General features: G+C 61.6%; 52 protein-coding genes, 1 tRNA gene and 4 pseudogenes (1 of these 57 running past the window's edge). 37 read left to right on the plus strand and 20 right to left on the minus strand.

Annotated elements, in window-relative coordinates:
• Nucleotides 1–99: 99 nt before the first annotated feature.
• Nucleotides 100–360 (plus strand): annotated as a pseudogene (locus HX830_RS29560) (transposase); the annotation flags it as partial.
• Between the two features lie 351 nt (nt 361–711).
• Here the strand turns inward: HX830_RS29560 and HX830_RS32265 are convergent.
• The 3 genes from HX830_RS32265 to HX830_RS29575 all read right to left on the minus strand — a co-directional run bounded on the left by HX830_RS32265 (nt 712) and on the right by HX830_RS29575 (nt 2285).
• Nucleotides 712–996 (minus strand): RES family NAD+ phosphorylase, encoded by a 285-nt coding sequence (locus HX830_RS32265; RefSeq protein ID WP_349292396.1) that lies wholly within the window; start codon nt 994–996, stop codon nt 712–714.
• A 220-nt stretch (nt 997–1216) separates the two neighbouring features.
• The gene (locus HX830_RS29570; protein ID WP_152739835.1) at nt 1217–1897 is read right to left on the minus strand and encodes a hypothetical protein; all 681 of its coding nucleotides are present in this window, start codon (nt 1895–1897) and stop codon (nt 1217–1219) included.
• Nucleotides 1898–2197: 300 nt separating this feature from the next.
• Nucleotides 2198–2285: transfer RNA gene (locus HX830_RS29575), tRNA-Ser, on the minus strand.
• A 122-nt stretch (nt 2286–2407) separates the two neighbouring features.
• Here HX830_RS29575 and HX830_RS29580 point away from each other — a divergent pair.
• The 7 genes from HX830_RS29580 (at nt 2408) to HX830_RS29610 (ending at nt 6663) form a co-directional block, all read left to right on the plus strand.
• Nucleotides 2408–3076: a Bax inhibitor-1/YccA family protein gene (locus HX830_RS29580; protein WP_103498228.1), complete on the plus strand. Its 669-nt coding sequence runs from the start codon at nt 2408–2410 to the stop codon at nt 3074–3076.
• Between the two features lie 111 nt (nt 3077–3187).
• Nucleotides 3188–3580, plus strand: a complete 393-nt coding sequence (gene tusD / locus HX830_RS29585) for a sulfurtransferase complex subunit TusD (protein WP_177104204.1) — start codon at nt 3188–3190, stop codon at nt 3578–3580.
• A 1-nt stretch (nt 3581) separates the two neighbouring features.
• On the plus strand, nt 3582–3944 hold the full coding sequence (tusC, locus tag HX830_RS29590) for a sulfurtransferase complex subunit TusC (protein ID WP_177104205.1): 363 nt from the start codon (nt 3582–3584) through the stop codon (nt 3942–3944).
• Nucleotides 3944–4243 (plus strand): sulfurtransferase complex subunit TusB, encoded by a 300-nt coding sequence (tusB, locus tag HX830_RS29595; protein ID WP_177104210.1) that lies wholly within the window; start codon nt 3944–3946, stop codon nt 4241–4243. The genes tusC and tusB overlap by 1 nt, the downstream gene beginning before the upstream one ends.
• Nucleotides 4240–4575, plus strand: coding sequence for a TusE/DsrC/DsvC family sulfur relay protein (locus HX830_RS29600; protein WP_177104212.1), 336 nt, complete (start codon nt 4240–4242; stop codon nt 4573–4575). The genes tusB and HX830_RS29600 overlap by 4 nt, the downstream gene beginning before the upstream one ends.
• Nucleotides 4572–5573 (plus strand): glycosyl transferase family protein, encoded by a 1002-nt coding sequence (locus tag HX830_RS29605; RefSeq protein ID WP_152739834.1) that lies wholly within the window; start codon nt 4572–4574, stop codon nt 5571–5573. The genes HX830_RS29600 and HX830_RS29605 overlap by 4 nt, the downstream gene beginning before the upstream one ends.
• Before the next feature lie 88 nt (nt 5574–5661).
• Complete coding sequence (locus tag HX830_RS29610; RefSeq protein WP_177104214.1) at nt 5662–6663, plus strand: glutathione S-transferase family protein; 1002 nt, start codon at nt 5662–5664, stop codon at nt 6661–6663.
• A gap of 182 nt (nt 6664–6845) precedes the next feature.
• Here the strand turns inward: HX830_RS29610 and cysG are convergent, their stop codons facing one another.
• From cysG to HX830_RS29640, 6 genes are read right to left on the minus strand one after another with little or no spacing between them, the layout of a single operon-like run.
• Complete coding sequence (gene cysG / locus HX830_RS29615) at nt 6846–8240, minus strand: siroheme synthase CysG (RefSeq protein ID WP_177104216.1); 1395 nt, start codon at nt 8238–8240, stop codon at nt 6846–6848.
• Entirely contained in the window at nt 8241–9521 is a 1281-nt protein-coding gene (gene serS / locus HX830_RS29620) for a serine--tRNA ligase (RefSeq protein ID WP_103498220.1), read from the minus strand. It abuts the gene before it with no gap.
• A 15-nt stretch (nt 9522–9536) separates the two neighbouring features.
• Complete coding sequence (crcB, locus tag HX830_RS29625; RefSeq protein WP_100940095.1) at nt 9537–9911, minus strand: fluoride efflux transporter CrcB; 375 nt, start codon at nt 9909–9911, stop codon at nt 9537–9539.
• Entirely contained in the window at nt 9908–11233 is a 1326-nt protein-coding gene (locus HX830_RS29630; protein WP_100940094.1) for a replication-associated recombination protein A, read from the minus strand. The genes crcB and HX830_RS29630 overlap by 4 nt, the downstream gene beginning before the upstream one ends.
• Nucleotides 11234–11252: 19 nt before the next feature.
• Entirely contained in the window at nt 11253–11876 is a 624-nt protein-coding gene (lolA, locus tag HX830_RS29635) for an outer membrane lipoprotein chaperone LolA (protein ID WP_103498219.1), read from the minus strand.
• Nucleotides 11877–11933: 57 nt separating this feature from the next.
• Nucleotides 11934–14345, minus strand: coding sequence for a DNA translocase FtsK (locus HX830_RS29640; RefSeq protein ID WP_152739831.1), 2412 nt, complete (start codon nt 14343–14345; stop codon nt 11934–11936).
• A 157-nt stretch (nt 14346–14502) separates the two neighbouring features.
• Here HX830_RS29640 and trxB point away from each other — a divergent pair, with 157 nt between their 5' ends.
• From trxB to infA, 4 genes are all read left to right on the plus strand, one after another.
• The gene (gene trxB / locus HX830_RS29645) at nt 14503–15453 is read left to right on the plus strand and encodes a thioredoxin-disulfide reductase (RefSeq protein WP_177104218.1); all 951 of its coding nucleotides are present in this window, start codon (nt 14503–14505) and stop codon (nt 15451–15453) included.
• On the plus strand, nt 15453–16133 hold the full coding sequence (gene aat / locus HX830_RS29650) for a leucyl/phenylalanyl-tRNA--protein transferase (RefSeq protein WP_177104220.1): 681 nt from the start codon (nt 15453–15455) through the stop codon (nt 16131–16133). The genes trxB and aat overlap by 1 nt, the downstream gene beginning before the upstream one ends.
• 102 nt (nt 16134–16235) lie before the next feature.
• Entirely contained in the window at nt 16236–16943 is a 708-nt protein-coding gene (locus HX830_RS29655) for an arginyltransferase (protein ID WP_177104222.1), read from the plus strand.
• A gap of 146 nt (nt 16944–17089) precedes the next feature.
• A complete protein-coding gene (gene infA, locus HX830_RS29660) occupies nt 17090–17308 on the plus strand; it encodes a translation initiation factor IF-1 (RefSeq protein WP_002553999.1) in 219 nt (72 codons plus the stop codon).
• Nucleotides 17309–17547: 239 nt separating this feature from the next.
• Here infA and clpA read toward each other — a convergent pair whose 3' ends face one another.
• On the minus strand, nt 17548–19818 hold the full coding sequence (gene clpA, locus HX830_RS29665) for an ATP-dependent Clp protease ATP-binding subunit ClpA (protein ID WP_103494146.1): 2271 nt from the start codon (nt 19816–19818) through the stop codon (nt 17548–17550).
• A gap of 28 nt (nt 19819–19846) precedes the next feature.
• Nucleotides 19847–20209 (minus strand): ATP-dependent Clp protease adapter ClpS, encoded by a 363-nt coding sequence (gene clpS / locus HX830_RS29670; protein WP_040069302.1) that lies wholly within the window; start codon nt 20207–20209, stop codon nt 19847–19849.
• A 227-nt stretch (nt 20210–20436) separates the two neighbouring features.
• Between clpS and cspD the strand changes: the two genes are divergently transcribed.
• Complete coding sequence (gene cspD / locus HX830_RS29675) at nt 20437–20712, plus strand: cold shock domain-containing protein CspD (RefSeq protein WP_103494155.1); 276 nt, start codon at nt 20437–20439, stop codon at nt 20710–20712.
• A gap of 75 nt (nt 20713–20787) precedes the next feature.
• Here cspD and icd read toward each other — a convergent pair whose 3' ends face one another.
• Entirely contained in the window at nt 20788–22044 is a 1257-nt protein-coding gene (icd, locus tag HX830_RS29680; protein ID WP_177104224.1) for an NADP-dependent isocitrate dehydrogenase, read from the minus strand.
• Between the two features lie 496 nt (nt 22045–22540).
• Between icd and HX830_RS29685 the strand changes: the two genes are divergently transcribed.
• The 23 genes from HX830_RS29685 (at nt 22541) to trhP (ending at nt 50030) form a co-directional block, all read left to right on the plus strand.
• Nucleotides 22541–24766, plus strand: a complete 2226-nt coding sequence (locus tag HX830_RS29685; protein WP_177104226.1) for an NADP-dependent isocitrate dehydrogenase — start codon at nt 22541–22543, stop codon at nt 24764–24766.
• 71 nt (nt 24767–24837) lie between these two features.
• Complete coding sequence (locus HX830_RS29690; RefSeq protein WP_177104228.1) at nt 24838–25284, plus strand: NUDIX hydrolase; 447 nt, start codon at nt 24838–24840, stop codon at nt 25282–25284.
• Nucleotides 25285–25344: 60 nt separating this feature from the next.
• Nucleotides 25345–26478 (plus strand): tRNA 2-thiouridine(34) synthase MnmA, encoded by a 1134-nt coding sequence (gene mnmA, locus HX830_RS29695; RefSeq protein ID WP_177104230.1) that lies wholly within the window; start codon nt 25345–25347, stop codon nt 26476–26478.
• Nucleotides 26475–27098, plus strand: coding sequence for a high frequency lysogenization protein HflD (gene hflD, locus HX830_RS29700; protein ID WP_103494152.1), 624 nt, complete (start codon nt 26475–26477; stop codon nt 27096–27098). The genes mnmA and hflD overlap by 4 nt, the downstream gene beginning before the upstream one ends.
• Before the next feature lie 112 nt (nt 27099–27210).
• The gene (gene purB, locus HX830_RS29705; RefSeq protein ID WP_177104232.1) at nt 27211–28581 is read left to right on the plus strand and encodes an adenylosuccinate lyase; all 1371 of its coding nucleotides are present in this window, start codon (nt 27211–27213) and stop codon (nt 28579–28581) included.
• A gap of 84 nt (nt 28582–28665) precedes the next feature.
• Nucleotides 28666–29832 carry a ribosomal protein uL16 3-hydroxylase gene (locus HX830_RS29710; protein ID WP_177104234.1) on the plus strand — a complete coding sequence of 389 codons (1167 nt, stop codon included), beginning with the start codon at nt 28666–28668 and terminating at the stop codon, nt 29830–29832.
• On the plus strand, nt 29825–30250 hold the full coding sequence (locus HX830_RS29715; protein WP_177104236.1) for a GNAT family N-acetyltransferase: 426 nt from the start codon (nt 29825–29827) through the stop codon (nt 30248–30250). Before HX830_RS29710 ends, HX830_RS29715 begins: the two co-directional genes overlap by 8 nt.
• A 134-nt stretch (nt 30251–30384) precedes the next feature.
• Nucleotides 30385–31182 (plus strand): secretin N-terminal domain-containing protein, encoded by a 798-nt coding sequence (locus tag HX830_RS29720; protein ID WP_177104238.1) that lies wholly within the window; start codon nt 30385–30387, stop codon nt 31180–31182.
• A 501-nt stretch (nt 31183–31683) separates the two neighbouring features.
• Complete coding sequence (gene aceA, locus HX830_RS29725; RefSeq protein ID WP_103495052.1) at nt 31684–33009, plus strand: isocitrate lyase; 1326 nt, start codon at nt 31684–31686, stop codon at nt 33007–33009.
• A gap of 515 nt (nt 33010–33524) precedes the next feature.
• Nucleotides 33525–33938, plus strand: a complete 414-nt coding sequence (locus tag HX830_RS29730) for an NADH-quinone oxidoreductase subunit A (RefSeq protein WP_010444610.1) — start codon at nt 33525–33527, stop codon at nt 33936–33938.
• 10 nt (nt 33939–33948) lie between these two features.
• A complete protein-coding gene (locus HX830_RS29735) occupies nt 33949–34623 on the plus strand; it encodes a NuoB/complex I 20 kDa subunit family protein (protein ID WP_100940076.1) in 675 nt (224 codons plus the stop codon).
• A gap of 73 nt (nt 34624–34696) precedes the next feature.
• The gene (gene nuoC / locus HX830_RS29740) at nt 34697–36481 is read left to right on the plus strand and encodes an NADH-quinone oxidoreductase subunit C/D (protein ID WP_177104240.1); all 1785 of its coding nucleotides are present in this window, start codon (nt 34697–34699) and stop codon (nt 36479–36481) included.
• A 2-nt stretch (nt 36482–36483) separates the two neighbouring features.
• Nucleotides 36484–36981: an NADH-quinone oxidoreductase subunit NuoE gene (gene nuoE, locus HX830_RS29745; RefSeq protein ID WP_040069325.1), complete on the plus strand. Its 498-nt coding sequence runs from the start codon at nt 36484–36486 to the stop codon at nt 36979–36981.
• Nucleotides 36978–38333 carry an NADH-quinone oxidoreductase subunit NuoF gene (nuoF, locus tag HX830_RS29750; RefSeq protein ID WP_103495049.1) on the plus strand — a complete coding sequence of 452 codons (1356 nt, stop codon included), beginning with the start codon at nt 36978–36980 and terminating at the stop codon, nt 38331–38333. The genes nuoE and nuoF overlap by 4 nt, the downstream gene beginning before the upstream one ends.
• A 129-nt stretch (nt 38334–38462) precedes the next feature.
• Nucleotides 38463–41177: an NADH-quinone oxidoreductase subunit NuoG gene (gene nuoG, locus HX830_RS29755; RefSeq protein ID WP_177104242.1), complete on the plus strand. Its 2715-nt coding sequence runs from the start codon at nt 38463–38465 to the stop codon at nt 41175–41177.
• Complete coding sequence (gene nuoH / locus HX830_RS29760) at nt 41174–42181, plus strand: NADH-quinone oxidoreductase subunit NuoH (protein ID WP_100940071.1); 1008 nt, start codon at nt 41174–41176, stop codon at nt 42179–42181. Before nuoG ends, nuoH begins: the two co-directional genes overlap by 4 nt.
• A gap of 11 nt (nt 42182–42192) precedes the next feature.
• On the plus strand, nt 42193–42741 hold the full coding sequence (nuoI, locus tag HX830_RS29765) for an NADH-quinone oxidoreductase subunit NuoI (protein ID WP_032627864.1): 549 nt from the start codon (nt 42193–42195) through the stop codon (nt 42739–42741).
• 9 nt (nt 42742–42750) lie between these two features.
• The gene (nuoJ, locus tag HX830_RS29770; protein ID WP_100940070.1) at nt 42751–43251 is read left to right on the plus strand and encodes an NADH-quinone oxidoreductase subunit J; all 501 of its coding nucleotides are present in this window, start codon (nt 42751–42753) and stop codon (nt 43249–43251) included.
• Between the two features lie 3 nt (nt 43252–43254).
• Entirely contained in the window at nt 43255–43563 is a 309-nt protein-coding gene (nuoK, locus tag HX830_RS29775; protein ID WP_100940069.1) for an NADH-quinone oxidoreductase subunit NuoK, read from the plus strand.
• Nucleotides 43560–45413 carry an NADH-quinone oxidoreductase subunit L gene (gene nuoL, locus HX830_RS29780; protein ID WP_177104244.1) on the plus strand — a complete coding sequence of 618 codons (1854 nt, stop codon included), beginning with the start codon at nt 43560–43562 and terminating at the stop codon, nt 45411–45413. The genes nuoK and nuoL overlap by 4 nt, the downstream gene beginning before the upstream one ends.
• 40 nt (nt 45414–45453) lie before the next feature.
• The gene (nuoM, locus tag HX830_RS29785) at nt 45454–46986 is read left to right on the plus strand and encodes an NADH-quinone oxidoreductase subunit M (protein ID WP_103495045.1); all 1533 of its coding nucleotides are present in this window, start codon (nt 45454–45456) and stop codon (nt 46984–46986) included.
• 7 nt (nt 46987–46993) lie between these two features.
• A complete protein-coding gene (gene nuoN / locus HX830_RS29790; RefSeq protein WP_177104246.1) occupies nt 46994–48457 on the plus strand; it encodes an NADH-quinone oxidoreductase subunit NuoN in 1464 nt (487 codons plus the stop codon).
• Between the two features lie 238 nt (nt 48458–48695).
• On the plus strand, nt 48696–50030 hold the full coding sequence (gene trhP, locus HX830_RS29795; protein ID WP_103499683.1) for a prephenate-dependent tRNA uridine(34) hydroxylase TrhP: 1335 nt from the start codon (nt 48696–48698) through the stop codon (nt 50028–50030).
• Between the two features lie 183 nt (nt 50031–50213).
• On the opposite strand, the gene HX830_RS32675 is transcribed toward trhP, so the two are convergent.
• From HX830_RS32675 to HX830_RS32695, 8 genes and pseudogenes are all read right to left on the minus strand, one after another.
• Nucleotides 50214–51035, minus strand: coding sequence for a methyl-accepting chemotaxis protein (locus HX830_RS32675; RefSeq protein ID WP_371317555.1), 822 nt, complete (start codon nt 51033–51035; stop codon nt 50214–50216).
• Nucleotides 51036–51071: 36 nt separating this feature from the next.
• Nucleotides 51072–51896: pseudogene (locus HX830_RS32680) on the minus strand (cache domain-containing protein); the annotation flags it as partial.
• A gap of 143 nt (nt 51897–52039) precedes the next feature.
• The gene (locus tag HX830_RS32685; protein ID WP_371317556.1) at nt 52040–52861 is read right to left on the minus strand and encodes a methyl-accepting chemotaxis protein; all 822 of its coding nucleotides are present in this window, start codon (nt 52859–52861) and stop codon (nt 52040–52042) included.
• A 36-nt stretch (nt 52862–52897) separates the two neighbouring features.
• Nucleotides 52898–53722, minus strand: a pseudogene (locus HX830_RS32690) (cache domain-containing protein); the annotation flags it as partial.
• Nucleotides 53723–54023: 301 nt separating this feature from the next.
• On the minus strand, nt 54024–55337 hold the full coding sequence (locus HX830_RS29810; RefSeq protein ID WP_177104252.1) for a sensor histidine kinase: 1314 nt from the start codon (nt 55335–55337) through the stop codon (nt 54024–54026).
• Nucleotides 55334–56002: a response regulator transcription factor gene (locus HX830_RS29815; RefSeq protein WP_177104254.1), complete on the minus strand. Its 669-nt coding sequence runs from the start codon at nt 56000–56002 to the stop codon at nt 55334–55336. Before HX830_RS29815 ends, HX830_RS29810 begins: the two co-directional genes overlap by 4 nt.
• The gene (locus HX830_RS29820) at nt 56002–56310 is read right to left on the minus strand and encodes a PepSY domain-containing protein (protein WP_103499624.1); all 309 of its coding nucleotides are present in this window, start codon (nt 56308–56310) and stop codon (nt 56002–56004) included. The genes HX830_RS29815 and HX830_RS29820 overlap by 1 nt, the downstream gene beginning before the upstream one ends.
• A pseudogene (locus tag HX830_RS32695) lies at nt 56310–56405 on the minus strand (PepSY domain-containing protein); the annotation flags it as partial. The gene HX830_RS29820 and the pseudogene HX830_RS32695, both read right to left, overlap by 1 nt.
• A gap of 191 nt (nt 56406–56596) precedes the next feature.
• Here HX830_RS32695 and HX830_RS29825 point away from each other — a divergent pair.
• Nucleotides 56597–57233 carry the 5' portion of a patatin-like phospholipase family protein gene (locus HX830_RS29825; RefSeq protein WP_177104256.1) on the plus strand. It continues 443 nt past the right edge of the window, so 637 of the gene's 1080 nt are visible here — the first part of the coding sequence; its start codon is at nt 56597–56599; its stop codon lies off the right edge, out of view.

A 57233-nucleotide genomic window follows, 5' to 3' on the forward strand; every position in this document is an offset into this window, starting at 1 on the left:
CAGTTTTGGGCCGGCGTTGACACCCACCTTACTGCTGTAGTGGTCTAATGAAACCGGACATCCATTTAGGCGAGAATGCTCGCCAGATAGAGGTGTCTGATGACCAAGCAACGTCGTTCCTTTTCCGCTGAATTCAAACGCGAGGCTACAGGCCTCGTTCTCGATCAAGGCTATAGCCATATCGAAGCCAGCCGCTCGCTCGGGGTGGTCGAGTCCGCATCACGTCGCTGGATTAACCAACTCCAGCAGGAGCGCAACGGCGTGACGCCGCAGAGCAAAGCGCTGACGCCCGAGCAGCAGAAAATCCAGGATCTGGAAGCTCGAATCGCCCGACTTGAGCGGGAGAAATCCATTTTAAAAAACCGCCTCCCCGGCGCTCCGCGGCCCATTGGACTAGAAACACTACGGGCTACACTGATCTCTCTGGACTGTGGTCGCTGGCTTTTTGGAGGCTAAGTCCCCGTCAAAAAACTTGACCCAGGGGAAGTTGCGGCCCCGTTAGTGGTGGCGCGTTTCGTGACCGAACACCTAGGACAGTCGTCCAGCACTAATTGCGCCAGCAACGGTGGGATTTCAATCCCTATGAAGCTGTCCTTCTGCTTTCCCATAATTTCGGAGAGCCGTTCGCGTAGCGCATTGAAGTTGGCATGTGTGCGGGACATGATCTGGCCTTACCGGGCCAACGTTGAACCGGCATAGCCGAGGAACACTTCAATACCCGCTCCACGCCTGGATCGCGGCGGCCCACTGCCGTGTTGCCGGATACTGGTCCTTCTCGATATCAATCAGGTGCCGGCGTGGCACGCCCAGTTTACGAAGGGCCACACTGCCTAAATCCGCCAACACCAGATCACGAGTGCTGTGGACTTCAGAATGGACCTGCCCTTTGAGCTTTTGCTTGTCGAAGCTCTTGTAGCCCACCACATGGGGAACGTCATGAAACACCGTTTCCATAGCGGCCGCGGCGAAGGTACTGGCACCGTAGATCGTCGGAATAGATTATCCGTCGGTGGTTTGAATCGGGCTGAAACGAGCATTCCTCCTGACACCCGGATTGAACTGCTCCGCCTGCTACTGATCCTGATGGACCCGATGCATGAGAGTCTTTTTGGGGAAGATCATGGCCGTGACTCGAAGCACCTTCGGCGGCTCGGGTGTTTCCATCAAAGCATGCGTTTGCGAGTGATCAATCCCAGGCGAAACCTTCTTCGGAGGCCTAGCCATGGGCGACCTCCTGCACCTCGTCTTGCGCTGCCGCAATCACACGATCCGGCTGACTGGCCAATAGATCCTGAGGACGCAGCCCTCCCAGAAAACTGTTGGCCGACAGAAACCAGTAAGCCAGGCCCCAGCCATCCTTCTGACCGTCAAATATCTCCAGCACTTTGCTGAGCACCTTGAGTGGCCGGAAGCCCGTATCGGGGTCCAGACCATAACCCGGGAAGTAGTCCACGCCGTGGTGATGGATCGCGAATATCTGCCTTAGGCGCTTCCATTTGTTGGGTTGGGTGCTGGGGTTGCTGAGGCTCAAATCAGCCAGCTTCGACACCTGTACCGCTGTCAGCCAGTCCGCGCCCTCAAGCACGGCTTGGCGCGACCTGGCAATCATGCCGGCCTCCTTGATCAGGTTCGGTGTCGGTGGTGTTTTGGAGACCAAGGCATCGACCAAGGACTCGAGCAAGCGCCGGTCATGCATTTTCAATGAGGTATCGACCAGCATGGCGATGCTGGTCATGGTTTCGGCCATGGCGCGCATCGCGTGCTCACTCGCATGATCAACCTCGACCACGATCAGTCGCTCGGCAACGGTTTTCTCAAGTTGGCCGCGCATCTCCCGAGCAGTCCCCGACACAGCGGAAACCCGGGAAACCCGAGAAGACTCATGAACGAGGCCCATACCTGCACTCCACAAATTAGCATGATTATCAAAAAACCATGGTAATGCTAATAATCCATCTGGAGCAATCTTACTCGTTTTCCCGGTGGCAGCGCTGACCGTTTGGCGGCTCAGTGAAACTCACCTTCAGCAATCCTCGGACGAAAATGCGGTGATCTGCGTTATCGCCTTTGAATTAGCACTGACTGGAATCCCGGGAGGTCCAAAGCAAACCAGGCGCCAAAGTATGGGCTGGAGTATGGGCAGGGCAAACCCCAGAAACGACAAAGCCCCGGATTCCGGGGCTTTGAGGTCTGTGTATGGCGGAGGCGCAGAGATTCGAACTCTGGGACCTGTTACAGTCGGCAGTTTTCAAGACTGCTGCCTTAAACCACTCGGCCACACCTCCTATGTACTGCGGGCGCCATAATACCGGAATGAAACACACTGTCAAACTCTCGTGATAGCTTGTTACAGAGCCTCTGGTATGATCTTTGAGACTGAACATTTCAAACCCGAAGGAGTGTCGCCATGCGCGAACAGGATTACGCCGTTAACAGCGTGCAGGCTGAGCAGCTAGAAGTTAGCCGCGTCCTGCGCAACACCTACAGCCTTCTGGCCCTCACCCTCGCCTTCAGTGGCCTGACGGCCTATATCTCCCAGCAGATGCACGTCGGCTACCCGAACGTGTTCGTGGTGCTGATCGGTTTCTACGGGCTGTTCTTCCTCACCAACAAACTCCGTGACTCGGCCTGGGGCCTGGTCTCCACCTTCGCCCTGACCGGCTTCATGGGCTACCTGCTCGGCCCGATCCTCAACCGCTACCTGGGTATGCAGGGCGGCTCCGAAGTGGTCAGTTCGGCCTTCGCCATGACCGCCCTGGTCTTCGGCGGCCTGTCGGCCTACGTGCTGATCAGCCGCAAGGACATGAGCTTCCTCAGCGGTTTCATCACCGTCGGCGTTTTCGTCCTGCTGGGTGCGATGCTGGCCAGCATCTTCTTCCACATCAGTGGCCTGCAGTTGGCGATCAGCGCCGGTTTCGTGCTGATCTCCTCGGCCATGATCCTGTTCCAGACCAGCGCCATCATCCAGGGCGGGGAACGTAACTACATCATGGCGACCATCAACCTGTATGTGTCGATCTACAACCTGTTTATCAGCCTGTTGCAGATCTTCGGCATCATGGGCCGCGATGATTGATCGCTGCTGTTAAGCAAAAAGCCCGCTTCGACGGGCTTTTTCTTGCCCGCGATTTAGCTTCTTGGGGGTTCTGGCTTTATCATGACGGCAGGTTTGCTGACAGAGTCCCCCATGAAGTTTGCCATTGCGCTGTTTTCCGCGCCCCACGCGCCCTCCTCCCGCCGCGCCCTGCTGTTCGCCCAGGCCGCTCTCGCCGGTGGGCATGAGATTGTGCGGCTGTTCTTTTATCAGGACGGCGTGCACAGCGCGTCGAGCAGTGTGGTCACGCCCCAGGACGAGCAGGACCTGCCCCGGCAATGGGCGGATTTCGTCAACGAACACCAACTTGACGGCGTGGTCTGCATCGCCGCGGCCTTGCGCCGTGGCGTGCTGAACGACGAAGAAGCCCAGCGCTATCAACGCTCGGCGGTCAATCTGAGCGCGCCCTGGGCCTTGTCCGGCCTGGGCCAGTTGCACGATGCGGTGCAAACCGCCGACCGCTTGATCTGCTTTGGAGGGCCTTGAAATGCCCAAGTCCCTGTTGATTATCAGCCGCCAGGCGCCCTGGTCCGGCCCGGCCGCCCGTGAAGCACTGGATATCGTGCTGGCCGGCGGTGCGTTCGATCTGCCCATCGGCCTGCTGTTCATGGACGACGGTGTCTTCCAGTTGATGCCCGGGCAGAACGCCAAGGCCCTGCAACAGAAAGACCTGACCGCCAATCTCCAGGCCCTGTCGCTGTTCGGCATCGACGAGCTCTACGCCTGCGCCGACAGCCTGGCCGACCGCGGGATTTTCCCGACACAGGTCGCCGGCGAAGACCTTGAGGTGCTCACGGCTGAAGGGCTCAGTGCGCTTGTTAACCGTTATGACCAGGTGATCACCCTCTGATGTCGACCTTGCATGTGTTGTCCCACTCCCCTTTTACCGACAGCCGCCTGGGCAGTTGCCTGCGCCTGCTGGGCAGCGAGGATGCGCTGCTGCTCTGTGGCGACGCGGTGCATGCCGTGCAACCGCGCAGCCTGCCGCTTGAAGCGCTGGAAGAACGCGCTGATGACCTGCGCCTGTTCCTGCTCGAAGAAGACCTGCAAGCCCGCGGCCTGGAGTGCCCGACCTGGGCCACCAGCGTCGACTACCCGGCATTTGTCGAACTGTCGATCCGTTACGACAAGGTCAATACCTGGCTATGAACACGTTGACGGTAAACGGACAGGCCATCGCCCTGGACAAGGACGGCTACCTGGTGGAACTGAGTGACTGGTCGCCGGAAGTCGCGGCCGCCCTGGCCACGCGGGAAGAACTCGAACTGAGCCCCGAGCACTGGGAAATCCTCGAATTGCTGCGCGGCTTCTACCGCGAGTTCGAGCTCTCCCCCGCGACCCGTCCGCTGATCAAGTACACCGCCTTGAAGCTGGGCGCCGAGAAAGGCAACAGCCTGCACCTCAACCGTTTGTTCAAAGGCACCCCCGCCAAACTCGCCGCCAAGCTGGCGGGCCTGCCCAAACCGACGAACTGCTTATGACCGAGTACACGCCGTTGATCATCGAAACGCCCGCCGAGCACCCGTTTGCCCAGTTTGTCCGCATCCTTGGCAAGGGCAAGCGTGGCGCCCGCAACCTGACCCGCGAAGAAGCCCGCGAGGCCATGGGCATGCTGCTGGACGGCAAGGTCGAGGACACCCAGCTCGGTGCCTTCCTGATGCTCTTGCGCCACAAGGAAGAAAGCCCGGAGGAGCTGGCCGGTTTCACTGAAGCCCTGCGCGAGCGTTTGCAAGCGCCCAAGCTGGCGATCGACCTGGACTGGCCGAGCTACGCCGGCAAGAAGCGTCACCTGCCCTGGTACCTGCTGGCCGCCAAGTGTCTGGCACAGAACGGCATCAAGATATTCATGCACGGCGGCGGCGCCCATACTGCGGGCCGTCTCTACACCGAACAATTGCTCGAGACGCTGCAGATTCCATTGTGCCGCGACTGGCCAGCCGTCGAGCAGGCGATCGGCCAGGGCAATATCGCCTTTATGCCCCTGGGCGACTGGGCCGCGCCTTTGCAGCGGATGATCGACCTGCGCAACATCCTCGGCCTGCGTTCGCCGATCCATTCCCTGGCGCGATTGCTCAACCCGCTGGGCGCGCGCTGTGGCCTGCAAAGCATCTTCCATCCCGGCTACCAGGCAGTGCACCGCGACGCCAGCGGCTTGCTGGGCGACACGGTGATCGTGATCAAGGGCGACGGCGGCGAAATCGAGGTCAACCCGGACAGCAGCAGCCATCTCTACGGCACCACCGGCGGCGAAAGCTGGGACGAAGAATGGCCGGCGCTGTCCGAGCAACGCCATGTGAAACCGGCGACCCTGGAACCCGAACACCTCAAGGCGCTCTGGCGCGGCGACGTCGAGGACAGCTACCCGCAACTGGCCCTGATCTCGACCATGGCCCTGGCCCTGCGCGGCCTCGGCACGCCCCGCGAACAGGCCTTCGAACAGGCCCGGCGCTACTGGGATGCACGGGATAGATCGATCTGATCGATGATTAACCCCCAGGGTTTGCGCTATTTTTTCGAACAAAGGCCTTTAGACTGAACTCCATTGCACACTTGCCGAGGAGTTTCCGATGGGCCTTTTGATCGACGGCCGCTGGCATGACCAGTGGTACGAAAGCAGCAAAGACGGCGCGTTCCAGCGCGAACAGGCGCAACGCCGCAACTGGCTGACCGCCGACGGCAGGCCCGGTCCCAGCGGCGAAGGCGGGTTCAAGGCCGAAGCCGGGCGTTATCACCTTTATGTCTCCCTGGCCTGTCCCTGGGCCCACCGCACCCTGATCCTGCGCAAGCTCAAGGGCCTGGAAAGCCTGATCGATGTATCGGTGGTCAGCTGGTTGATGCTGGAAAACGGCTGGACCTTCGACAAGGCCTACGGCTCCAGCGGCGATGCGCTGGATAACCACACCTTCATGCACCAGCGCTACACCGCCGATACCGCCGACTACACCGGCCGCGTGACCGTGCCGGTGCTATGGGACAAGCAATTGCAGCGCATCGTCAGCAATGAATCGTCGGAAATCATCCGGATGTTCAACAGCGCGTTCAATGAACTGACCGGCAATCAGCTGGATTTCTATCCCCAAGCCTTGCACCCGCAGATCGACAGCTGGAACGAACGCATCTATCCGGCGGTGAACAACGGTGTCTATCGCGCCGGGTTTGCCACGTCACAGGGAGCTTATGAAGCAGCCTTTGATGATGTGTTCGGTGAGTTGGAGCAGTTGGAACGGCATCTGGCGGAAAGCCGTTATCTGGCGGGGGAATACCTGACGGAAGCGGATGTACGGCTGTTCACCACGCTGATTCGTTTTGACGCGGTGTACTACGGACACTTCAAGTGCAATCTGCGGCGGATTGCCGATTATCCGAGCCTGTCGAACTGGCTGCGGGAGCTGTATCAATGGCCGGGCGTGGCCGAGACGGTGGATTTTACCCATATCAAGGGGCATTACTACGCCAGTCACCGGACCATCAATCCGACCGGGATTGTGCCCAAGGGACCGGAGCAGGATTTCATGGGAAGCCATGATCGGGAAAAACTGGCTGGACGTGGTGTCTGGCGCGACCTCTAACACACCGCAAAACTGTAGGAGCGTGGCTTGTCCGGACGCCGCACCGCCGCGAAGCTTTTAGCGATCTCAAGGACTTCTTCGCGGGCAAGCCCTGCTCCTACAGGTTGATGTCGTGCACAAAATTGTGCTCGACACCGCACTTTAGATATCGTCAGGCCCAGATCCCACAGTAGGGATTTGCATCAAACCTGGGATTGCGCGCCTTCGAACCAGGCCAGTTTCTCGCGCAACTGCACCACTTCCCCGACAATCACCAGCGTCGGCGCATGCACTTCATGCTCCGCCACCAACTGCGGCAGATTCGCCAAGGTCCCGGTAAACACCCGCTGATTCGATGTAGTGCCCTGCTGGATCAACGCCGCCGGGGTCTGCGCCGAACGACCATGGGCAATCAACTGCTCACAGATCACCGGCAACCCGACCAACCCCATGTAGAACACCAACGTCTGCGCCGGTGCCACCAGATCCGCCCAGGGCAGATCCGTGGAGCCATCCTTCAAGTGCCCGGTGACAAACCGCACCGACTGCGCGTAATCGCGATGGGTCAGCGGAATCCCGGCATAAGCCGAACAGCCGCTGGCCGCCGTGATCCCCGGCACCACCTGGAACGGAATCCCCTGGGCCGCCAGCTCTTCGATCTCTTCGCCGCCACGGCCGAAGATAAACGGATCGCCGCCCTTCAATCGCAGCACACGCTTGCCCTGCTTCGCCAGATCAACCAGTTGCTGGTTGATCTGATCCTGGGGCACGGCATGATCGGCGCGACGCTTGCCGACATAGATCCGGTCCGCATCGCGGCGGCACAGTTCCAGAATCGCCGGCGCCACCAGACGGTCGTACAGCACCACATCCGCCTGCTGCATCAGACGCAGGGCACGGAAGGTCAGCAGGTCCGGATCACCCGGCCCCGCTCCCACCAGATACACCTCACCCGGCGCATTCGGCGGCGCACCGCTGATCTTCTCCAGCAGCAAGCGCTCGGCTTCAGCGCCTTGCCCGGCCAGTTGCCGGTCGGCAATCGGGCCCTGGAACACTTCTTCCCAGAACGCCCGGCGCTGCTGCACAGCCGGAAACAGGCCTTTGACCTGGCTGCGGAAACGCGCCGCCAAACCGGCCAACTGGCCGTAGGTCGAAGGAATCCAGGTTTCCAGCTTGGCCCGGATCAAACGCGCCAGCACCGGCGCATCGCCACCGCTGGACACCGCGATAATCAACGGCGAACGGTCGACAATCGCCGGGAAGATCACGCTGCACAAGGCCGGCGCATCCACCACATTGACCGGCACGCAGCGCCGATGGGCATCCGCCGAGACCTGGGCATTGAGCGGCTCGTCGTCGGTGGCGGCTATGATCAGCCCGCAACCGTCGAGGTCGGACTCAAGGTAACCGCGCAACAGCAACTCGCCGCCGCTGCCACTGACCAGCTCGCCCAGCTGACCCTCGACCTCGGGCGCGACAACCCGCAGCACCGCACCGGCATCGGCCAGCAGGCGGGATTTGCGCAAGGCAATCTCCCCCCCGCCGACCACCAGCACAAGGCGGCCACGCAGGTTGTGGAACAGCGGCAGAAATTCCATTTAGCCGATGACCTCGATGCCGCCCATGTAGGGCTTGAGCACTTCCGGCACACGGATCGAACCGTCGGCCTGCTGGTAGTTTTCCAGCACCGCCACCAGCGTACGGCCCACGGCCAGGCCGGAACCGTTCAGGGTGTGGACCAGCTCGGGCTTGCCGGTTTCCGGGTTACGGAAACGCGCCTGCATGCGACGGGCCTGGAAGTCTCCGCAGTTGGAGCACGACGAGATTTCACGGTATTTGTCCTGGCTCGGCACCCAGACTTCCAGGTCGTAGGTCTTCACGGCGCTGAAACCCATGTCGCCGGTGCACAGCGCCAGAACGCGGTACGGCAGCTCCAGCAGTTGCAGGACCTTCTCGGCGTTGGCGGTCAGGCCTTCCAGGGCTTGCATGGAAGTCGACGGCTCGACGATCTGGACCATCTCGACCTTGTCGAACTGGTGCTGGCGGATCATGCCGCGGGTGTCACGACCCGACGCACCGGCTTCACTGCGGAAGCACGGGGTGTGGGCGACGAACTTCAGCGGCAGCAGTTTCGGATCGACGATTTCGCCGGAAACGATATTGGTCAACGACACTTCGGCGGTCGGGATCAGGTACAGGTCGGCTTCGCCTTCGCGGCTGATCTTGAACAGGTCTTCCTCGAACTTCGGCAGCTGGCCGGTACCCTGCAAGGCCGGCGCCTGGACCAGATAAGGCGTGTAGGCCTCTTCGTAGCCGTGTTCGGTGATGTGCAGGTTGATCATGAATTGCGCCAGGGCGCGGTGCAGGCGGGCAATCGGGCCCCGCAGCAAGGCGAAACGGGCACCGGACAGCTTGGCGGCGGTTTCGAAATCCAGCCAGCCGAACTTCTCGCCCAGGGCAACGTGGTCCTGGATCGGGAAGTCGAAAGCGGTCGGCGTGCCCCAACGGCGCACTTCGACGTTGCCTTCTTCGTCCGCACCGACCGGCACGGACTCGTGAGGCAGGTTCGGCAGGCTCAGCAGGATCGCATCCAGATCCGCCTGGATCGCGTCCAGCGCAACCTTGCCTTCACTCAGCTCGGAGCCCATGGTTTCGACACTGGCCATCAACGGCGCGATGTCTTCGCCGCGCTGCTTGGCCTGACCGATACTCTTGGAAACCGCATTGCGCTCGGCCTGCAATTGTTCGGTGCGGGTCTGCACCACCTTGCGCTGGTTTTCCAGCGCTTCGATGCGGGCGACATCGAGGCTGAAGCCACGGGAGGCCAGGCGATCCGCTACGTCCTGAAGGTTGCTACGTAACAGTTTGGAATCGAGCATGTCGGTTTCTCGTTATCAGAGTTTGGTCAAGGACAGGCCGGCCCAGGTCGCGAGCAGCCCGCCGAATACGCTGAGGGCCGCATAGCCCAGGGCAATCAGTACCTGCCCGCTTTCCAGCAGGCGCACCGTATCCAGTGAAAAGGATGAAAATGTGGTCAGGCCGCCGACAAATCCCACGATCAAGCCGGCGCGGATCTCAATCGGCACCTCGGGACGCAGCAAAAACAAACCGTAGAGCACGCCAATCACCAGGCAGCCCACGATATTAACGGCCAATGTCGCGGTATAGAAGTGCCGCGGCCAATTGGCGTTGATCAGGTTGCCGGTGGCGAAGCGCACCAGGGTGCCGATAATGCCGGCGAAGGAGACGGCAAGGACGGTGCGGATCAAGGCTTTCTCCGTTGTTTCGGGCTATTGCGGTCAAGGGCCGCGAGGTGGTTGAGCTTTTCGCCGATCTTCAATTCCAGCCCGCGTGGCACTGGCTGATAGAACGGCTGGGGCTCCAGTTCCTCGGGAAAATAGTCCTCGCCCGCCGCATAGGCATCGGGTTCGTCATGGGCGTAGCGATATTCATCACCGTAGCCCAGCTGTTTCATCAGCTTGGTCGGCGCATTGCGCAGGTGCAGCGGCACTTCCAGCGAGCCATGCTCGGCGGCGCTGCGCATGGCGGCCTTGAAACCCATATAGACGGCGTTGCTTTTCGGCGCGCAAGCCAGGTAGGTGATGGCCTGGGCCACCGCCAATTCGCCTTCGGGGCTGCCGAGTCGCTCCTGCACATCCCAGGCCGCCAGGCACAGGCTCAGGGCCCGTGGATCGGCGTTGCCGATATCCTCGCTGGCCATGCGCACCACCCGGCGGGCCAGGTAGAGCGGGTCGCAGCCGCCGTCGAGCATGCGCGCGAACCAGTACAGGGCACCATCGGGGTTGGAGCCGCGCACCGACTTGTGCAAGGCGGAAATCTGGTCGTAGAACGCCTCGCCGCCCTTGTCGAAACGCCGGCGGGTATCCCCCAGCAAGCTTTGCAGCAATTCGACGCCGATTTCTTCGCCGTCTTCAGCCAGGTCCGAGGCGTTTTCCAGCAGGTTGAGCAACCGCCGACCATCGCCGTCGGCCGCCGACAGCAGCATCTTGAAGCCTTCCTCGCCCAGGCTCAGCTGGCGCTTGCCGAGGCCTCGCTCTTCGCTCAAGGCCCGCTGTACCAGCTTGTTCAGGGCCGCTTCGTCGAGGCTTTTCAGCACATAGACCCGCGCCCGGGAGAGCAAGGCGTTGTTCAGTTCAAACGAGGGGTTTTCGGTGGTGGCGCCGATAAAGATCAGCGTGCCGTCTTCCACATAGGGCAGGAAAGCGTCCTGCTGGGACTTGTTGAAGCGGTGCACTTCGTCGACGAACAGGATGGTGCGCTTGCCGTACTGCCCGGCCTGCTGCTTGGCGATTTCCACCGCCTGGCGGATCTCCTTGACCCCGGCCAGCACCGCCGAAACGGTTTCGAAGTGGGCGTCCGAGACTTCCGCCAGCAGCCGCGCCAGGGTGGTCTTGCCCACCCCCGGCGGCCCCCAGAAGATCATCGAATGCAGCGCGCCCTGCTCCAGGGCTTCGCGCAACGGCTTGCCACGAGCCAGCAGGTGCTCCTGGCCGACGTACTCATCCAGGTTGGTCGCGCGTAAACGGGCGGCCAGGGGCTGGGCAATCGGGGCACGGCTGAACAGGTCCATGGCGGGCGTCTGAAACCTCTTATTCCTGGATCACGTCCGCACCCTTGGGGATGACGAACTTGAACTTGGCGGCGTCGATGGGTTCATTGGCCTTGACCCCGGTGAACAACAGGTTGGTGCGCTGGCCGACGCTGTCGACCAGTTGCATGTCATTGATCAGGCCGTTGCGGAACGACAGGCGCAGGCTGTCGAACAGGGTGTCCTTGGTTTTCGGCTTGAGGACGAAGTCGATCACGCCGCCGGCTTCCTTGGCACTGATATCGAAGCTTTCGCTGATTTTGGAGACATCACCGGAGAGCAGCAGGGCCGGGGTCTGGGTCAGGCGCAGGTCGAGCTTCTTGATGGTGACCTGTTCCAGGTCCGGGTCCCAGAGGGTGACCTTCTGGCCGTCGGAGATCATGGTCTGCTCCTGCGGCGCATCGGTGTGCCAGTAGAACAGGCCCGGGCGCTGGAGGGTCATCTCGCCGGCGGTTTCCTGCAACTGGGTACCGCCGCCGTCCAGGGTCAACTGCGAGAACCGCGCGGTCAGGGTCTGGGACTTTTCGAGCAATTGGGTCAAACGCGCCACGTCCTTCGGATCGGCGTGGGCCGACAGCGTGGTCAAGGCCAGAACCGGCAGCAACAGCATGCGGATAAAACGCATGGGAATCCTCATTGAACTCGTTGAAAGGGCGCGCCGCGTGACTCCACGCGGCACGGATCAGTCGCGCGACGGCCCGGGGGCGAGTACTTCACGCGAGCCGTTGGTGTTCATGGCAGTCACGACCCCGGCCATTTCCATGGACTCGATCATGCGGGCGGCCCGGTTGTAGCCGATCTTCAGCTTGCGTTGCACCGCGGAAATCGAGGCCCGGCGGCTTTCCAGCACGAACTGTACGGCTTCGTCGTAGAGCGCGTCGGTTTCAGCGTCGTCGCTGTCGCCACCACCGCTGCCGCCGTCGAAGCCGCTGCCGGCCTCTTCAACGCCATTGAGGATGTCGTCGTTGTATTCCGGTGCGCCGCGCAGTTTCCACGCCTCGACCACCCGGTGAACCTCATCGTCGGAGACAAAGGCGCCATGCACACGAATCGGCAGGCTGGTGCCTGGCGGCATGTAGAGCATGTCACCGTGACCGAGCAATTGTTCGGCGCCGCCCTGGTCGATGATGGTCCGCGAGTCGATCTTGCTCGACACCTGGAACGCCATGCGCGTCGGGATGTTGGCCTTGATCAGGCCGGTGATCACGTCCACCGACGGCCGCTGGGTCGCGAGGATCAGGTGGATACCGGCGGCCCGTGCTTTCTGGGCGATACGGGCGATCAGTTCTTCGACCTTCTTGCCGACGATCATCATCATGTCGGCGAATTCGTCGACCACCACGACAATGGTCGGCAGCTTGGTCAGCAGCGGCGCTTCGTCGTGGATGCTTTCGCGGTTGTACAGCGGGTCGCTCAGCGGCGTGCCGGCGTCCTGGGCTTCCTTGACCTTGTGGTTGAAGCCCGACAGGTTACGCACGCCCATCTTGGCCATCAGCTTGTAGCGCCGCTCCATCTCGGCGACGCTCCAGCGCAGGGCGTTGGCGGCGTCCTTCATGTCGGTGACCACTGGGCAAAGCAGGTGTGGAATGCCTTCGTAGATCGACAACTCGAGCATTTTCGGGTCGATCATGATCAGCTTGGCGTCTTCCGGGCCGGACTTGAACAGGATCGACAGGATCATCGCGTTCACACCCACCGACTTACCGGAACCGGTGGTACCGGCCACCAGCAGGTGCGGCATCTTCGCCAGGTCGGTAATGACCGGCTTGCCGCCGATATCGTGACCCAGGGCCAGGGTGACCGGGGATTTCGCGTCGTCGTATTCCGGGGTCGAGAGCACTTCGGAGAAACGCACGATCTGGCGGTCCTCGTTGGGGATCTCGATGCCCACGGTGGTCTTGCCCGGGATGACTTCCACCACCCGCACGCTGGTGACCGCGAGCGAACGCGCCAGGTCCTTGGCCAGGTTGGAGATCCGACTGACCTTCACCCCCGCCGCCGGTTGAATTTCGTAGCGGGTAATCACCGGGCCCGGATGGATGGAATCCACCGAGACTTCGACGCCGAATTCCTTGAGCTTGATTTCCAGCAGGTGGCCGACGGCCGCCAGGGATTCGGGCGAGTAGTTGAGCTGCTTCTTTTCCGCCGGATCGAGGATCGAGATCGGCGGCAAGGTGCCTTCCACCGCGCTGTCGACAAACAACGGCGCCTGTTTCTCTTTCTCCACCCGCTTGCTCTGCTGCACCGGTTTGACCGGCGCCGGGGCAATCACCGGCGGGATCTGCTTCTCGCGCTCGGACATGTGCTTGCTGAGGGCCTGCTCGCGTTCGATCAGGCGTTCCTTGACCTTGGCCTGCTCGCGCTTGTCGGGAACGCTCGGTGCCACCACTTCGTGAACGCGGTCGTCGACCTCACGCAGTTGCGCCACCAGTTGCTTGCGTTCGACCCGGGACGACCACCAGCGATTCATCGCGCCCTGGAACAGTTCGAACAGGTCCAGGGTGATCTTGCCGGTGACGTCCATGACCTTGAACCAGGACAGGTCGGTGAACACCGTCAGGCCGAACAGGAACAGGGCGATGAACAGCAGCGTGCTGCCCTGGATATTCAGGGCGTTTTTCGCCAGGTTGCCGAGGCTTTCGCCCAGGGCGCCGCCAGCCCCTGCCGGCAGGCCGAAGGGCTGGTGGAAATGGATATGGGCCAGCGCGGCCCCGGACAGCACCAGGAACACCAGGCCGATCAGCCGCCAGGAAAACAGCCAGCCGCTCCATTGCCAGGGTTCGTGGCGCTGACGAAAGATCTGGTAGGTCTTGATCGCCAGCAACAAGGGGAACACATAGGCGAAATAACCCAGCACCATGAACAGGATGTCGGCGCTGTAGGAACCGGCGGGACCGCCGAAGTTCTGCACGTTATCGATCTTGCTGTTGTGGCTCCAGCCGGGATCGTCCTTGCCATAGGTCAGCAAGGCCATCATCAGGAACAGGCACAACGCGCCGATAGCAATCAGCGCACCTTCCTTGAGGCGATAATGCAGCTGCTGCCGCCAGAGCGGAACGACTGCTTTAGAGGGTGTGGCGGTGGATTTCTTCAAAATGATTCACTGCTTCATTACATAACCGGCATTGTACGGATTTGTCCGCCCGATGCCACGCTGTCACCGCATGGGTGTAGCATAACCGACAGCACTTTTCACGCGGTTCAATTTGAGCACGCATTCTCTTTTGTGACAAAGGCTTATGAGGTGTTTTATGAGCGCAACCAAGCATTCACGCCTGATCATCCTGGGTTCCGGCCCTGCCGGTTACAGTGCCGCGGTTTATGCCGCCCGCGCCAACCTCAAGCCTTTGGTCATTACCGGCCTGCAAGCCGGTGGTCAATTGACCACCACCACCGAAGTCGACAACTGGCCCGGCGACGTAGAAGGCCTGACCGGCCCGGTGCTGATGGAGCGCATGCAGAAACACGCCGAGCGTTTCGACACCGAGATCGTCTATGACCACATTCACACCGCCAAGTTGCAGCAGCGCCCGTTTATCCTCGAGGGCGACAGCGGTATCTATACCTGCGACGCATTGATTGTCGCCACCGGCGCCTCGGCGCAGTACCTTGGCTTGCCATCCGAGGAGGCCTTTGCCGGCAAGGGCGTCTCGGCCTGCGCGACCTGCGACGGGTTCTTCTACCGCAACCAGGTGGTGGCGGTGGTCGGCGGCGGCAATACCGCGGTGGAGGAAGCCCTGTACCTGGCCAATATCGCCAAGGAAGTGCACCTGGTGCATCGCCGGGACAAGCTGCGTGCGGAGAAGATCCTCCAGGACAAGCTGTTCGAGAAAGCCGCCAACGGCAATATCCGCCTGCACTGGAACGAGAACCTCGATGAAGTGCTCGGCGATGCCAGCGGCGTCACCGGCGCCCGCCTGCGCCACAGCGACACCGGCGAAACCCGCGAACTGGCGCTGACCGGGGTGTTTATCGCCATCGGCCATAAGCCCAATACCGATCTGTTCGAGGGCCAGTTGAGCATGCACAACGGCTATTTGCGGGTACAGGGCGGCAGCGAGGGCAATGCCACGGCAACGGAAATCCCCGGGGTATTCGCCGCCGGCGATGTCGCCGACCATGTCTATCGCCAGGCCGTCACCTCGGCCGGCGCCGGCTGCATGGCGGCGCTGGATGCCGAGAAATTCCTGGACGATAACTGATGCTGACCTGGTTACAACGCAACTCCCTGACCTTCCCGCCCCTGGCCAAGGCCATGCGCGAACCCAATGGCCTGCTGGCCGCCGGCGGCGACCTGTCCGCCGATCGACTGATCCAGGCCTATCGCCATGGCTGTTTTCCCTGGTTTTCCGAAGGCCAGCCGATCCTCTGGTGGTCGCCGGACCCGCGCACCGTGCTGTTTCCCGATGAATTGCATGTCTCCCGCAGCCTGAACAAGCTGTTGCGCCAGCAACGCTACCAGGTCACCTTCGACCGGGATTTCGCCGCCGTGATCCGCGCCTGCGCCGCCCCACGGGCCTATGCCGACGGCACCTGGATCACTGAGACCATGCAAACCGCCTATCTGCAATTGCATGAGCGCGGTTTTGCCCACTCGGTGGAGGTCTGGGATAACGATGAGTTGGTGGGCGGCCTCTACGGCCTGGCAATGGGCCAGCTGTTTTTCGGCGAGTCCATGTTCAGTCGCGCCGACAACGCCTCGAAATTCGGTTTCGCCACCCTGGTCCGGCACCTCAAGGCCTCGGGGTTCGTCCTGATCGACTGCCAGATGCCCACCGATCACCTGCACAGCCTTGGCGCCCGGGCCATTCCCCGGGAGGACTTCGCCCGCTACCTGGGCGAACATCTGGACCAGCCCAACAGCGCGACCTGGCTGCCCTGATCTACTGTGATCAGGTAACCTTCACACAGCACCTAGGCGTCTTTTCCCAGGCTGGCTTACACTTGATTCAACGCAATTGAAAGCTTATTCCGAGGGTCGATCATGACCGAGCTGGCGCGCTTGAAGTTCTATGCCACTCAACCCCACTCTTGCAGCTATCTGCCCGAAGAGCAGGCGACCACGCTGTTCCTCGACCCTAGCCAGCCCATGGACGTGCATGTCTACGCAGACCTGTCGGAAATGGGTTTCCGTCGTAGCGGCGACCACCTGTACCGGCCCCACTGCCAGAACTGCAACGCCTGCGTGCCGGCGCGGATTCCCGTGGCGCAGTTCCTGCCCGATCGCCAGCAGAAACGTATCTTCAAACGCAACGCCGAGCTCAAGGTCAAGGCCGTCAAGCCGGGGTTCAGCGAGGAATACTTCGACCTGTACCAACGCTACATCGAACAACGGCACGCCGATGGCGACATGTTCCCACCCAGTCGCGACCAGTTTTCCACTTTTCTGGTGCGCGACCTGCCGTTCTCACGTTTCTATGAGTTCCGCCTGGAGGGGCGCCTGCTGGCCGTGGCCGTCACCGACCTGCTGCCCAACGGACTATCAGCGGTCTACACCTTCTACGAGCCCGCTGAGGAGCGTCGCAGCCTGGGGCGCTACGCTATCCTCTGGCAGATCGGCGAAGCGCAGCGGCTGGGGCTGGAGGCGGTCTACCTCGGCTATTGGATCAAGAACTGCAAGAAGATGAACTACAAGACCCAATATCGACCGATCGAACTACTGATCAACCAGCGCTGGGTGACGCTCAGTTAGCTCGTCGCCCCCACCGGAATCGAACTGTATTTTCCAGGCTGGTACTAACCCCTTGGCGTGAACCCCCTTTTTCGGGCACAATGCACGCCGCTTTTGCCTGGCGCAGTTGCACCGGGCCATTCACTGGACACCGAGGGCTTTACTGCATGTCGAAAGAAGACAGCTTCGAAATGGAAGGCACTGTCGTCGACACCCTGCCGAATACCATGTTTCGCGTGGAATTGGAAAATGGGCACGTCGTAACCGCGCATATCTCCGGAAAGATGCGCAAGAACTACATTCGTATTCTCACCGGTGACAAAGTGCGCGTCGAGCTGACGCCCTACGACTTGAGCAAAGGGCGCATCACCTACCGCGCCCGCTAAGCAAGTCGATACAAAAACGCCCGGCACTTGCCGGGCGTTTTTGTTTGTGCGCCTTTCTGGCCCGCCGCCCTTTTTTTGTGGGAGCCGGCTTGCTGGCGATGAACGATAACGCGGTGCGCCAGATACACCGCGCCGCCTGAATCGCCAGCAAGCCGGCGCCTGCAGGGGAGCGCGGTGTTTTCAGGAGCACGGATAAAACAAAGGCGCCCGAAGGCGCCTTTGTGTTTTGCGGGTCTAGATCACGCCATTTCAGCCGTGGTTTCGAACTCAAAGGTCAGCTCGCCATCCTTCAGATCGATGTGCACCACACCGCCATGGTCGGACAACTCGCCGAACAGGATCTCCTCGGCCAACGGCCGCTTGATCTTGTCCTGGATCAGACGCGCCATCGGGCGTGCGCCCATCGCCGCGTCGTAACCACCTTCCGCCAGCCAGTTGCGCGCCGCATCGGTGACTTCCAGTTGCACACGCTTGTCTTCCAGCTGCGCCTGAAGCTCGGTAAGGAACTTGTCCACCACACTCTTGATCACCTCATGGCTGAGGCGACCAAACTGGATAATGGTGTCCAGACGGTTGCGGAACTCCGGCGTGAAGCTCTTCTTGATCACTTCCATTGCATCGGACGAGTGGTCCTGATGCGTGAAGCCAATCGACGCACGTGCCGCGGTTTCGGCACCGGCGTTGGTGGTCATGATCACGATCACATTGCGGAAGTCCGCCTTGCGCCCGTTGTTGTCGGTCAGGGTCCCGTGGTCCATCACCTGCAGCAGCAGGTTGAAGACTTCCGGGTGGGCCTTCTCGATTTCATCGAGCAGCAGCACGCAATGCGGTTGCTTGGTGATGGCCTCGGTCAGCAGGCCGCCCTGGTCGAAACCGACATAACCCGGAGGCGCACCGATCAGACGTGAAACGGTGTGGCGCTCCATGTACTCGGACATGTCGAAACGCACCAGTTCGATCCCCATCGCCTTGGCCAACTGCCGCGCCGCTTCGGTCTTGCCGACGCCGGTGGGACCTGCGAACAGGAACGAACCGACCGGTTTGTCCGGCGACTTCAAGCCCGCACGGGACAGCTTGATGGCGGTCGACAGCGAGTCGATGGCCGCATCCTGACCGAACACGGTCAGTTTCAGGTCGCGCTCCAGGTTACGCAGCAGTTCCTTGTCGGAGCTGGTGACGTGTTTTGGCGGAATCCGCGCGATCTTCGCCACGATGTCCTCGACCTGAGGCACCTCGATGCGTTTGACCCGTTTCTCGATCGGCTGCAGGCGCTGATAGGCACCGGCCTCGTCGATCACGTCGATGGCCTTGTCCGGCATGTGCCGATCATTGATATAACGCGACGCCAGTTCGGCGGCGGCGCGCAAGGCCTCGTCGCTGTACTCGATATTGTGGTGCTGCTCGAAACGCCCTTTCAGGCCGCGCAGGATACCGATGGTGTCTTCCACCGAAGGCTCGGACACGTCGACCTTCTGGAAGCGCCGCGCCAAAGCCCGGTCCTTCTCGAAGATGCCACGAAATTCCTGGAAGGTGGTCGAACCGATGCAGCGGATATCACCCGAGGAGAGCAACGGCTTGAGCAGGTTCGAGGCATCCATGACGCCGCCGGAAGCGGCACCCGCACCGATGATGGTGTGGATTTCGTCGATGAACAGGATCGCCTGCGGACGTTTTTTCAACTCGCCGAGCAACGCCTTGAAGCGCTTCTCGAAATCGCCGCGGTATTTGGTACCGGCCAGCAGTGCACCGAGGTCAAGGGAGTAGACCACGCTGTTGGCCAGCAGGTCCGGCACCTGGTTGTCGACGATGCGCTTGGCCAGGCCTTCGGCGATGGCCGTCTTGCCCACGCCCGCCTCGCCCACCAGCAGCGGGTTGTTCTTGCGCCGGCGCGCCAGGATCTGCGCCACGCGCTCGACTTCCAGCTCACGCCCGACCAGCGGATCGATACGACCCTGGCGCGCCAGTTCGTTCAGATTGCTGGCATAAGCGTCCAGTGGATTGCCTGAAGATGAAGACTCACCGCCCTCTTCGTCCTGCATATCTTGCTCGCCTTCGGAGTGATCGCCGTGCCCGGGCACCTTGGAGATGCCATGGGCGATGTAGTTGACGACATCGATACGTGCAACGCTTTGCTGCTTGAGCAGGAAGACCGCCTGGCTCTCCTGCTCGCTGAAGATCGCGACCAGCACGTTGGCGCCCGTCACTTCACGTTTACCGGAACTCTGCACATGGAAGACAGCACGTTGCAGGACACGCTGAAAGCCCAGAGTCGGCTGGGTTTCGCGATCCTCGTCATGGACGGGGATCAGCGGCGTGGTGGAGTCGATGAACTCCTGCAGATCGTGCTTGAGTTTATCGAGATTGGCGCCACAGGCACGCAGGACGGTGGCGGCAGCCTCATTATCCAAAAGGGCCAGCAGCAGGTGCTCGACGGTCATGAATTCATGACGCTTCGAGCGAGCCTCCTTGAAGGCAAGATTGAGGGTGACTTCGAGTTCGCGGTTTAACATAGTTCACCTCATACCCAAGTGGTCGGCATTAACCGTCCTTCTCGATTTCACAGAGTAGCGGATGCTGGCTTTCCCTGGCGTACTGATTGACCTGCATGGCCTTGGTCTCGGCGATGTCGCGGGTAAACACTCCACATACTGCCCGTCCTTCTGTGTGGACGGCCAGCATGACCTTGGTCGCCAGCTCGCGATTCAGGTTAAAAAACACCTCGAGCACTTCGACGACGAAATCCATCGGTGTGTAGTCATCATTGAACAAAACCACCTTGTACATCGGTGGCGCCTGCAACGCGGGCTTGGATTCCTGTACAGCAATACCCGCTGAATCGTCGTCGTGGGAATCCGGGCGATCCTGATTGAATGTTAGTCGAATCTGGCTGATTGCATGCATGGAAAGAAAGGTTCGTCAGTTGAGCAATTGCAGTGATGGGGGCACTTCGGACAGATTTCAACACTGGCCGTCGCGTCACCTTGACTATCGGCAAAACGGTGTTACAACCAATAGAGCCCACATTGGGTAATAAAGGTCCATACCGTCAACCGTTTTTCTGGTTCACGCAGTGAAGGATGAACTGGATGATACTCCAGTGATGGGGTCGTTTGCAGAGGGATATGAGCATGCTGAGTGGTAAAGTCAAGTGGTTCAACAATGCCAAGGGCTACGGCTTCATCATTGAAGAAGGCAAGAGTGAAGATCTGTTCGCCCATTACTCGGCCATCCAGATGGATGGCTATAAAACCCTTAAGGCTGGCCAGGCAGTAAGCTTTAGGATCGTCCAGGGTCCCAAGGGGCTGCACGCGGTCGATATTCAGGCACTCGTGACCACCGCAGCACCCGCGGCGAAGCCGCAGAATGCAGGGGCACAAGCCCCGGCGGAAACGGCCAAGGCCTGAAAGCAGAGGCTTTCAGATAACGAAACGCCCGGGCCAATCACTAGGCTCGGGCGTTTTCGTTTACCGTCGGTCAGCCTACATGTGCTTGATCAGCGCATCGCCAAAGCCGGAAGACGACACCAGCGTCGCACCGTCCATCAGACGCTCGAAATCATAGGTCACGGTTTTCGCGCCGATGGCGCCATTGGTGCCCTTGATGATCAGGTCGGCCGCTTCGATCCAGCCCATGTGCCGCAGCATCATTTCCGCGGACAGGATCAGCGATCCGGGGTTGACCTGGTCCTTGCCCGCGTACTTGGGCGCGGTACCGTGGGTCGCTTCGAACATTGCCACGGTGTCGGACAGGTTGGCCCCCGGCGCGATACCGATACCGCCCACTTCGGCGGCCAGGGCGTCGGACAGATAGTCGCCGTTCAGGTTCAGGGTCGCGATCACGTCATACTCGGCCGGACGCAGCAGGATCTGCTGGAGCATGGCATCGGCGATGGCGTCCTTGACCACCACGTTGCGGCCGGTTTTCGGGTTCTTGAACTGCATCCACGGGCCGCCGTCGAGCAGGGTCGCGCCGAACTCCTCGGCCGCCACTTCATAGGCCCACTCCTTGAAGGCACCTTCGGTGAACTTCATGATGTTGCCTTTATGCACAATGGTCAGCGACTTGCGATCGTTGTCGACGACATATTGCAGGGCCTTGCGCGCCAGTCGCTGGGTGCCCTCTTTGGACACCGGCTTGATGCCGATCCCGCAGTCCTGGTCGAAACGGATCTTGGTGACACCCATTTCTTCCTTGAGGAACTTGATGACCTTGATCGCTTCCGGCGAACCGGCCTTCCATTCGATACCGGCATAGATGTCTTCGGAGTTCTCACGGAAGATCGTCATATCAACGTCGCCGGGCTTCTTCACCGGGCTGGGCACGCCTTCGAACCAGCGCACCGGACGCAGGCAGACATACAGGTCGAGCTGCTGACGCAGGGCTACGTTCAGCGAACGGATGCCGCCGCCCACCGGCGTGGTCAGCGGACCCTTGATGGAAACCACATAATCCTTGACCGCGTCCAGGGTTTCCTGGGGCAGCCAGGTGTCCTGGTCATAGACCTGGGTGGCTTTCTCGCCGGCAAAGACTTCCATCCAGGAAATCTTGCGCTTGCCGCCGTAGGCCTTGTGTACCGCCGCATCGACGACCTTGATCATCACCGGGCTGATATCGACGCCAATACCATCGCCTTCGATGAAGGGGATGATCGGGTTGTCAGGAACATTGAGAGAATGGTCTGGATTGACGGTGATTTTTTCGCCGACGGCCGGAACCTGAATCTTCTTGTATCCCATGTTGAACTCCATCTATGGATTGAACATCTGGCTGCGTTCGAGCGTACCCCAGGTGCTTGCCCGTGGGAACCTCACACCCGACTCATCTGCCGCGAAAAACCTCGATTTCGCGGCCTACAAGCTTGAAAGCAAAGGTAAAAGCGCCAAAGTCGAGCACTGCTTGCGACACCTCGCCGCAGGGCGCCCTGCGACCTTTAGACCAATGGACGAGTGTAGTCGCTTATGAAGCATCGGCGTTTTGCCAGCAACCTATGTATAATCGCGCCGCTGACCATGGAGTCACGACGGCCGACCTCTCTACAACGAGACTTTCCGCCTGAAAAAGCCGGGTTGTTATCGCAATCCGACCGCTTGACGCTCGACTGATGCACCCAACATCACCGCGCGCGAAGAAACCTCGACATTCGGCTCATGGATGACTTTTGAACGAACGCGCTTACCCGGCGCATCTCGAGTTTCTGCGCATGCTTTAGCAAAGAAGAGAGTTAATCCGAATATGCCCAACCGTTCGAAGATCATCTACACCTTCACCGACGAAGCCCCTGCCCTCGCCACCTATTCACTGTTGCCTATCGTAGAGGCCTTTACCGCTTCGGCTGATATCGCCGTGGAAACCCGCGATATCTCGCTGGCCGGCCGCATTCTCGCAAGCTTCCCTGAACAACTGGGCGCCAAGGCCGTGCCGGACCACCTCGCCGAATTGGGCGAGCTGGCCATCACCCCCGAAGCCAACATCATCAAGCTGCCGAACATCAGCGCCTCGGTTCCACAACTGCAGGCCGCGATCAAGGAACTGCAAGCCCAGGGTTTCAACATCCCGGACTACCCGGAAACCGTCGGCACCGACGCCGAGAAAGACGCTCGCGCCCGTTACGACAAGATCAAGGGCAGCGCCGTGAACCCGGTCCTGCGCGAAGGCAACTCCGACCGCCGCGCGCCGCTGTCGGTCAAGAACTATGCCCGCAAGCACCCGCACAAGATGGGCGCCTGGGCTGCCGACTCCAAGTCCCACGTCGCTCACATGAGCACCGGTGACTTCTACGGCAGCGAAAAAGCCGCACTGATCGACGCTGCCGGCAGCGTCAAGATCGAGCTGATCGCCCAGGACGGCACTGCCAGCGTCCTGAAAGAGAAAACCAACGTACAAGCCGGTGAGATCCTCGACTGCGCCGTGCTGAGCAAGAACGCCCTGCGCAGCTTCATCGCCGCTGAAATCGAAGACGCCAAGCAACAAGGCGTGCTGCTGTCGGTTCACCTGAAAGCCACCATGATGAAGGTCTCCGACCCGATCATGTTCGGCCAGATCGTTGCCGAGTTCTATAAAGACGCCCTGGCCAAGCACGCTGACGTGCTGGAGCAGATCGGCTTCAACCTGAACAACGGCATCGGCGACCTGTACGCCCGCATCAAGGCCTTGCCGGCCGAGCAACAGGCGCAGATCGAAGCCGACATCCAGGCGGTCTACGCTGCCCGTCCGTCGTTGGCCATGGTCAACTCCGACAAAGGCATCACCAACCTGCACGTGCCGAGCGACGTCATCGTCGACGCCTCGATGCCAGCGATGATCCGTGACTCCGGCAAGATGTGGGGCACCGACGGCCAGCTGCACGACACCAAGGCGGTGATCCCGGATCGCTGCTACGCCACCATCTACCAGGCGGTGATCGAAGACTGCAAGCAACACGGCGCCTTCGACCCAACCACCATGGGCAGCGTGCCGAACGTCGGCCTGATGGCGAAGAAAGCCGAAGAGTACGGTTCCCACGACAAGACCTTCCAGATCAAGACCGACGGCGTGGTTCGGGTTTCCGACAGCACCGGTCGCACCCTGCTGGAACAGACCGTGGAAGCCGGCGACATCTTCCGTATGTGCCAGACCAAGGACGCGCCGATCCAGGACTGGGTCAAACTGGCCGTCAACCGTGCCCGCGCCAGCAGCACTCCAGCGATTTTCTGGCTGGACCCAATGCGCGCCCACGACGGCGTGGTCATCGAGAAGGTCCAGACCTACCTGAAGGACCACGACACCACTGGCCTGGATATCCAGATCATGTCGCCGGTCGACGCGATGAAGTTCACCCTGGACCGCACCCGCGCCGGCAAGGACACCATCTCGGTGACCGGTAACGTGCTGCGCGACTACCTGACCGACCTGTTCCCGATCATGGAACTGGGCACCAGCGCCAAGATGCTGTCGATCGTGCCGCTGATGAACGGCGGTGGCCTGTTCGAAACCGGCGCCGGCGGTTCGGCACCGAAACACGTGCAGCAACTGGTGGAAGAGAACTTCCTGCGCTGGGACTCCCTGGGTGAATTCCTGGCCCTGGCCGCGTCCCTGGAACACCTGGGCGTGACCTACAACAACCCGAAAGCCCTGGTGCTGTCGAAGACCCTGGACCAGGCCACTGGCCAGTTCCTCGACAACAACAAGTCGCCATCGCGTAAAGTCGGCAACATCGACAACCGCGGCAGCCACTTCTACCTGGCGCTGTACTGGGCCCAGGCCCTGGCCGCCCAGAGCGAAGACACTGCGCTGCAAGGCCAGTTCACCCAGCTGGCCAAGACCCTGGCCGAGAACGAGGCGACCATCGTTGCCGAGCTCAACGCCGTACAGGGCAAGCCAGTGGACATCGGCGGCTACTACCACGCCGACGCCGAGCTGATCAGCAAGGCCATGCGTCCGAGCGCAACCCTCAACGCGGCGATTGCCGCGCTGGTGTAAGCTCCTCGGCAGTACCACAAGCCCCGGCCCAGTGCCGGGGTTTGTGTTTTCACAACCAGAGAAACTACCCTATGGAATGGCAACCCCACATCACCGTCGCCACTGTCGTCGAAGACAACGGTCGCTTTCTCTTCACCGAAGAGTGCTACGAAGCAGCAACGGTCCTCAACCAGCCCGCCGGTCACCTGGACCCGAATGAAAGCCTCAGCGAGGCCGCCATCCGCGAAACCCTCGAGGAAACCGGCTGGGAGGTGGAACTGACCGGCGTCGTCGGCATCTACCTGTATACCGCCCCGAGCAACGGCGTGACCTACCAGCGCGTCTGCTTTGCCGGCAAAGCGCTCAAGCACCGCCCGGACTACCCACTGGACCACGGCATCATCGGCCCACGCTGGCTGACCCGCGACGAATTGCTGGCCCTGCGCCCGCAATGGCGCAGCGAGCTGATCATCCGCTGCCTGGACGATTATCTGGCCGGTCCCCTGCACAGTCTCGAGCTGATCCGCCCTTCTCTTTAGCCTTGCGGGCCCGGGCCTGTTAGAATCGCGTCCTTTTTCGAAGACACTCATTGAATCCCTATGCGTGATCCAGCTGCCACCGCCCCAGAAAACCTGCGCGTCATCGTCGGCATGTCCGGCGGCGTAGACTCTTCCGTTTCCGCCGTACTGCTGATGGAGCAGGGTTACCAGGTGGAAGGCCTGTTCATGAAGAACTGGGAAGAAGACGACGGAACGGAGTACTGCACCGCCATGGACGACCTGGCGGACGCCCAGGCCGTGTGCGACAAGATCGGTATCAAGCTGCACACCGCCAACTTCGCCGCCGAATACTGGGACAACGTGTTCGAACACTTCCTGGCCGAATACAAGGCCGGACGCACGCCGAACCCGGACATCCTCTGCAACCGCGAAATCAAGTTCAAGGCGTTCCTCGACTACGCCCTGATGCTCGGTGCCGACCTGATTGCCACCGGCCATTACGTACGTCGCCGCGACATCGACGGCCGCACCGAACTGCTCAAGGGCCTGGACCCGAACAAGGACCAGAGCTATTTCCTCCATGCCGTCGGCGGCGAACAGATCGCCAAGACCCTGTTCCCGGTCGGCGAACTGGAAAAGCCCGCAGTGCGCGCCATTGCCGAGAAACACGAACTGGCCACGGCGAAGAAGAAGGACTCCACCGGTATCTGCTTTATCGGCGAACGGCGCTTCAGCGACTTCCTCAAGCAGTACCTGCCGGCCCAGCCGGGTGAGATCAAGACCACCGAAGGTGAAGTCATCGGTCGTCACCACGGCCTGATGTACCACACCATCGGCCAGCGCCAGGGCCTGGGCATCGGCGGCCTGAAGGACGCTGGCGACGAGCCCTGGTACGTGCTGCTCAAGGACCTGGAACACAACGAACTGATCGTCGGCCAGGGCAACGAACACCCATGGCTGTTTTCCCGCGCCCTGCTCGCTTCCGAGATCTACTGGGTCAACCCGGTGGACCTGAGCGTGCCGCGCAAGCTGACGGCCAAGGTTCGTTATCGCCAAAGCGACCAGTCCTGCACCCTGGAACAGACCGAAAACGGCTATCGCGCCGTGTTCGATGAACCCCAGCGCGCGGTGACCCCGGGGCAGTCCGTGGTGTTCTACGACGGTGAGGTCTGCCTCGGTGGCGGCGTGATCGAAGTCGCCGAGCCCTGGACCTTCAAGGAACAGCGCCCATGAGCCCGACCCAGGAGCAACTGACGGCGCTAGGCGGTGTGTTTCTCGCCGCGGTGCTGGTGGACAAGATCGCCAAGAGCGGCCAGTCCAGCGAAGCCGGCCTGAGCTGCATGCTCAACAGCCTGCTGGTGCGCGACCCCAAGGACACCCTGGAAGTCTATGGTGGCGACGACCTCCAACTGCGCGACGGCTACCGCGCGCTGATCGGTGCCCTGGAGCGCGACCCCAGCGCCCTGCAACGCGAACCGCTGCGCTACGCCCTGTCGATGCTCGGCCTCGAGCGCCAGTTGGCCAAGCGTGACGACTTGCTGGAGATCATCGGCAAGCGCCTGCCGCAGATCCAGTCCCAGGTCGAGCATTTCGGCCCGTCCCACGAAAACGTCGTGGCCGCCTGTGGCGCCCTCTACCAGGACACCCTGAGCACCCTGCGCCAGCGTATCCAGGTGCACGGCGACATGCGCAACCTGCAACAACCGAGCAACGCCTCGAAGATCCGCGCCCTGCTCCTGGCCGGTATCCGCTCGGCGCGCCTGTGGCGACAACTGGGTGGCCATCGCTGGCAACTGGTGGTCAGCCGGCGCAAGCTGCTCAAGGAACTCTACCCGCTGATGCACAGCGCCTAGGCGCCGTTATCCGCGAAAAGCGCAAGACGCCGGTCGGTTGGCAACAGACCGGCGAGTATTTTCATGTATGATACGCGCCCCATTTCGTTGCCCGACTGTCCGAGAACACCCCATGCAGCTTTCTTCGCTCACTGCGGTTTCCCCTGTTGACGGCCGCTACGCCGGCAAAACCCAGGCCCTGCGCCCAATTTTCAGCGAATACGGCCTGATCCGTGCACGCGTGCTGGTGGAAGTGCGCTGGCTCCAGCGCCTGGCCGCCCACGCCCAGATCAGCGAAGTTCCGGCCTTTTCCGCCGAAGCCAACGCGGTCTTGAACACCCTCGCCGAGAACTTTTCCCTGGAACACGCCGAGCGTGTGAAGGAGATTGAGCGCACCACCAACCACGACGTCAAAGCCATTGAGTACCTGCTCAAGGAACAGGCCGCCAAGCTGCCTGAACTGGCCAACGTCAGCGAATTCATCCACTTCGCCTGCACCAGCGAGGACATCAACAACCTGTCCCACGCCCTGATGCTGCGCGAAGGCCGTGACGACGTGCTGCTGCCGCTGATGCGCCAGATCGCCGAAGCCATCCGCGAACTGGCCCAGCGCTTCGCCGCCGTGCCGATGCTCTCGCGCACCCACGGCCAGCCGGCCTCGCCGACCACCCTGGGCAAGGAACTGGCGAACGTCGTCTACCGCCTGGAGCGCCAGATCGCCCAGGTCGCCGCCGTGCCGCTGCTGGGCAAGATCAACGGTGCCGTGGGCAACTACAACGCCCACCTGTCGGCCTACCCGCAGATCGACTGGGAAGAAAACGCCCGCGCCTTTATCGAAGACGAGCTGGGCCTGGGCTTCAACCCCTACACCACCCAGATCGAGCCGCACGACTACATTGCCGAGCTGTTCGACGCGATCGCGCGCTTCAACACCATCCTGATCGACTTCGATCGCGATATCTGGGGCTACATCTCCCTGGGCTACTTCAAGCAGCGCACCATTGCCGGCGAAATCGGTTCCTCGACCATGCCGCACAAGGTCAACCCGATCGACTTCGAAAACTCCGAAGGCAACCTGGGTATCGCCAACGCGCTGTTCCAGCACCTGGCCAGCAAGCTGCCGATCTCCCGCTGGCAGCGTGACCTGACCGACTCCACCGTGCTGCGCAACCTCGGTGTCGGCTTCGCCCACAGCGTCATTGCTTACGAAGCCAGCCTCAAGGGCATCAGCAAGCTGGAGCTCAACGAGCAGAAAATCGCCGCCGACCTGGACGCCTGCTGGGAAGTCCTGGCCGAGCCGATCCAGACCGTCATGCGTCGCTACAACATCGAAAACCCGTACGAAAAACTGAAAGAACTGACCCGCGGCAAGGGCATCAGCCCCGAAGCGCTGCAGACTTTCATCGACGGCCTCGAAATGCCCGCGGACGCCAAGGCCGAGCTGAAAAAGCTCACCCCGGCCAACTACATCGGCAACGCCGTGGCCCAGGCCCAGCGTATCTGATCGCGCCGTACCCGCTCTGAACGCCCGGCTGAGCCGGGCGTTTTTATTCCAGCCTTAAAAATGCTTTTTTTCAATAGGTTACACATGAATCCTGATACTCCTCTGCAACTTCTGGGCGGCATCACCGCCCGGGAATTCCTGCGTGACTACTGGCAGAAGAAACCCCTGCTGATCCGCCAGGCCATTCCGGATTTCGAAAGCCCGATCGACGCCGACGAGCTGGCCGGCCTGGCCCTGGAAGAAGAAGTCGAATCGCGCCTGATCATCGAGCACGGCGAACGCCCCTGGGAACTGCGCCGCGGCCCGTTCGCCGAAGACGCCTTCAGCCAACTGCCGGAGCGTGAGTGGACCCTGCTGGTGCAGGCCGTGGATCAGTTCGTCCCGGAAGTCGCCGAACTGCTGGAGCACTTCCGCTTCCTGCCGAGCTGGCGCATCGACGACGTGATGATCAGCTTTGCCGCGCCCGGCGGCAGCGTCGGTCCGCACTTCGACAACTACGATGTGTTCCTGCTCCAGGGCCACGGCAAGCGCAACTGGAAAATCGGCCAGATGTGCGATTCCGCCAGCCCGCTGCTGGAACACGCCGACCTGCGCATCCTCGCCGAATTCGAGGAAACCGCCGAGTGGACCCTGGAACCCGGCGACATGCTCTACCTGCCGCCGCGCCTGGCCCATTGTGGCGTGGCCGTGGATGACTGCATGACCTATTCGGTCGGCTTCCGCGCACCGAGCGCCGCCGAAGTGCTGACCCACTTCACCGACTTCCTCGCCCAGTTCCTGCCGGACGAAGAGCGCTATACCGACGCCGACGCACAGCCGGTAGCCGATCCGCACCAGATCCAGCACGACGCCCTCGACCGCCTGAAAAGCCTGCTGGCCGAGCATATGAGCGACGAACGCCTGCTGCTGACCTGGTTCGGCCAGTTCATGACCGAGCCGCGTTATCCGGAACTGGTGGTGGGCCCGGAACTCGAAGAAGAAGACCTGCTCAGCGGCCTGCAAGACGGTGCGATCCTGATTCGCAACCCGAGCGCGCGCCTGGCCTGGTCCGAAGTCGACGACGACCTGCTGCTGTTCGCCAGCGGACAGAGCCGCCTGTTGCCGGGCAAACTGCGCGAGCTGTTGAAAATGATCTGTGCGGCCGATGCCCTGCACGCGGATAATCTGGGGCCATGGTTGGCCGATGAAGATGGGCGTAGCCTGCTGTGTCAGCTGGTCAAACAAGGAAGCCTGGGATTTGCCGATGAATAGAATTCACGTACGTGTCGCGGACTGGCAAAAGGATAACGCCGAGATTCGGCGCATTCGTGAGTCAGTGTTCATTGCCGAGCAGTCGGTTCCGCCGGAGCTGGAGTGGGACGCCGATGACAGTGGCGCCGTGCACTTCCTGGCCTTCGAGGGGGACTTCCCGATCGGTACCGCCCGGCTGCTGCCGGACGGCCATATCGGCCGGGTCTCGGTCCTCAAGGACTGGCGCGGGCTGAAGGTCGGTGACGCGCTGATGCAGGCGGTGATCGGCGAGGCCGAGAAACGTGGCCTCAAGCAACAGATGCTCAGTGCCCAGGTCCAGGCGACCCGGTTCTATGAGCGCCTGGGGTTCAGCATCGTCAGCGAGGAGTTTCTCGAAGCCGGGATTCCCCACGTGGATATGGTGCGCAACTCCGCCTGATTCCACCGCTTGAGCATCACCCAGAACGCCCCGCCATCGGGGCGTTTTGCCGTCCGCGATTCAACTTGACCCACCAATGGCCGAGAAACTGTCAAACTCAAGCCATTGCCCAGTCCAACGCGGAGATAACGGACATGTCCCTACGCACCCTGCTCACCGGCCTGCTACTGACCTGCACCCTCAGCGCCCAGGCCGCCACCGAAATCATTCCCCTGAACTACCGCACCAGCGCCGACCTGCTGCCGGTAGCCCAGGACTTTCTCGGCAAGGACGGCAAGGCCAGCGCCTACCAGAACCAACTGATCGTCAATGCGGAACCTTCCAAGATCAAGGAACTGCGTGACTTCCTCGGCCAACTCGACACCCCGGCCAAGCGCCTGCTGATCAGCGTCGACACCAGCGAAAACAACGACCAGAACAACGGCTACACGATCAACGGCCAGAACCAGACCCGCGTCATCAACTATGGCACCGCCAGTCGCGACGGCGGCATCCAGCAGGTGCAGACCGTCGAAGGCACCCCCGCGCTGATCCAGGTCGGCCAGAGCGTACCGCTGACCACCGCCATCAGCACCAACCAGACCCAGGGTAACGGCTCGAACCAGAATCAGAACCCCAATCAACAGCCCCTGACGCAGATCCAGAGCCAATACCGCAACGTGACCCAGGGTTTCTACGTCACCGCCAGCGTCACCGGCGACATCGTTCACCTGTCCATCAGTACCAATCGTGACCGGATCAGCCAGGAGCGTCAGGATGTAGTGAACGTGCAAAGCACCGACACAACCGTCAGCGGGCGCCTGGGCGAGTGGATCACCCTGGCCGGCGTCAATGGCCAGAGCCAGGCCGACCGACAGGCGCTAACCCGCAGCTACTCGACCTCTGGGCGTAACGACATGACTTTGCGGGTGAAAGTCGACAGCCTGGACTAAAGCACCAAAAACTGACTGGCGAGTCGTATTAGACTAAAGATGTAGTGCCTGAAAAAAAGCACTACAAAATGTTTGACGAGCCAAAAAACCGAAGGCATGATGGCCTCGCTCCCGCTAATCAGGGGCCCTGGCAAGGGCCTTCGGATCGCCGCTCTGACCTACCCACCTGAGCCGATTCGTGTCTGTACCGCCCACAAGGCGCGTTTGACGAGGTTGCGACTGGAACGAAGTTGTCCCGAGGGACGGAAGCGTAATAGGTAGAACGGCAAGATCCCTGAAGTCCGCATAAAGGCCCACGATGCCCCAATGCGCCCGACGGCTCGCCCTCGCCTCGCTCACTTCCCCCTTGAGCCCATCGTTCAATCGTCGCCTTCCCCGCCGAACCGCACCTGAGCGCCTAAGCTTCTGGTCAGCGAGCAGCCGTTTGCCCAAGCCTTCCCTTGAGCATTCGGCGGAGCAAGGAATTCTCCACCCAAGACCTATGCGACGAGGTTTATCTCCATGGCACTGACACGCGAACAGCAAATTGCAGCCCTTGAAAAAGACTGGGCTGAAAACCCGCGCTGGAAAGGCGTGACGCGCACTTACTCCGCCGCTGACGTGGTCCGCCTGCGTGGCTCGGTTCAACCTGAGCACACCCTGGCCCGCATGGGCGCCGAGAAACTGTGGAACCTGGTGACCCAGGGCGCCAAGCCGTCCTTCCGTCCGGACAAGGATTTCGTCAACTGCATGGGCGCCCTGACCGGCGGCCAGGCCGTGCAACAAGTCAAGGCCGGTATCCAGGCAATCTACCTGTCGGGCTGGCAAGTGGCCGCGGACAACAACTCCGCAGAATCCATGTACCCCGACCAGTCGCTGTACCCGGTGGACTCCGTGCCGACCGTGGTCAAGCGCATCAACAACTCGTTCCGTCGCGCCGACCAGATCCAGTGGAAAGCCGGCAAGAACCCGGGCGATGAAGGCTACATCGACTACTTCGCACCCATCGTGGCCGACGCCGAAGCCGGTTTCGGCGGCGTGCTGAACGCCTACGAGCTGATGAAGAGCATGATCGAAGCGGGCGCCGCCGGCGTGCACTTCGAAGACCAGCTGGCTTCCGTGAAGAAATGCGGCCACATGGGCGGCAAGGTGCTGGTTCCAACCCAGGAAGCCGTGCAGAAGCTGACCGCCGCCCGCCTGGCCGCCGACGTTGCCGGTACGCCGACCATCATCCTGGCCCGTACCGACGCCAACGCCGCCGACCTGCTGACTTCGGATTGCGATCCGTACGACCAGCCGTTCGTGACTGGCGAACGCACCCAGGAAGGCTTCTATAAAGTCCGCGCCGGCCTCGACCAGGCCATTGCCCGCGGCCTGGCCTACGCGCCGTACGCCGACCTGATCTGGTGCGAAACCGCCAAGCCGGACCTGGACGAAGCCCGTCGCTTCGCCGAGGCCATCAAGAAGGAATACCCGGACCAGCTGCTGTCCTACAACTGCTCGCCTTCCTTCAACTGGAAGAAGAACCTGGACGACGCGACCATCGCCAAGTTCCAGCGCGAACTGTCGGCCATGGGCTACAAGCACCAGTTCATCACCCTGGCGGGTATCCACAACATGTGGCACAGCATGTTCAACCTGGCGCACGACTACGCCCGCAACGACATGACCGCCTACGTGAAACTGCAGGAGCAGGAATTCGCTGACGCTGCCAAGGGTTACACCTTCGTCGCGCACCAGCAGGAAGTCGGTACCGGCTACTTCGACGACATGACCACCGTGATCCAGGGCGGCTCGTCCTCGGTGACCGCGCTGACCGGTTCGACCGAAGAAGAGCAGTTCCACTGAGTAAGCGAGCAAGCGGCCATTCCAGAGCGAAGCAGAACTAACTGGAATGCCTGAAGACCTGACGCCCCGACTGGTTCGGGGCGTTTTTTTACCCGCTGGAATCGTGCAAGTCATTGATCCAGAGCGGTATCAATTGCGACAAAAAGCGCTAAAACGACGCCCGACGCAACTTTCATCGCGCCGGCGTTTAAAGCCACTACACTTCCCTTCGCGGGCGACCACCAGCATTGGAGCGATCTAGATGATATCAATTATCATTCAATATTCACTTCGTTCATTACAATGCGGATAAAACATAATTAACAAAAAGGCCCCTAATGCCCACAGTACATGGCCTGCAAGCCATCGAGACCTCTACATGTCCTTATTCCAGCCAATAATTTCGCTATAGAAAATTTACTTGCCCGGTGTTTAGCCATAAAATCACCGGGATAGATTGCACTGCGACATATCGTCACTGCTTTTACTTCTTTATCACGCTCAGAGACCCTTGCGCTCTGTTAAGGATTACCCGCATGACCGAAGCGACCGGACTCATGGCCCACAACTGGGGCTTTGCCATTTTCCTGCTCGGCGTCGTCGGCCTCTGCGCCTTCATGCTCGGTCTTTCCAGCCTTCTCGGGTCAAAAGCCTGGGGACGCAGCAAAAACGAACCGTTCGAGTCCGGCATGCTACCCACCGGTAGCGCCCGCTTGCGGCTCTCCGCCAAATTCTATCTGGTCGCGATGTTGTTCGTGATCTTCGATATCGAAGCCCTCTTTCTCTTTGCATGGTCTGTGTCCGTCCGCGAAAGCGGCTGGACCGGATTCGTCGAAGCTCTCGTTTTCATAGCAATTCTGTTGGCAGGTCTTGTCTACCTTTACCGAGTGGGGGCGCTTGATTGGGCTCCGCAAGCTCGTCAGAAGCGGCAGGCGAAGCTGAAACAATGAGGCTTTGGCAATGCAATACAATCTCACTCGAATCGACCCGGATGCGCCTAACGAGCAGTACCCGATCGGCCAACGGGAAACCGTTTCCGATCCGTTAGAAGATCAAGTCCACAAAAACATCTACATGGGCAAGCTGGAAGACGTGCTGAACGGCGCGGTCAACTGGGGGCGTAAAAACTCCCTGTGGCCGTACAACTTCGGCTTGTCGTGCTGCTATGTGGAAATGACCACCGCCTTCACGGCGCCCCACGACATCGCCCGCTTCGGCGCCGAAGTTATCCGGGCATCGCCGCGCCAGGCGGATTTCATGGTTATTGCCGGCACCTGCTTCATCAAGATGGCGCCGATCATCCAGCGCCTCTACGAGCAAATGCTCGAGCCGAAGTGGGTCATCTCCATGGGTTCGTGCGCCAACTCCGGTGGCATGTACGACATCTACTCCGTGGTTCAAGGGGTGGACAAATTCCTGCCCGTGGACGTCTACGTGCCTGGCTGCCCGCCCCGCCCCGAGGCTTTCCTGCAAGGCTTGATGCTGTTGCAGGAGTCGATTGGCCAGGAGCGTCGCCCACTTTCCTGGGTCGTCGGTGATCAAGGCGTATATCGCGCCGAGATGCCGTCGCAAAAGGAACAGCGCCGCGAACAGCGTATCCAGGTCACCAACCTGCGCAGCCCTGACGAAGTCTGATCCAGATCCGCTCTGTAAACAGAAACGAGAAGCTGGCTTCATTCTTTACGTTGACCCAAAGCGATAAGAAACCATGACTACAGGCAGTGCTCTGTACATCCCGCCTTACAAGGCTGACGACCAGGATGTGGTCGTCGAACTGAACAACCGTTTCGGCCCCGAGGCCTTTACCGCCCAGGCCACCCGCACCGGCATGCCGGTGCTGTGGGTGACCCGGGCCAAGCTCGTCGAAGTCCTGACCTTCCTGCGCAACCTGCCCAAGCCGTACGTCATGCTCTATGACCTGCACGGCGTGGACGAGCGTCTGCGCACCAAGCGCCAGGGCCTGCCGAGCGGCGCCGATTTCACCGTGTTCTATCACCTGATGTCGCTGGAACGTAACAGCGATGTGATGATCAAGGTCGCCCTTTCCGAAGGCGACCTGAGCCTCCCGACCGTGACCGGTATCTGGCCAAACGCCAACTGGTACGAACGTGAAGTCTGGGACATGTTCGGCATCGATTTCCCCGGCCACCCGCACCTGTCGCGCATCATGATGCCGCCGACCTGGGAAGGTCACCCGCTGCGCAAGGACTTCCCGGCCCGTGCCACCGAGTTCGATCCGTTCAGCCTGACCCTGGCCAAGCAACAGTTGGAAGAAGAAGCCGCGCGCTTCCGTCCTGAAGACTGGGGCATGAAGCGTTCCGGCGCCAACGAGGACTACATGTTCCTCAACCTGGGCCCGAACCACCCTTCGGCCCACGGCGCCTTCCGGATCATCCTGCAACTGGACGGCGAAGAAGTCGTCGACTGCGTCCCGGACATCGGCTACCACCACCGTGGTGCCGAGAAAATGGCCGAGCGCCAGTCCTGGCACAGCTTCATCCCCTACACCGACCGTATCGACTACCTCGGCGGGGTGATGAACAACCTGCCGTACGTGCTCTCGGTCGAGAAGCTGGCCGGCATCAAGGTGCCGGACCGGGTCGACACCATCCGCATCATGATGGCCGAGTTCTTCCGGATCACCAGCCACCTGCTGTTCCTGGGGACCTATATCCAGGACGTCGGTGCCATGACCCCGGTGTTCTTCACCTTCACCGACCGCCAGCGCGCCTACAAGGTGATCGAAGCCATCACCGGTTTCCGCCTGCACCCGGCCTGGTACCGCATCGGCGGCGTCGCCCACGACCTGCCCCGTGGCTGGGACAAGCTGGTCAAGGAGTTCGTCGACTGGCTGCCAAAACGCCTCGACGAGTACACCAAGGCCGCCCTGCAGAACAGCATCCTCAAGGGTCGGACCATCGGTGTCGCCGCCTACAACACCAAGGAAGCCCTGGAATGGGGCGTCACCGGTGCCGGCCTGCGTTCCACCGGTTGCGATTTCGACCTGCGTAAAGCGCGCCCGTACTCCGGCTACGAGAACTTCGAATTCGAAGTCCCGCTTGCGGCCAACGGCGACGCCTACGATCGCTGCATGGTGCGCGTCGAAGAAATGCGCCAGAGCATCAAGATCATCGACCAGTGCCTGCGCAACATGCCGGAAGGCCCGTACAAGGCGGATCACCCGCTGACCACGCCGCCACCGAAAGAGCGCACGTTGCAGCACATCGAGACCCTGATCACGCACTTCCTGCAAGTTTCGTGGGGCCCGGTGATGCCGGCCAACGAATCCTTCCAGATGATCGAAGCGACCAAGGGCATCAACAGTTATTACCTGACGAGCGACGGCGGCACCATGAGCTACCGTACCCGGATCCGCACCCCAAGCTTCCCCCATCTGCAACAGATCCCTTCGGTGATCAAAGGCAGCATGGTCGCGGACTTGATCGCGTACCTGGGTAGTATCGACTTCGTTATGGCCGACGTGGACCGCTAAGCATGAACAGCCCGCTTATCCAGACAGACCGTTTCGCCCTCAGCGAAACCGAGCGCTCGGCCATCGAGCACGAGTTGCATCACTACGAGGACCCGCGCGCGGCGTCCATCGAAGCCCTGAAGATCGTCCAGAAGGAACGTGGCTGGGTGCCTGACGGCGCGCTCTACGCCATCGGCGAGATCCTCGGCATTCCGGCCAGCGACGTCGAAGGCGTCGCGACCTTCTACAGCCAGATCTTCCGCCAGCCGGTGGGTCGTCACATCATTCGCGTCTGCGACAGCATGGTCTGCTACATCGGCGGCCACGAGTCGGTGGTCGGCGAAATCCAGAGCAAGCTCGGCATCGGCCTGGGTCAAACCACCGCCGACGGTCGCTTCACCCTGCTGCCCGTCTGCTGCCTCGGCAACTGCGACAAGGCCCCGGCGCTGATGATCGATGACGACACCTTCGGCGACGTCCAGCCTGCCGGCGTTGCCAAACTGCTGGAGGGCTACGTATGACCCTGACTTCCTTCGGCCCTGCCAACCGCATTGCGCGTTCGGCAGAAACCCACCCGCTGACCTGGCGCCTGCGTGATGACGCCGAGCCCGTGTGGCTCGACGAATACCAGGCCAAGGACGGCTATGCCGCCGCCCGCAAGGCCTTCGCCGACATGGCCACGGACGATATCGTCCAGACCGTGAAGGACGCCGGCCTCAAGGGTCGCGGTGGTGCAGGCTTCCCCACCGGGGTGAAGTGGGGCCTGATGCCCAAAGACGAATCCATGAACATCCGCTACCTGCTGTGCAACGCGGATGAAATGGAACCCAATACCTGGAAAGACCGCATGCTGATGGAGCAACTGCCCCATCTGCTGATCGAAGGCATGCTGATCAGCGCCCGCGCGCTGAAGACCTACCGGGGCTACATCTTCCTGCGCGGCGAATACGTCACCGCCGCCAAGCACCTCAACCGTGCGGTGGAAGAAGCCAAGGCAGCGGGCCTGCTGGGCAAGAACATCCTGGGCAGCGGCTTCGACTTCGAGCTGTTCGTCCACACCGGCGCCGGGCGTTATATCTGCGGTGAAGAAACCGCGCTGATCAACTCCCTCGAAGGCCGTCGCGCCAACCCGCGCTCCAAGCCGCCCTTCCCCGCCGCCGTCGGCGTCTGGGGCAAGCCGACCTGCGTGAACAACGTCGAGACCCTGTGCAACGTGCCGGCGATCATCGGCAACGGCATCGACTGGTACAAATCCCTCGCCCGCGAAGGCAGCGAAGACCACGGCACCAAGCTGATGGGCTTCTCCGGCAAAGTGAAGAACCCTGGCCTGTGGGAACTGCCATTCGGCATCACCGCCCGCGAGCTGTTCGAAGACTACGCCGGCGGCATGCGCGATGGCTTCAAGCTCAAGTGCTGGCAGCCCGGCGGCGCCGGTACCGGTTTCCTCCTGCCCGAACACCTGGAAGCGCAAATGTACGCCGGCGGCATCGGCAAGGTCGGCACCCGTATGGGCACCGGCCTGGCCATGGCGGTGGACGACAGCGTCAACATGGTTTCGCTGCTGCGCAACATGGAAGAGTTCTTCGCCCGTGAGTCGTGCGGTTTCTGCACCCCTTGCCGCGATGGCCTGCCGTGGAGCGTCAAGCTGCTGCGCGCGCTGGAGAACGGCGAAGGCCAGGCCGGCGACATCGAGACCCTGCTGGGTCTGGTCGGCTTCCTCGGCCCGGGCAAGACCTTCTGTGCTCACGCACCGGGTGCCATCGAGCCATTGGGCAGCGCCATCAAGTATTTCCGTCCGGAGTTCGAGGCTGGCATCGCACACAAAAGTGCAGCCGTCCCGCCTTTGGCGCGGCCGATCGTAGTCGGCGCATAACGTATCGAAAGGGAGGGCGGTCCGTGCCGCCCTCTTGCTCGCCTGAAGACGCACTTGTGATGCGCCAGGCGAGGACCAGGATTCCATTAGCCACGCCCGCGGACGCGGGCCAACGAAGAACTTTGAACCATGGCCACTATCCACGTAGACGGCAAAGCGCTCGAAGTCGATGGGGCAGACAACCTGTTACAGGCGTGTCTGTCGCTAGGCCTCGACATCCCTTATTTCTGCTGGCACCCCGCGCTCGGTAGCGTCGGTGCCTGTCGCCAGTGCGCGGTCAAGCAGTTCAACGACGAAAACGACAAGCGTGGTCGTATCGTCATGTCCTGCATGACCCCGGCTTCCGACGGCAGCTGGATTTCCATCGACGACGAGGAAGCGAAAGTCTTCCGCGCCAGCGTCGTCGAATGGCTGATGACCAACCACCCGCACGACTGCCCGGTCTGCGAAGAAGGCGGTCACTGCCACCTGCAAGACATGACCGTGATGACCGGCCACAACGAGCGCCGTTATCGCTTCACCAAGCGTACCCACCAGAACCAGCAACTGGGCCCGTTCATTTCCCACGAAATGAACCGCTGCATCGCCTGCTATCGCTGCGTGCGCTTCTACAAGGACTACGCCGGCGGTACTGACCTCGGTGTGTTCGGTGCCCACGACAACGTGTACTTCGGTCGCGTCGAAGACGGCACCCTGGAAAGCGAATTCTCCGGCAACCTCACCGAGGTCTGCCCGACCGGTGTGTTCACCGACAAGACCCACTCCGAGCGCTACAACCGCAAGTGGGACATGCAGTTCTCGCCGAGCATCTGCCATGGCTGCTCCAGCGGTTGCAACATCAGCCCGGGCGAGCGCTACGGTGAACTGCGTCGGATCGAAAACCGCTTCAACGGTTCGGTCAACCAGTACTTCCTCTGCGACCGTGGCCGTTTCGGCTATGGCTACGTCAACCGCGAAGACCGCCCACGTCAGCCACTGCTGGCCAACGGCGCCAAGCTGAGCCTGGACGAAGCCCTGGATAAAGCCGCCGAGCTGCTGCGCGGTCGTAATATCGTCGGTATCGGCTCGCCCCGCGCCAGCCTGGAAAGCAACTTCGCCCTGCGCGAGCTGGTGGGTGCCGAGCACTTCTACTCGGGTATCGAAGCGGCTGAGCTGGAGCGTATCCGCCTGGTCCTGCAAGTCCTGAACGACAGCCCGCTGCCGGTTCCGAACATGCGCGACATCGAAGACCACGACGCCGTGTTCGTCCTCGGTGAAGACCTGACCCAGACCGCCGCGCGCATGGCCCTGGCCCTGCGCCAGTCGGTCAAGGGCAAGGCCGAGGACATGGCCGAGGCCATGCGTGTCCAGCCTTGGCTCGACGCCGCGGTGAAGAACATTGGCCAGCACGCGCTGAACCCGCTGTTTATCGCCAGCCTCGCTGAAACCAAGCTCGACGATATCGCCGAAGAGTGCGTGCACGCCGCGCCCGACGACCTGGCCCGCATCGGTTTCGCCGTGGCCCACGCCCTCGACGCCAGCGCCCCGGCCGTCGAAGGCCTGGACGCCGAAGCCCAGGCACTGGCCCAACGCATTGCCGACGCCCTGCTGGCGGCCAAGCGCCCACTGATCATCGCCGGCACCTCCCTGGGTTCCAAGGCGCTGATCGAAGCCGCGGCCAACATCGCCAAGGCCTTGAAGCTGCGCGAGAAGAACGGCTCCATCAGCCTGATCGTGCCGGAAGCCAACAGCCTGGGCCTGGCCATGTTCGGTGGCGAGTCCCTGGACGCTGCCCTGCAAGCGGTGATCGACGGCAAGGCCGACGCCATCGTCGTGCTGGAAAACGATCTGTACACCCGCACCGACAAGGCCAAGGTCGACGCCGCACTGAACGCTGCGAAAGTCGTGATCGTTGCCGACCACCAGAAAACCGCCACCAGCGACCGCGCCCACCTGGTTCTGCCGGCCGCCAGCTTCGCCGAAGGCGACGGCACCCTGGTCAGCCAGGAAGGCCGTGCCCAGCGTTTCTTCCAGGTCTTCGATCCAAAGTACCTCGATGCGAGCATCCTGGTTCACGAAGGCTGGCGCTGGCTGCATGCCCTGCGCGCGACCCTGCTGAACCAGCCGATCGACTGGACCCAACTGGACCACGTCACCGCCGCCTGCGCTTCGAGCACCCCGCAACTGGCCCGTATCGTCGACGCAGCCCCTTCCGCCGCGTTCCGCATCAAGGGCATGAAACTGGCCCGTGAACCGCTGCGTTACTCCGGCCGGACCGCCATGCGCGCCAATATCAGCGTGCACGAGCCGCGTACCTCCCAGGACGTCGACACCGCGTTCGCCTTCTCCATGGAAGGTTACTCGGGCTCCGTCGAACCACGCCAACAGGTGCCGTTCGCCTGGTCGCCGGGCTGGAACTCGCCGCAGGCCTGGAACAAGTTCCAGGACGAAGTCGGTGGTCATATCCGCGCTGGCGACCCGGGCACCCGCCTGATCGAAAGCCAGGGCGATTCGCTGAACTGGTTCGCCAACGTGCCACGCGCCTTCAACCCGGCCCAGGGTACCTGGCAAGTGGTGCCGTTCTTCCACCTGTTCGGCAGCGAGGAAACCTCCTCGAAAGCCGCTCCGGTACAAGAGCGCATCCCGGCCGCCTACGTGTCGCTGGCCAAGTCCGAAGCCGATCGCCTGGGCGTCAACGACGGCGCCCTGCTCAGCTTGAACGTTGCAGGCCAGACCCTGCGTCTGCCGCTGCGGATCAACGAAGAGCTGGGCGCTGGCCTGGTGGCCTTGCCGGCCGGCCTGGCGGGCATCCCTCCAGCGATCTTTGGCAAATCCGTTGACGGTCTGCAGGAGGCAGCTCAATGACCTGGTTCACCCCTGAAGTGATCGACGTGATCCTCTCGGTCGTCAAGGCCATCGTGGTGCTGCTGGCCGTGGTGGTCTGCGGCGCCTTGCTGAGCTTTGTCGAACGTCGCCTGCTGGGCTGGTGGCAGGACCGCTACGGTCCGAACCGCGTCGGCCCGTTCGGCATGTTCCAGATCGCCGCCGACATGCTGAAGATGTTCTTCAAGGAAGACTGGACGCCACCCTTTGCCGACAAGGTGATCTTCACCCTGGCACCGGTGGTGGCCATGAGCGCCCTGCTGATCGCCTTCGCGGTCATCCCGATCACCCCGACCTGGGGTGTCGCGGACCTGAACATCGGCCTGCTGTTCTTCTTCGCCATGGCCGGTCTGTCGGTGTACGCGGTGCTGTTCGCCGGTTGGTCGAGCGCCAACAAGTACGCCTTGCTGGGCAGCTTGCGCGCCTCGGCCCAGACCGTGTCCTATGAAGTGTTCATGGGCCTGTCGCTGATGGGCATCGTGGTCCAGGTCGGCTCGTTCAACATGCGCGACATCGTCGAATACCAGGCTCAACACCTGTGGTTCGTGATCCCGCAGATCTTCGGTTTCCTGACCTTCTTCATCGCCGGCGTGGCCGTGACTCACCGTCACCCCTTCGACCAGCCGGAAGCGGAACAGGAACTGGCCGACGGTTACCACATTGAATATGCCGGCATGAAATGGGGCATGTTCTTCGTTGGCGAGTACATCGGCATCATCCTGATCTCGGCGTTGCTGGTCACCTTGTTCTTCGGTGGCTGGCACGGTCCGTTCGACATCCTGCCGCAACTGTCGTTCATCTGGTTCGCCCTGAAGACCGCGTTCTTCATCATGCTGTTCATCCTGCTGCGCGCTTCGATTCCGCGCCCACGCTATGACCAGGTGATGGACTTCAGCTGGAAATTCTGCCTGCCGCTGACCCTGATCAATTTGCTGGTGACCGCTGCGATCGTGTTGTTGAACACGCCTGCGGGCGCGGTTCAGTGAGGATTTGACCCATGTTCAAATATATTGGCGACATCGTTAAGGGTACTGGTACCCAGTTGCGAAGCCTGGTGATGGTTTTCGGCCACGGCTTCCGCAAGCGCGACACCCTGCAATACCCGGAAGAAGCGGTGTACCTGCCGCCGCGTTATCGCGGTCGTATCGTACTGACCCGCGACCCCGACGGCGAAGAACGCTGCGTGGCCTGCAACCTGTGCGCCGTGGCGTGCCCGGTGGGTTGCATCTCGCTGCAGAAAGCCGAAACCGACGACGGTCGTTGGTATCCGGAGTTCTTCCGCATCAACTTCTCGCGCTGCATTTTCTGCGGCCTCTGCGAGGAAGCCTGCCCGACCACCGCGATCCAGCTGACACCGGATTTCGAAATGGCCGAGTTCAAACGTCAGGACCTGGTGTACGAGAAAGAAGATCTGCTGATCTCCGGCCCCGGCAAGAACCCTGATTACAACTTCTATCGTGTTGCAGGGATGGCCGTTGCCGGGAAGCCGAAAGGCGCTGCCCAGAACGAAGCCGAGCCGATCAACGTGAAGAGCTTGCTGCCTTAAGGAAGAACGATGGAATTCGCTTTCTATTTCGCATCGGGTGTCGCTGTTCTGTCCACGCTGCGCGTGATCACCAACACCAACCCTGTGCATGCCCTGCTCTACCTGATTATCTCGCTGATTGCCGTGGCGATGACCTTCTTCAGCCTCGGTGCACCCTTTGCCGGTGCCCTGGAAGTGATCGCCTACGCCGGTGCCATTATGGTGCTGTTTGTGTTCGTGGTGATGATGCTGAACCTGGGGCCCGCCTCGGTGCTGCAAGAGCGCGACTGGCTCAAGCCGGGGATCTGGATCGGTCCGGTGATCCTCTGCGCCCTGCTGCTGGTCGAACTGCTCTATGTGCTGTTCAGCCACAGCAGCGGCGCAGCTCTCGGTCAAACCACCGTAGGCGCCAAGGCCGTGGGCATCAGCCTGTTCGGTCCGTACCTGCTGGTGGTCGAACTCGCCTCGATGCTGCTGCTCGCCGCAGCCATCACGGCATTCCACCTGGGCCGCAACGAGGCGAAGGAGTAATTCATGCCTGCTATCCCTTTGGAACATGGCCTGGCTGTCGCCGGTATCCTGTTCAGCCTCGGCCTGATCGGCCTGATGGTTCGCCGCAATATCCTCTTCGTGCTGATGAGCCTGGAGGTGATGATGAACGCCGCCGCCCTGGCCTTCATCGTCGCGGGCTCCCGTTGGGCGCAGCCGGATGGACAGATCATGTTCATCCTGGTGATCAGCCTGGCAGCCGCCGAGGCCAGTATCGGCCTGGCGATCCTGCTGCAACTGTATCGCCGCTTCCACACGCTCGATATCGACGCTGCCAGTGAGATGCGCGGATGAACATGATCTTTCTGACTTTCGTATTCCCCCTGATCGGTTTCCTGCTGCTGTCGTTCTCCCGTGGACGCCTCTCGGAAAACGGCTCGGCCCTGATCGGGGTCGGCTCCATCGGCCTGTCGGCCATCGTCGCCGCCTATGTGATCTGGCAATTCAACGTCGCGCCGCCCGAGGGTGGCCACTACACCCTGGTGCTGTGGCAGTGGATGTCGGTGGAGGGCTTTGCCCCCAACTTCGCCCTGTACGTCGACGGCCTGTCGATCACCATGCTCGGCGTGGTGGTCGGCGTGGGTTTCCTGATCCACCTGTTCGCCTCCTGGTACATGCGCGGTGAAGACGGTTACTCGCGCTTCTTCGCCTACACCAACCTGTTTATCGCCAGCATGCTGTTCCTGGTCCTGGGCGATAACCTGTTGTTCCTGTACTTCGGTTGGGAAGGCGTGGGCCTGTGCTCCTACCTGTTGATCGGTTTCTACTACAGCAACCGCAACAACGGTAACGCCGCCCTCAAGGCCTTTATCGTCACCCGTATCGGCGACGTGTTCATGGCCATCGGCCTGTTCATCCTGTTCACCCAGTTGGGCACGCTGAATATCCAGGAACTGCTGGTCAAGGCCCCTCAACACTTCCAGGTCGGCGACTTCTGGATCGTTCTGGCGACCCTGATGCTGCTCGGTGGTGCGGTCGGTAAATCCGCGCAACTGCCGCTGCAGACCTGGCTGGCGGACGCGATGGCCGGTCCTACCCCGGTTTCGGCACTGATCCACGCCGCAACCATGGTAACCGCCGGTGTCTACCTGATCGCCCGTACCCACGGCCTGTTCACCCTGGCGCCGGATATCCTGCACCTGGTGGGCATCGTCGGTGGCGTGACCCTGGTCCTGGCCGGCTTCGCCGCCCTGGTCCAGACCGACATCAAGCGGATCCTCGCCTACTCGACCATGAGCCAGATCGGCTACATGTTCCTGGCCCTGGGCGTCGGTGCCTGGGAAGGCGCGATCTTCCACCTGATGACCCACGCCTTCTTCAAGGCCCTGCTGTTCCTCGCGTCCGGTGCGGTGATCGTCGCCTGCCATCACGAGCAGAACATCTTCAAGATGGGCGGCCTGTGGAAGAAACTGCCGTTGGCCTACGCCAGCTTCATCGTCGGTGGTGCCGCCCTGTCCGCCCTGCCGATCGTGACCGCCGGTTTCTACTCCAAGGACGAAATCCTCTGGGAAGCCTTCGCCAGCGGTAACCACAATCTGCTCTATGCAGGTCTGGTCGGCGCGTTCATGACGTCGCTCTACACCTTCCGCCTGATCTTCATCACCTTCCACGGTGAAGCCAAGACCGAAGCCCACGCCGGCCACGGGATTTCCCACTGGCTGCCACTGGGCGTGCTGATCGTGCTGTCGACCTTCGTCGGTGCCTGGATTCATCCGCCACTGGCCGGTGTCCTGCCGGAAAGCGCCGGTCATGCCGGCGGCGAAGCCAAGCACAGCCTGGAAATTGCCTCGGGTGCCATTGCCCTGGCCGGTATCCTGCTGGCTGCCGTGCTGTTCCTCGGCAAGCGTCGCTTCGTGACCGCGGTCGCCAACAGCGGCATCGGCCGTTTCCTCTCGGCCTGGTGGTTCGCCGCCTGGGGCTTCGACTGGATCTACGACAAGCTGTTCGTCAAGCCGTACCTGGCGATCAGTCATCTGCTGCGCAAAGACCCGCTCGACCAGACCATCGGCCTGATCCCGCGTATGGCCAAAGGCGGCAACACCGCCCTGAGCCGCACCGAGACCGGTCAGCTGCGCTGGTATGCCGCGTCGCTCGCCGCCGGTGCCGTCGTGGTGCTGGGCGCCATTGTGCTGGTAGCGGTCTGACTATGAACCTTGCGACATTGCGAAAGGAATTGAGCCCGTCATGATTCTGCCTTGGCTAATCCTGATCCCCTTTATCGGCGGCCTGCTGTGCTGGATGGGTGAGCGTTTCGGCTCCACCCTCCCCCGCTGGATTGCGCTGCTGACCATGTCCCTCGAACTCGCCCTCGGCCTCTGGCTGTGGGCCCACGGGGATTTCCATCTGGCACCGGCGCCTGGCGCCGCTCCGACCTTCGCGCTTGAGTTCAAGCACGTCTGGATCGAGCGCTTCGGCATCAACGTGCACCTGGCCCTCGACGGCCTGTCGCTGCTGATGATCCTGCTGACCGGCCTGCTGGGTATCCTTTCGGTACTCTGCTCGTGGAAAGAGATCCAGCGTCACGTGGGCTTCTTCCACCTGAACCTGATGTGGATCCTGGGCGGTGTCGTCGGCGTGTTCCTCGCCCTCGACCTGTTCATGTTCTTCTTCTTCTGGGAAATGATGCTGGTGCCGATGTACTTCCTCATCGCGCTCTGGGGTCACAGTTCTTCGGACGGCAAGAAAACCCGGATCTACGCGGCGACCAAGTTCTTCATCTTCACCCAGGCTTCCGGCCTGATCATGTTGGTGGCGATCCTCGGCCTGGTCCTGGTCAACTTCAACAACACCGGCGTGATTACCTTCAACTACGCCGACCTGTTGAAAACCAAGATGTCGCTGACCACCGAGTACATCCTGATGCTCGGCTTCTTCATCGCCTTCGCGGTGAAACTGCCGGTGGTGCCGTTCCACTCCTGGCTGCCGGACGCCCACGCCCAGGCGCCGACCGCCGGTTCCGTGGACCTGGCCGGTATCTTGCTGAAAACCGCCGCCTACGGTCTGTTGCGTTTCGCCCTGCCGTTGTTCCCGAATGCCTCGGCGGAATTCGCGCCGATTGCCATGACCCTGGGTCTGATCGGGATCTTCTACGGTGCATTCCTGGCCTTCGCCCAAACCGACATCAAGCGCCTGATCGCCTTCTCCAGCGTCTCGCACATGGGTTTCGTGCTGATCGGGATCTACTCCGGCAGCCAGCAGGCCCTGCAAGGCGCGGTGATCCAGATGCTCGCCCACGGTCTGTCGGCGGCGGCACTCTTTATCCTCAGCGGCCAGCTCTACGAGCGCACCCACACCCGCGACATGCGTGAAATGGGTGGCCTGTGGTCGAAGATCGCCTACCTGCCGGCCATCAGCCTGTTCTTCGCGGCCGCTTCCCTGGGCCTGCCGGGGACCGGCAACTTCGTCGGCGAGTTCCTGATCCTGATCGGCACCTTCGTCGCGGCACCGTGGATCACCGCGATTGCCACCTCGGGCCTGGTGTTCGGTTCGGTCTATTCGCTGATCATGATCCACCGTGCCTACTTCGGCCCGTCCAAATCCGATGCCGTGCTGCACGGCATGGATGGCCGCGAACTGATCATGGTGCTGGGACTGGCGGTACTGCTGATCTACATCGGCGTGTACCCGCAACCGTTCCTCGATACTTCCGCCGCCACCATGCATGGTGTGCAGCAGTGGATCGGCACCGCCTTCACTCAACTCGCTTCGGCCCGGTAAGAGCGCTATGGACCTGACGACTCAACACTTTATTGCGCTTGCACCGCTGCTGATCACCAGTCTCACCGTTGTCGTGGTGATGCTGGCGATCGCCTGGCGCCGCAACCACTCACAGACCTTCCTGCTCTCGGTGGCCGGTCTCAACCTGGCGCTGCTGTCGATCATCCCGGCGCTGAAAGTCGCGCCACTGGCGGTGACAGCGCTGATCCAGATCGACGACTTCGCCTGCCTGTACATGGCGCTGATCCTGGTCGCCACCCTGGCCTGCGTCACCCTGGCCCATGCCTATCTGGGCGATGGCGGCGACGGCTACCCGGGCAACCGTGAAGAACTCTACCTGCTGATCCTGATGGCCGCCGCCGGCGGTCTGGTCCTGGTCAGCGCGCAGCACCTGGCCAGCCTGTTTATCGGCCTGGAACTGCTCTCGGTACCGGTCTACGGCCTGGTGGCCTACGCCTTCTTCAACAAGCGTTCGCTGGAAGCCGGCATCAAGTACATGGTGCTGTCGGCGGCGGGTTCGGCCTTCCTGCTGTTCGGTATGGCCCTGCTCTACGCTGAAGCCGGCACCCTGAGCTTCACCGGTATCGGTCACGCCCTGGAGGCCACCGGCCTGCCAAGCCCGATTGCCCAACTGGGCCTGGGCATGATGCTGGTCGGCCTGGCGTTCAAGCTGTCGCTGGTACCATTCCACTTGTGGACCCCGGACGTTTACGAAGGCGCCCCTGCGCCGGTGGCGGCATTCCTTGCCACCGCCAGCAAGGTCGCCGTGTTTGCCGTGATGATCCGTCTGTTCCAGATCTCTCCGGTGGCCAGCAGTGGCGTCCTGAGCAATGTGCTGGCGGTGATCGCCATCGCGTCGATCCTGATCGGTAACCTGCTGGCGCTGACCCAGAACAACCTCAAGCGTCTGCTGGGTTATTCGTCCATCGCCCACTTCGGCTACCTGCTGATCGCCCTGGTGGCGAGCAAGGGCATGGCCATGGAAGCCATGGGCGTGTACCTGGTCACCTACGTGATCACCAGCCTCGGCGCGTTCGGCGTGATCACCCTGATGTCCTCGCCTTACAAGGGCCGTGACGCGGATGCCCTGTACGAATACCGCGGCCTGTTCTGGCGCCGTCCGTACCTGACCGCCGTACTGACCGTGATGATGCTGTCCCTGGCCGGTATCCCGCTGACCGCCGGCTTTATCGGCAAGTTCTACATCATCGCGACCGGTGTCGAGTCCCATCACTGGTGGCTGATCGGTTCGCTGGTGCTGGGCAGCGCCATCGGCGTGTTCTACTACCTGCGCGTGATGGTCACCCTGTACCTGATCGAACCGAACCTGCGTCGTGTCGATGCCCAGCTGCACTGGGAACAGCGCGCGGGCGGCGTGATGCTGCTGGCGATCGCGGTACTGGCCTTCTTCCTCGGCCTGTACCCGCAACCGCTGCTGGAACTGGTGCAACACGCGGTACTGGCGAGCTAAGCAGTCGCCGGCTGTACCCGACACCCCGCCCGAGGCAACTCCGGCGGGGTGTTTTGTTTCTACTTCCCTTGTAGGAGCGAGCTTGCTCGCGATGGTAGTCCAGGCACCGCTGGGTATCAGGTGCCCCGCGTTATCGTTGACGCCCATCGCGAGCAAGCTCGCTCCTACAGTAGACCTGGATCAATACCGCGCACGGTCCGATACCTTAGTCTCGCGACCTTTTGCGAACGATCCGACCATGGCCCTCCCCTCCCCCGAACTGCTGGCGCCCGCCGGCACCCTGAAGAACATGCGCTACGCCTTCGCCTATGGCGCCGATGCGGTCTACGCCGGCCAACCGCGCTACAGCCTGCGGGTGCGCAACAACGAATTCGACCACGCCAACCTGGCCCTCGGCATCCAGGAAGCCCAGGCCCAGGGCAAGCGCTTCTATGTGGTGGTGAACATCGCCCCGCACAATGCCAAGCTCAAGACCTTTCTCAAGGACCTGGCGCCGGTGATCGCCATGGCGCCCGATGCGCTGATCATGTCCGACCCTGGCCTGATCATGCTGGTGCGCGAGCATTTCCCGCAGATGCCGATTCATCTGTCGGTGCAGGCCAATACGGTGAACTGGGCCAGCGTGCGGTTCTGGCAACAACTGGGGCTGAGCCGGATCATCCTCTCCCGGGAGCTGTCCCTGGAGGAGATCGGCGAGATCCGCGAGCAGGTGCCGGATATGGAGCTGGAGGTGTTCGTCCACGGGGCGCTGTGCATGGCCTATTCCGGGCGCTGCCTGCTCTCCGGGTACATGAACCGTCGCGACGCCAACCAGGGCAGTTGCACCAATGCCTGCCGCTGGCAGTACAAGGCGCAGCCGGCGGCGGAAAACCTGCTGGGCGAGATTGTCCAGGCGTTCGATCCGGTCGAACCGACCCTGGGCCTCGGGGCGCCGACCGAGCAGGTGTTCCTGCTCCAGGAGGCCCAGCGACCGGATGAGTCGATGCCGGCCTTCGAGGACGAGCACGGCACCTACATCATGAACGCCAAGGACCTGCGCGCCGTGCAGCATGTCGAGCGGCTGACCCGCATGGGTGTGCACTCGTTGAAGATCGAAGGCCGGACCAAATCGCATTTCTACTGTGCGCGAACGACCCAGGTCTATCGTCGGGCGATTGACGATGCGGTGGCCGGGCGAGCGTTTGATCGCAGCCTGATGCATGACCTCGAGTCATTGGCCCAGCGCGGCTATACCGAGGGTTTTCTGCGTCGGCATGTGCATGACGAGTATCAGAACTACCAGCACGGCAGTTCGGTCTCGGAACGCCAGCAGTTTGTCGGGGAGCTGACAGGGGAGCGGCGTGAGGGGTTGGCACAGGTCAAGGTGAAGAATCGGTTTGGGCTCGGTGATCATCTGGAACTGATGACGCCCGAGGGCAATCTGCATTTTGATCTGGATGAGCTGCACAACGAGCGTGGCGAGCGGATCACGGTGGCACCCGGGGATGGGCACACGGTGTACCTGCCGGTTCCGGACGGTGTGGAGTTGCGGTTTGGGTTGTTGATGCGGGATGTCACGACTGGCGAACAATAAACTGTAGATAGCGAGCAGCCCTGATACCACCCGGTTAAAGCCAAACACGGTCCCTGTGGGAGCGGTGCTTGCCCGCGAGCTGTTGGCGGCCTCCAGGGCACCTTCGCGGGCAAGCACCGCTCCCACAGTATCTGTGCCGTACGCAGGAATTGCGTCAAACACAAAACTGTAGGGCCCGGCCTCCTAGATCCGGAACTGTCCTACCAACTTGCCCAGGTTCCGTCCCAATTCCGCCAGGCTGCGGGAGGTCTGGGCGCTGCGCTGGGTTTCATCGGCCACGCTGTCCACCGCCGAGGCAATCTGGTGCACGCTGCGGTTGATCTCCTCGGCCACCGAGGTCTGCTCGTCGGCGGCGCTGGCGATCTGCGCGTTCATCGTATTGATGGTGCCGATCAACTGCGCCATGGTATCCAGCGACACACCCGCCTCGTTGGCCCGGTCCGAAGTACCATCACCGGCCTCGCTGGAACGACGCATGGCCTCCACCGCCACCTGCGTCCCCGTTTGCAGACGGTCGATCATGCCCTGGATTTCCTGGGTGCTTTGCTGGGTCCGGCTGGCCAGCGCCCGCACTTCATCGGCCACCACCGCAAAACCACGCCCCGCCTCACCCGCTCGCGCGGCCTCGATGGCCGCGTTGAGGGCCAACAGGTTGGTCTGCTCGGCAATGGAACGAATCACCCCGAGCACGCTGACAATCGAGGTCACATCCTGCTGCAGGCTGTCCAGGGTGGTGCCGCTGTGGCGGATATCCTTCACCAGTGCATGGATCTGCTGGATGCTGCCGTCGACCACGCGCTTGGCGGTCTTGCCCTCGGCGTCGGTCTGCTGCGCGGCGACCGCCGCCCCTTGCGCGCCACGTGCCACTTCCTGGGCCGCCGAGGACATCTGGTTGATCGCGGTGGCCACCTGGTCGGTTTCGTGGCGTTGACGCTCCATCGCCTGCTCCGAGCGCTGGGTCTGCTCACTGACCTGGGCCACCAGCGTGGTCAATTGCACGGTCATTTCGCTGATCTGCCGCACCAGGCCATGGATCTTGTCGACAAAGCGATTGAAGGAACCGGCCAACTGCCCCAGTTCATCCTCGCTGGTGACCCCCAGGCGCCGGGTAAGATCACCCTCCCCGGCCGCAATATCGTCCAGGCTGAGCTTCATCAGCAGCAACGGCCGCAGAATGCCATTGCCCATCAATACCCCGATCACCGCAATCACCAGCAGCACCACCAGCGCAATCCCGAAGATACTCAGGATCACCCCTTCCATGCGCTGGTGGACCTTGGCCTCCACCTCCGCCACCTGGATCTCGATATTGTCGAGGTTGACGAAGGTACCGATGGCCATATCCCACTTGGGCAGGAACTCGGTGTAGGCGATCTTGGGCACCAGCACCTGTTCGTTGGTGGCCAGCGACGCGCTGTATCTCAGGTAATGGCTACCGTCCTTGGCCACCCGGACCAGCTCGCGGGTGAAGTAGACGCCATTCGGGTCGCGGGCATCGTTGAAGTTCTTGCCGATGCCATCCGGGTTATCGCTCTTGAACACTCGGACGATCTGCGAATCGGTGCCGAAAAAGTAACCGTCCTTGCCATACTTGATACTCGACAGCAGCTTCACCGCCTGGGCCCTGGCCACCATGTCGCCCTGGGCTGACGCATCGTAGAGTGGCTTGATCGCGGTGATCGCCAGGTTGACGTAATTCTGCAAGGTCACCTTGGCTTCCGAGAGCAAGCGCTGACGGGTTTCCTCCACTTCATCCTTGGCCTGGTTCTGCAGGATCCACACCATGGTCAGGCTGATCACCAGGGCGCAGAGTAATACCGGCAGTACCGCGAGGGACACGACTTTGGTCTTCAGACTCAGGCGCATATTGGTTCTCTCTTATGGAGTGGAGTTGCGGTCCGGCTTGCAGACTCGGAATGTCACAACCGGCGAACAATACACTGTGGCGAACGGGCAAACCCTGACGCCACGCAGTTAAAGCCGAACACGGCCCCTGTGGGGCCGGATTGTTAGATCCGGAACTGCCCCACCAGCTTGTCCAGGCGCTGTCCCAGCTCCGCCAGGCTGCGGGAGGTCTGTGCGCTGCGCTGGGTTTCATCCGCCACGCTGTCCACCGCCGAAGCGATCTGGTGTACGCTGCGGTTGATCTCTTCGGCCACCGAAGTCTGCTCGTCGGCCGCGCTGGCGATCTGTGCGTTCATTGCATTGATGGTGCCGATCAACTGCGCCATGGTATCCAGCGACGCCCCGGCCTCGTTGGCCCGGTCCGAGGTGCCGTCACCGGCCTCGCTGGAACGACGCATGGCCTCCACCGCCACTTGCGTGCCCTGTTGCAGCCGGTCGATCATGCCCTGGATTTCCTGGGTGCTCTGCTGGGTCCTGCTGGCCAGCGCCCGTACCTCATCGGCCACCACCGCAAAACCACGTCCCGCCTCGCCGGCCCGCGCGGCCTCGATGGCCGCGTTGAGGGCCAGCAGGTTAGTCTGTTCGGCAATGGAACGAATCACCCCGAGCACGCTGACAATCGAGGTCACGTCCTGCTGCAGGCTGTCCAGGGTGGTGCCGCTGTGGCGAATATCCTTCACCAGTGCATGGATCTGCTGGATGCTGCCATCGACCACACGCTTGGCGGTTTTGCCCTCGGCATCGGTCTGCTGCGCGGCGACTGCCGCCCCTTGCGCGCCACGTGCCACTTCCTGGGCTGCCGAGGACATCTGGTTGATGGCCGTGGCCACCTGGTCGGTTTCGTGGCGCTGACGCTCCATCGCCTGCTCCGAACGCTGGGCCTGGTCGCTGACCTGGGACACCAGCGTGGTCAGTTGCACGGTCATTTCGCTGATCTGCCGCACCAGCCCATGGATCTTGTCGACAAAGCGGTTGAAGGAACCGGCCAACTGCCCCAGTTCGTCCTGGCTGGTGACCGCCAGGCGCCGCGTCAAGTCACCCTCACCGGCCGCGATATCGTCCAGGCTGAGCTTCATCAGTTGCAACGGGCGCAAAATGGTATTGGCCACCAGTACTCCGAGGACCGCGATCACCAGCAGCACCACCAGAGTGATCCCGAGAATGCTCAGAATCACGCCCTCCAGGCGCTGATGGACCTTGGCCTCCACCTCGGCGACCTGGGCCTCGAGGCCATCGAGATTGACGAAGGTGCCGACGGCCATGTCCCACTTGGGCAGGAATTCGGTGTAACCGATCTTGGGTACCAGCACCTGCTCGTTGGTGGCCAACGACGCGCTGTATTTCAGGTAATGGGTACCGTCCTTGGCGACCTGGACCAGATCACGGTTGACGTACACGCCATTCGGGTCGCGAGCATCCTTGAAACTCTTGCCCACGCCATCCGGGTTGTCACTCTTGAACACCCGCACGACCTGCGAGTCATAGCCGAAAAAATAACCGTCCTTGCCATACTTGATGCTCGACAGCAGCTTTACCGCCTGGGCCCTGGCCGTCATATCGCCCGGGGCCGAAGCATCGTAGAGCGGCTTGATCGCGGTCATCACCTGGGTGACGTAATTCTGCAACGTCGTCTTGGACTCCGACAGCAAGCGCTGACGGGTTTCCTCCACCTCATCCTTGGCCTGATTCTGCAACATCCATACCGTGGTCAGACTGATCACCAGTGCGCAGAGCAATACCGGCAGCACTGCGAGGGACACGACTTTGGCCTTCAGGCTCAGACCCATGATGGTTCTCTCTTATAGGAATAGACGGTCTAACAGGTTAACGGCTTGGGACGAGCAAAGTTGAGCATAGTGGCTATTGATACACGCAAATGACGCACTACGGATATCAGCCAATTACCGGTTGACGTTATTCTCCCTCCGCGCCGAATCCTGGCACCTGTGAAACGGCCACGACTTGCTCGATAACATTATATTTTTCAGTGATATAGAGATTATCTGAAGGTTTTTATTTATTTTTTATTGAGCAATTAAATAAATAAAAAAACTTCACATCGTATGAAGCACAGCTCGGAGATCGGGCCTAGCGACGCGGCACATCGACCGTTACCAACAGCCCGCCCAGCGGGCTGCTCGACAAACGCAGATCGCCGCCCCAGGCCTCGACGACATCGCGCACGATCCCCAGACCCAATCCATGCCCGCGGGTCTGTTCATCCAGGCGGGTACCGCGGCTGAAGACTTCCGCCCTGCTCTGCGCCGGAATACCCGGACCATCATCCTCGATCTCCAGGCGATAACCCGCCGACACTTCGACAATACTCAAGCGCACCTGCGCATCGGCCCATTTGCAGGCGTTGTCCAGCAGGTTGCCGAGCAGTTCCAGCAGGTCCTCTCGATCCCAGGGCAACTGCAAGCCGGGCGCAACCTCATGCTCGAGTTGCAGGTGCTCGCCATGGATCATGCGCAGGGTCGAGAACAGCGCCGGCAGTTCCGTATCGCAATCAAAGACCGCGCCAGACAAGGTGTCTCCCGCCAGTCGGGCACGCCCCAGTTCCCGTTCCAGGCGTTGCCGAATCTGCTCCAGTTGCTCACGCAAGGTCTGGCGCAGCAGCGGATAGGCTGCCAATTCGGCGCTGGAGGTCAGGCTCAGCATGACCGCCAGCGGGGTCTTGAGCGCATGACCGAGATTACCCAGGGCGTTGCGCGAACGCTTGAGGCTGCCCTCGGTGTGGGCCAGCAGGCGATTGATCTGCGACACCAGCGGTTCCAGTTCCACCGGCACCTGGGTATCGAGTTGCGAACGTTGGCCTTGTTGCAGTTGGGCAATCTGCTTGCGGGCGTTCTCCAGCGGACGCAGGGCCCGGCGCACGGTGACCCGCTGCAACAACAGAATCGCGATCAGCGCCGCCAGGCCGATGCCCAGGCCGATACGCTGCATCAGCTGGAAACTGCGGCGGACCGGGGTGTAGTCCTGGGCCACGCTGATACTGATCGATTGCCCCAGCCGCCGATAGTCCGAACGCAACACCAGCAGCATCTGCCCTTCCGGCCCCAGTTGCAGGTTGGCGTGCAGCCCGGCCTTTTCGACGATGGGCAGTTCCTGATCCCAGAGTGAACGCGAGCGCCAGTGTTGATCGGCGAAATCGATCCGAAAGTAGTGCCCGGAAAAAGGCCGCTGATAGGCTGGCGACAAACGTCGCTCATCCAGCCTCAGCCCCTGAGGGGTGCGTACCAGCGCCACCAGCAGGCTCTCACTGTCGGCATGCAGGCCGTCTTCCAGATAGCGCTGCAGGCCCAGCTCGAACAGCCAGAGGCTGGTCGGCGCCACCACCAGTCCGGCGACGAGCAAGACACTGACCAGCCCCAGGCTCAAACGGCGCTGAATCGACTTCACCGGGCCGCGCCACCAAAGCGATAACCCTGGCCGCGACGGGTTTCGATCACCCCGCGCCCGAGCTTGCGCCGCAGGTGATTGACGTGGACCTCCAGCACATTGGAGTCGCGCTCGGTTTCGCCGTCGTAGAGATGCTCGGCCAGATGGCTTTTCGAGAGGATCTGTTCCGGGTGCAGCATGAAGTAACGCAACAACCTGAACTCGGCCGCCGTGAGCTGGACATCACCGCCCTCGCGGCTGACGCACTGACGGCCTTCGTCCAGGTGCAGGCCGGCGGCCTTAAGGGTCGGCTGGTTGGCTTGGCCGCGAGCCCGGCGCAATAACGACTGGACCCGCAACTGCAGCTCCTGCGGGTGAAACGGCTTGGTCAGGTAATCGTCGGCACCGGCCTTGAGCCCCTCGATACGTTCGGCCCAGGAACCCCGTGCGGTGAGGATCAGTACCGGCACCGCCAGGCTGTCGGCACGCCATTTGTGCAACACCTCAAGCCCCGGCAAGCCCGGCAGACCGAGATCGAGAATGATCAGGTCATAGGGCTCCACCGCGCCCTGGAAGAGCGCATCGCGTCCATCGGCCAGCCAGTCGACGGCATAGCCCTGGCGGGTCAGGCTGGCCAACAGCTCGTCCGCCAAGGGAACATGGTCTTCCACCAACAACAACCGCATCAATCGTCTTCCTTGTCTTTTAATAAACGACCACTGCTGGCATCCAGCTCGATATCCCGAACGACACCGGCACGGGTCAGCAGCTCGACGTCATAGACATAGACGTCCTGCCGGCTCAGCAGTTCGGCTGCCAGCAGCTTTGCCCCGGGGTAATGGTTCAGGGCCTGCTGCAGCAGTTGCTCCAGCGGCATGATGACGCCCTGGCTACGCAGGCGCAGGGCTTCGTCCTGGTCCAGGTTATTGGCCGAAACCGTTGAGCAAAAGATCGCGAGCGCGAGCAGGGTGCAAGCGTGCAGATTCAATGTCATTAACTGTCCTGATGATCCTTGGGAACCTGCCCGCCGATGGCGTCCGATTCAACCTCCCACTCAACTCCCTGAGCGTCGCGCAGTTCTATCCGATAAGTGAAGTCGCCATCTTGCCTGTTCCGCTCAGCCTTGGCTGATCCGTCAGCTTCCCAGGGTAGACACGGCAACTTAATCGAAACTGAATTTTTCAGAGCCTTATCAGCCCAGGCACTGTCTTGGGCGGAACAACCGCCCGCGAAGCCGGCGAGCGCCCTTATAATCACTGCCCCGGTAGAACGAGGCCTGTATGACCGCCATCCATATCAAGTTTCCCGCCTTGACCCTCAAGGCCGGCAAGCGGACCCTGCAACGCATTCGCGAACAGGGCTTGAAAGCCGCCGATGTCGGCACCTTGCCCGGTGCGGCCGGCGGTCCCAAGGCCCTCGGTATCCAGGGGCTGGACCTGGCCCTGTTCGGTGAGTGGCTGCCGGCCAGCCCGCGGGAACGCTCGCTGATCGGCGCCTCTATCGGTGCCTGGCGCTTCGCCAGTGCCTGCCTGCCGAATGCCGCCGAGGGCATCACGCGGTTGGGCCAGCTCTACAATGAGCAGAGCTTCGCCCAGGGCGTGACCATGGCCCAGGTCAGCGAGAGCTGCCGGCGCATGCTCCATGACCTGCTCGATGGTCGCGACGCATCGATCCTGACCAACCACCATTACCGCCTGAACGTGGTGATAGTGAAGAGCCATGGCCTGCTCGCCCATGATCATCGGGGGCGCCTGGGGCTTGGGCTGTCGTCGGTGATCGCCGACAACCTGGTCAAGCGCTCACGCCTGTCACGGCATTTCGAGAGGGTCATCCTGCATGATCCGCGACTGGCCCCTCCCCTGCAGGCGCTCACTGATTTTCCGTCACGCTGCCTGCCCCTGGCCGCCGACAATCTGC

The organism is Pseudomonas gingeri, assembly GCF_013385425.1.
Classification (GTDB): domain Bacteria; phylum Pseudomonadota; class Gammaproteobacteria; order Pseudomonadales; family Pseudomonadaceae; genus Aquipseudomonas; species Aquipseudomonas gingeri_D.

Coding starts and splice junctions, on each gene's coding strand:
- HX830_RS29710 (WP_177104234.1), top strand. CDS start 28,666: ATGAATCCTGATACTCCTCTGCAACTTCTGGGCGGCATCACCGCCCGG.
- tusD (WP_177104204.1), top strand. CDS start 3,188: ATGAAGTTTGCCATTGCGCTGTTTTCCGCGCCCCACGCGCCCTCCTCC.
- hflD (WP_103494152.1), top strand. CDS start 26,475: ATGAGCCCGACCCAGGAGCAACTGACGGCGCTAGGCGGTGTGTTTCTC.
- nuoI (WP_032627864.1), top strand. CDS start 42,193: ATGTTCAAATATATTGGCGACATCGTTAAGGGTACTGGTACCCAGTTG.
- purB (WP_177104232.1), top strand. CDS start 27,211: ATGCAGCTTTCTTCGCTCACTGCGGTTTCCCCTGTTGACGGCCGCTAC.
- trhP (WP_103499683.1), top strand. CDS start 48,696: ATGGCCCTCCCCTCCCCCGAACTGCTGGCGCCCGCCGGCACCCTGAAG.
- icd (WP_177104224.1), bottom strand. CDS start 22,044: ATGGGATACAAGAAGATTCAGGTTCCGGCCGTCGGCGAAAAAATCACC.
- aat (WP_177104220.1), top strand. CDS start 15,453: ATGCTGACCTGGTTACAACGCAACTCCCTGACCTTCCCGCCCCTGGCC.
- HX830_RS29730 (WP_010444610.1), top strand. CDS start 33,525: ATGACCGAAGCGACCGGACTCATGGCCCACAACTGGGGCTTTGCCATT.
- nuoJ (WP_100940070.1), top strand. CDS start 42,751: ATGGAATTCGCTTTCTATTTCGCATCGGGTGTCGCTGTTCTGTCCACG.
- nuoF (WP_103495049.1), top strand. CDS start 36,978: ATGACCCTGACTTCCTTCGGCCCTGCCAACCGCATTGCGCGTTCGGCA.
- cspD (WP_103494155.1), top strand. CDS start 20,437: ATGCTGAGTGGTAAAGTCAAGTGGTTCAACAATGCCAAGGGCTACGGC.
- HX830_RS29570 (WP_152739835.1), bottom strand. CDS start 1,897: ATGGGCCTCGTTCATGAGTCTTCTCGGGTTTCCCGGGTTTCCGCTGTG.
- HX830_RS29815 (WP_177104254.1), bottom strand. CDS start 56,002: ATGCGGTTGTTGTTGGTGGAAGACCATGTTCCCTTGGCGGACGAGCTG.
- clpS (WP_040069302.1), bottom strand. CDS start 20,209: ATGCATGCAATCAGCCAGATTCGACTAACATTCAATCAGGATCGCCCG.
- serS (WP_103498220.1), bottom strand. CDS start 9,521: ATGCTCGATTCCAAACTGTTACGTAGCAACCTTCAGGACGTAGCGGAT.
- HX830_RS32675 (WP_371317555.1), bottom strand. CDS start 51,035: ATGACCGTGCAATTGACCACGCTGGTGGCCCAGGTCAGTGAGCAGACC.
- nuoE (WP_040069325.1), top strand. CDS start 36,484: ATGAACAGCCCGCTTATCCAGACAGACCGTTTCGCCCTCAGCGAAACC.
- HX830_RS29690 (WP_177104228.1), top strand. CDS start 24,838: ATGGAATGGCAACCCCACATCACCGTCGCCACTGTCGTCGAAGACAAC.
- HX830_RS29655 (WP_177104222.1), top strand. CDS start 16,236: ATGACCGAGCTGGCGCGCTTGAAGTTCTATGCCACTCAACCCCACTCT.
- nuoN (WP_177104246.1), top strand. CDS start 46,994: ATGGACCTGACGACTCAACACTTTATTGCGCTTGCACCGCTGCTGATC.
- tusC (WP_177104205.1), top strand. CDS start 3,582: ATGCCCAAGTCCCTGTTGATTATCAGCCGCCAGGCGCCCTGGTCCGGC.
- nuoK (WP_100940069.1), top strand. CDS start 43,255: ATGCCTGCTATCCCTTTGGAACATGGCCTGGCTGTCGCCGGTATCCTG.
- HX830_RS29720 (WP_177104238.1), top strand. CDS start 30,385: ATGTCCCTACGCACCCTGCTCACCGGCCTGCTACTGACCTGCACCCTC.
- aceA (WP_103495052.1), top strand. CDS start 31,684: ATGGCACTGACACGCGAACAGCAAATTGCAGCCCTTGAAAAAGACTGG.
- HX830_RS29820 (WP_103499624.1), bottom strand. CDS start 56,310: ATGACATTGAATCTGCACGCTTGCACCCTGCTCGCGCTCGCGATCTTT.
- HX830_RS29580 (WP_103498228.1), top strand. CDS start 2,408: ATGCGCGAACAGGATTACGCCGTTAACAGCGTGCAGGCTGAGCAGCTA.
- tusB (WP_177104210.1), top strand. CDS start 3,944: ATGTCGACCTTGCATGTGTTGTCCCACTCCCCTTTTACCGACAGCCGC.
- HX830_RS32685 (WP_371317556.1), bottom strand. CDS start 52,861: ATGACCGTGCAACTGACCACGCTGGTGTCCCAGGTCAGCGACCAGGCC.
- infA (WP_002553999.1), top strand. CDS start 17,090: ATGTCGAAAGAAGACAGCTTCGAAATGGAAGGCACTGTCGTCGACACC.
- mnmA (WP_177104230.1), top strand. CDS start 25,345: ATGCGTGATCCAGCTGCCACCGCCCCAGAAAACCTGCGCGTCATCGTC.
- HX830_RS29630 (WP_100940094.1), bottom strand. CDS start 11,233: ATGGACCTGTTCAGCCGTGCCCCGATTGCCCAGCCCCTGGCCGCCCGT.
- lolA (WP_103498219.1), bottom strand. CDS start 11,876: ATGCGTTTTATCCGCATGCTGTTGCTGCCGGTTCTGGCCTTGACCACG.
- HX830_RS29715 (WP_177104236.1), top strand. CDS start 29,825: ATGAATAGAATTCACGTACGTGTCGCGGACTGGCAAAAGGATAACGCC.
- nuoM (WP_103495045.1), top strand. CDS start 45,454: ATGATTCTGCCTTGGCTAATCCTGATCCCCTTTATCGGCGGCCTGCTG.
- HX830_RS29600 (WP_177104212.1), top strand. CDS start 4,240: ATGAACACGTTGACGGTAAACGGACAGGCCATCGCCCTGGACAAGGAC.
- nuoH (WP_100940071.1), top strand. CDS start 41,174: ATGACCTGGTTCACCCCTGAAGTGATCGACGTGATCCTCTCGGTCGTC.
- nuoC (WP_177104240.1), top strand. CDS start 34,697: ATGACTACAGGCAGTGCTCTGTACATCCCGCCTTACAAGGCTGACGAC.
- HX830_RS29735 (WP_100940076.1), top strand. CDS start 33,949: ATGCAATACAATCTCACTCGAATCGACCCGGATGCGCCTAACGAGCAG.
- HX830_RS29685 (WP_177104226.1), top strand. CDS start 22,541: ATGCCCAACCGTTCGAAGATCATCTACACCTTCACCGACGAAGCCCCT.
- cysG (WP_177104216.1), bottom strand. CDS start 8,240: ATGGAATTTCTGCCGCTGTTCCACAACCTGCGTGGCCGCCTTGTGCTG.
- nuoL (WP_177104244.1), top strand. CDS start 43,560: ATGAACATGATCTTTCTGACTTTCGTATTCCCCCTGATCGGTTTCCTG.
- HX830_RS29610 (WP_177104214.1), top strand. CDS start 5,662: ATGGGCCTTTTGATCGACGGCCGCTGGCATGACCAGTGGTACGAAAGC.
- clpA (WP_103494146.1), bottom strand. CDS start 19,818: ATGTTAAACCGCGAACTCGAAGTCACCCTCAATCTTGCCTTCAAGGAG.
- nuoG (WP_177104242.1), top strand. CDS start 38,463: ATGGCCACTATCCACGTAGACGGCAAAGCGCTCGAAGTCGATGGGGCA.
- trxB (WP_177104218.1), top strand. CDS start 14,503: ATGAGCGCAACCAAGCATTCACGCCTGATCATCCTGGGTTCCGGCCCT.
- HX830_RS29605 (WP_152739834.1), top strand. CDS start 4,572: ATGACCGAGTACACGCCGTTGATCATCGAAACGCCCGCCGAGCACCCG.